The 56,685-nt window shown below is 63.5% G+C and carries 58 protein-coding genes (1 of these 58 only partly in view); 13 read left to right on the forward strand and 45 right to left on the reverse strand.

From position 1 onward, the window contains the following. On the forward strand, positions 1-1,460 hold a 1,460-nt coding region (locus J5J06_12825), incomplete at its 5' end, for a hypothetical protein (protein MCO6437968.1). Between the two features lie 12 nt (positions 1,461-1,472). Here J5J06_12825 and J5J06_12830 read toward each other — a convergent pair. From J5J06_12830 to J5J06_13000, 35 genes are all read right to left on the reverse strand, one after another. After that, on the reverse strand, positions 1,473-2,312 hold the full coding sequence (locus tag J5J06_12830) for a diaminopimelate epimerase (protein MCO6437969.1): 840 nt from the start codon (positions 2,310-2,312) through the stop codon (positions 1,473-1,475). Positions 2,313-2,364: 52 nt separating this feature from the next. Next, entirely contained in the window at positions 2,365-2,685 is a 321-nt protein-coding gene (locus tag J5J06_12835; GenBank protein ID MCO6437970.1) for a hypothetical protein, read from the reverse strand. A gap of 58 nt (positions 2,686-2,743) precedes the next feature. Next, positions 2,744-3,577 (reverse strand): FliA/WhiG family RNA polymerase sigma factor, encoded by an 834-nt coding sequence (locus J5J06_12840; protein MCO6437971.1) that lies wholly within the window; start codon positions 3,575-3,577, stop codon positions 2,744-2,746. Between the two features lie 66 nt (positions 3,578-3,643). Further along, positions 3,644-3,964 (reverse strand): hypothetical protein, encoded by a 321-nt coding sequence (locus J5J06_12845; GenBank protein ID MCO6437972.1) that lies wholly within the window; start codon positions 3,962-3,964, stop codon positions 3,644-3,646. Between the two features lie 137 nt (positions 3,965-4,101). Beyond that, complete coding sequence (locus J5J06_12850) at positions 4,102-4,959, reverse strand: MinD/ParA family protein (GenBank protein ID MCO6437973.1); 858 nt, start codon at positions 4,957-4,959, stop codon at positions 4,102-4,104. Between the two features lie 138 nt (positions 4,960-5,097). Further along, a complete protein-coding gene (gene flhF / locus J5J06_12855; GenBank protein MCO6437974.1) occupies positions 5,098-6,276 on the reverse strand; it encodes a flagellar biosynthesis protein FlhF in 1,179 nt (392 codons plus the stop codon). Then, positions 6,257-8,347, reverse strand: coding sequence for a flagellar biosynthesis protein FlhA (flhA, locus tag J5J06_12860; protein MCO6437975.1), 2,091 nt, complete (start codon positions 8,345-8,347; stop codon positions 6,257-6,259). Before flhA ends, flhF begins: the two co-directional genes overlap by 20 nt. A 68-nt stretch (positions 8,348-8,415) precedes the next feature. Further along, the gene (flhB, locus tag J5J06_12865; GenBank protein MCO6437976.1) at positions 8,416-9,486 is read right to left on the reverse strand and encodes a flagellar biosynthesis protein FlhB; all 1,071 of its coding nucleotides are present in this window, start codon (positions 9,484-9,486) and stop codon (positions 8,416-8,418) included. A 15-nt stretch (positions 9,487-9,501) separates the two neighbouring features. Next, a complete protein-coding gene (locus tag J5J06_12870; protein MCO6437977.1) occupies positions 9,502-10,278 on the reverse strand; it encodes a flagellar biosynthetic protein FliR in 777 nt (258 codons plus the stop codon). 24 nt (positions 10,279-10,302) lie between these two features. Further along, positions 10,303-10,563, reverse strand: a complete 261-nt coding sequence (gene fliQ / locus J5J06_12875; GenBank protein MCO6437978.1) for a flagellar biosynthesis protein FliQ — start codon at positions 10,561-10,563, stop codon at positions 10,303-10,305. An 18-nt stretch (positions 10,564-10,581) separates the two neighbouring features. Continuing rightward, complete coding sequence (fliP, locus tag J5J06_12880) at positions 10,582-11,514, reverse strand: flagellar type III secretion system pore protein FliP (protein MCO6437979.1); 933 nt, start codon at positions 11,512-11,514, stop codon at positions 10,582-10,584. Beyond that, positions 11,515-12,456, reverse strand: a complete 942-nt coding sequence (locus J5J06_12885) for a flagellar biosynthetic protein FliO (protein MCO6437980.1) — start codon at positions 12,454-12,456, stop codon at positions 11,515-11,517. Between the two features lie 3 nt (positions 12,457-12,459). Further along, positions 12,460-13,146, reverse strand: a complete 687-nt coding sequence (fliN, locus tag J5J06_12890) for a flagellar motor switch protein FliN (GenBank protein ID MCO6437981.1) — start codon at positions 13,144-13,146, stop codon at positions 12,460-12,462. Between the two features lie 88 nt (positions 13,147-13,234). After that, positions 13,235-13,774 carry a flagellar basal body-associated FliL family protein gene (locus tag J5J06_12895; GenBank protein ID MCO6437982.1) on the reverse strand — a complete coding sequence of 180 codons (540 nt, stop codon included), beginning with the start codon at positions 13,772-13,774 and terminating at the stop codon, positions 13,235-13,237. Beyond that, positions 13,764-14,528, reverse strand: a complete 765-nt coding sequence (locus tag J5J06_12900; GenBank protein MCO6437983.1) for a flagellar motor protein MotB — start codon at positions 14,526-14,528, stop codon at positions 13,764-13,766. The genes J5J06_12895 and J5J06_12900 overlap by 11 nt, the downstream gene beginning before the upstream one ends. Before the next feature lie 8 nt (positions 14,529-14,536). Then, positions 14,537-15,325 carry a MotA/TolQ/ExbB proton channel family protein gene (locus J5J06_12905; protein MCO6437984.1) on the reverse strand — a complete coding sequence of 263 codons (789 nt, stop codon included), beginning with the start codon at positions 15,323-15,325 and terminating at the stop codon, positions 14,537-14,539. 145 nt (positions 15,326-15,470) lie between these two features. Further along, entirely contained in the window at positions 15,471-15,668 is a 198-nt protein-coding gene (locus tag J5J06_12910; protein MCO6437985.1) for a flagellar FlbD family protein, read from the reverse strand. Positions 15,669-15,709: 41 nt separating this feature from the next. Continuing rightward, entirely contained in the window at positions 15,710-17,404 is a 1,695-nt protein-coding gene (locus tag J5J06_12915; GenBank protein ID MCO6437986.1) for a flagellar hook-basal body complex protein, read from the reverse strand. Positions 17,405-17,481: 77 nt separating this feature from the next. Continuing rightward, positions 17,482-18,096, reverse strand: coding sequence for a hypothetical protein (locus tag J5J06_12920; GenBank protein MCO6437987.1), 615 nt, complete (start codon positions 18,094-18,096; stop codon positions 17,482-17,484). Positions 18,097-18,170: 74 nt separating this feature from the next. After that, entirely contained in the window at positions 18,171-19,505 is a 1,335-nt protein-coding gene (locus J5J06_12925; protein ID MCO6437988.1) for a flagellar hook-length control protein FliK, read from the reverse strand. Continuing rightward, positions 19,502-20,185 carry a hypothetical protein gene (locus J5J06_12930; GenBank protein MCO6437989.1) on the reverse strand — a complete coding sequence of 228 codons (684 nt, stop codon included), beginning with the start codon at positions 20,183-20,185 and terminating at the stop codon, positions 19,502-19,504. The genes J5J06_12925 and J5J06_12930 overlap by 4 nt, the downstream gene beginning before the upstream one ends. Before the next feature lie 21 nt (positions 20,186-20,206). Further along, positions 20,207-20,680, reverse strand: coding sequence for a flagellar FliJ family protein (locus J5J06_12935; GenBank protein MCO6437990.1), 474 nt, complete (start codon positions 20,678-20,680; stop codon positions 20,207-20,209). Between the two features lie 12 nt (positions 20,681-20,692). Beyond that, positions 20,693-22,147, reverse strand: a complete 1,455-nt coding sequence (locus tag J5J06_12940) for a FliI/YscN family ATPase (protein ID MCO6437991.1) — start codon at positions 22,145-22,147, stop codon at positions 20,693-20,695. Then, positions 22,077-22,790 (reverse strand): hypothetical protein, encoded by a 714-nt coding sequence (locus J5J06_12945; GenBank protein MCO6437992.1) that lies wholly within the window; start codon positions 22,788-22,790, stop codon positions 22,077-22,079. Before J5J06_12945 ends, J5J06_12940 begins: the two co-directional genes overlap by 71 nt. Positions 22,791-22,823: 33 nt before the next feature. Next, entirely contained in the window at positions 22,824-23,873 is a 1,050-nt protein-coding gene (fliG, locus tag J5J06_12950) for a flagellar motor switch protein FliG (protein MCO6437993.1), read from the reverse strand. Between the two features lie 50 nt (positions 23,874-23,923). Then, positions 23,924-25,609, reverse strand: coding sequence for a hypothetical protein (locus J5J06_12955; GenBank protein ID MCO6437994.1), 1,686 nt, complete (start codon positions 25,607-25,609; stop codon positions 23,924-23,926). Positions 25,610-25,667: 58 nt separating this feature from the next. Then, the gene (fliE, locus tag J5J06_12960) at positions 25,668-25,988 is read right to left on the reverse strand and encodes a flagellar hook-basal body complex protein FliE (GenBank protein MCO6437995.1); all 321 of its coding nucleotides are present in this window, start codon (positions 25,986-25,988) and stop codon (positions 25,668-25,670) included. A gap of 25 nt (positions 25,989-26,013) precedes the next feature. Next, entirely contained in the window at positions 26,014-26,430 is a 417-nt protein-coding gene (flgC, locus tag J5J06_12965; GenBank protein MCO6437996.1) for a flagellar basal body rod protein FlgC, read from the reverse strand. A 59-nt stretch (positions 26,431-26,489) separates the two neighbouring features. After that, positions 26,490-26,921 carry a flagellar basal body rod protein FlgB gene (gene flgB / locus J5J06_12970; GenBank protein ID MCO6437997.1) on the reverse strand — a complete coding sequence of 144 codons (432 nt, stop codon included), beginning with the start codon at positions 26,919-26,921 and terminating at the stop codon, positions 26,490-26,492. A gap of 160 nt (positions 26,922-27,081) precedes the next feature. Further along, entirely contained in the window at positions 27,082-28,476 is a 1,395-nt protein-coding gene (locus tag J5J06_12975) for a sigma-54-dependent Fis family transcriptional regulator (GenBank protein ID MCO6437998.1), read from the reverse strand. A gap of 20 nt (positions 28,477-28,496) precedes the next feature. Next, positions 28,497-29,339, reverse strand: a complete 843-nt coding sequence (locus J5J06_12980) for an ATP-binding protein (GenBank protein ID MCO6437999.1) — start codon at positions 29,337-29,339, stop codon at positions 28,497-28,499. After that, positions 29,339-29,818, reverse strand: coding sequence for a hypothetical protein (locus tag J5J06_12985; GenBank protein MCO6438000.1), 480 nt, complete (start codon positions 29,816-29,818; stop codon positions 29,339-29,341). The genes J5J06_12980 and J5J06_12985 overlap by 1 nt, the downstream gene beginning before the upstream one ends. Positions 29,819-29,834: 16 nt before the next feature. Beyond that, positions 29,835-32,210 (reverse strand): tetratricopeptide repeat protein, encoded by a 2,376-nt coding sequence (locus J5J06_12990; GenBank protein MCO6438001.1) that lies wholly within the window; start codon positions 32,208-32,210, stop codon positions 29,835-29,837. A gap of 405 nt (positions 32,211-32,615) precedes the next feature. Continuing rightward, positions 32,616-32,897: a hypothetical protein gene (locus tag J5J06_12995; GenBank protein ID MCO6438002.1), complete on the reverse strand. Its 282-nt coding sequence runs from the start codon at positions 32,895-32,897 to the stop codon at positions 32,616-32,618. Positions 32,898-33,162: 265 nt separating this feature from the next. After that, complete coding sequence (locus J5J06_13000) at positions 33,163-33,978, reverse strand: SAM-dependent chlorinase/fluorinase (GenBank protein ID MCO6438003.1); 816 nt, start codon at positions 33,976-33,978, stop codon at positions 33,163-33,165. A 125-nt stretch (positions 33,979-34,103) separates the two neighbouring features. Here J5J06_13000 and J5J06_13005 point away from each other — a divergent pair, with 125 nt between their 5' ends. Both J5J06_13005 and J5J06_13010 read left to right on the forward strand, forming a co-directional pair. Next, the gene (locus J5J06_13005) at positions 34,104-34,781 is read left to right on the forward strand and encodes a protein-L-isoaspartate(D-aspartate) O-methyltransferase (GenBank protein ID MCO6438004.1); all 678 of its coding nucleotides are present in this window, start codon (positions 34,104-34,106) and stop codon (positions 34,779-34,781) included. 156 nt (positions 34,782-34,937) lie between these two features. Further along, a complete protein-coding gene (locus tag J5J06_13010) occupies positions 34,938-35,951 on the forward strand; it encodes a PD40 domain-containing protein (GenBank protein ID MCO6438005.1) in 1,014 nt (337 codons plus the stop codon). 678 nt (positions 35,952-36,629) lie between these two features. Here J5J06_13010 and J5J06_13015 read toward each other — a convergent pair. After that, positions 36,630-37,562, reverse strand: a complete 933-nt coding sequence (locus J5J06_13015) for a type II secretion system protein (protein ID MCO6438006.1) — start codon at positions 37,560-37,562, stop codon at positions 36,630-36,632. A gap of 219 nt (positions 37,563-37,781) precedes the next feature. Between J5J06_13015 and J5J06_13020 the strand changes: the two genes are divergently transcribed. Next, positions 37,782-39,644: a TIGR03960 family B12-binding radical SAM protein gene (locus J5J06_13020; protein MCO6438007.1), complete on the forward strand. Its 1,863-nt coding sequence runs from the start codon at positions 37,782-37,784 to the stop codon at positions 39,642-39,644. Positions 39,645-39,702: 58 nt separating this feature from the next. Here J5J06_13020 and J5J06_13025 read toward each other — a convergent pair whose 3' ends face one another. From J5J06_13025 to J5J06_13045, 5 genes are all read right to left on the reverse strand, one after another. Then, positions 39,703-40,785 carry a cytochrome bc complex cytochrome b subunit gene (locus J5J06_13025; protein ID MCO6438008.1) on the reverse strand — a complete coding sequence of 361 codons (1,083 nt, stop codon included), beginning with the start codon at positions 40,783-40,785 and terminating at the stop codon, positions 39,703-39,705. Positions 40,786-40,803: 18 nt separating this feature from the next. Continuing rightward, complete coding sequence (locus J5J06_13030) at positions 40,804-41,271, reverse strand: Rieske (2Fe-2S) protein (GenBank protein MCO6438009.1); 468 nt, start codon at positions 41,269-41,271, stop codon at positions 40,804-40,806. After that, the gene (locus J5J06_13035; GenBank protein MCO6438010.1) at positions 41,252-41,761 is read right to left on the reverse strand and encodes a hypothetical protein; all 510 of its coding nucleotides are present in this window, start codon (positions 41,759-41,761) and stop codon (positions 41,252-41,254) included. Before J5J06_13035 ends, J5J06_13030 begins: the two co-directional genes overlap by 20 nt. A gap of 10 nt (positions 41,762-41,771) precedes the next feature. Then, positions 41,772-43,223, reverse strand: coding sequence for a GMC family oxidoreductase (locus J5J06_13040; protein MCO6438011.1), 1,452 nt, complete (start codon positions 43,221-43,223; stop codon positions 41,772-41,774). Positions 43,224-43,596: 373 nt separating this feature from the next. Then, entirely contained in the window at positions 43,597-44,187 is a 591-nt protein-coding gene (locus tag J5J06_13045; protein ID MCO6438012.1) for a hypothetical protein, read from the reverse strand. 305 nt (positions 44,188-44,492) lie between these two features. On the opposite strand from J5J06_13045, the gene J5J06_13050 reads away from it, so the two are divergent. The 3 genes from J5J06_13050 (at position 44,493) to J5J06_13060 (ending at position 48,122) form a co-directional block, all read left to right on the forward strand. Continuing rightward, a complete protein-coding gene (locus J5J06_13050; GenBank protein MCO6438013.1) occupies positions 44,493-45,074 on the forward strand; it encodes a glutathione peroxidase in 582 nt (193 codons plus the stop codon). Between the two features lie 67 nt (positions 45,075-45,141). Further along, complete coding sequence (locus J5J06_13055) at positions 45,142-45,906, forward strand: ATP-binding cassette domain-containing protein (GenBank protein MCO6438014.1); 765 nt, start codon at positions 45,142-45,144, stop codon at positions 45,904-45,906. Continuing rightward, positions 45,903-48,122, forward strand: a complete 2,220-nt coding sequence (locus J5J06_13060; GenBank protein ID MCO6438015.1) for a CPBP family intramembrane metalloprotease — start codon at positions 45,903-45,905, stop codon at positions 48,120-48,122. Before J5J06_13055 ends, J5J06_13060 begins: the two co-directional genes overlap by 4 nt. A 126-nt stretch (positions 48,123-48,248) precedes the next feature. Here the strand turns inward: J5J06_13060 and J5J06_13065 are convergent, their stop codons facing one another. From J5J06_13065 to def, 3 genes are read right to left on the reverse strand one after another with little or no spacing between them, the layout of a single operon-like run. Then, complete coding sequence (locus tag J5J06_13065; protein ID MCO6438016.1) at positions 48,249-48,830, reverse strand: hypothetical protein; 582 nt, start codon at positions 48,828-48,830, stop codon at positions 48,249-48,251. Positions 48,831-48,872: 42 nt separating this feature from the next. Continuing rightward, positions 48,873-49,838 carry a methionyl-tRNA formyltransferase gene (gene fmt, locus J5J06_13070; GenBank protein MCO6438017.1) on the reverse strand — a complete coding sequence of 322 codons (966 nt, stop codon included), beginning with the start codon at positions 49,836-49,838 and terminating at the stop codon, positions 48,873-48,875. Positions 49,839-49,851: 13 nt separating this feature from the next. Next, the gene (gene def, locus J5J06_13075) at positions 49,852-50,379 is read right to left on the reverse strand and encodes a peptide deformylase (GenBank protein ID MCO6438018.1); all 528 of its coding nucleotides are present in this window, start codon (positions 50,377-50,379) and stop codon (positions 49,852-49,854) included. A gap of 261 nt (positions 50,380-50,640) precedes the next feature. On the opposite strand from def, the gene J5J06_13080 reads away from it, so the two are divergent. The 6 genes from J5J06_13080 to J5J06_13105 all read left to right on the forward strand — a co-directional run bounded on the left by J5J06_13080 (position 50,641) and on the right by J5J06_13105 (position 56,341). Beyond that, positions 50,641-52,098 carry a hypothetical protein gene (locus J5J06_13080; protein MCO6438019.1) on the forward strand — a complete coding sequence of 486 codons (1,458 nt, stop codon included), beginning with the start codon at positions 50,641-50,643 and terminating at the stop codon, positions 52,096-52,098. 105 nt (positions 52,099-52,203) lie between these two features. Beyond that, positions 52,204-52,485: a 30S ribosomal protein S20 gene (locus J5J06_13085; GenBank protein MCO6438020.1), complete on the forward strand. Its 282-nt coding sequence runs from the start codon at positions 52,204-52,206 to the stop codon at positions 52,483-52,485. 85 nt (positions 52,486-52,570) lie between these two features. Continuing rightward, positions 52,571-53,137, forward strand: a complete 567-nt coding sequence (locus J5J06_13090) for a TlyA family rRNA (cytidine-2'-O)-methyltransferase (GenBank protein MCO6438021.1) — start codon at positions 52,571-52,573, stop codon at positions 53,135-53,137. A gap of 234 nt (positions 53,138-53,371) precedes the next feature. Further along, positions 53,372-55,180, forward strand: coding sequence for a glycogen/starch synthase (locus tag J5J06_13095; GenBank protein ID MCO6438022.1), 1,809 nt, complete (start codon positions 53,372-53,374; stop codon positions 55,178-55,180). Between the two features lie 187 nt (positions 55,181-55,367). Continuing rightward, complete coding sequence (locus tag J5J06_13100) at positions 55,368-55,796, forward strand: polymer-forming cytoskeletal protein (GenBank protein ID MCO6438023.1); 429 nt, start codon at positions 55,368-55,370, stop codon at positions 55,794-55,796. A 152-nt stretch (positions 55,797-55,948) separates the two neighbouring features. After that, entirely contained in the window at positions 55,949-56,341 is a 393-nt protein-coding gene (locus J5J06_13105; protein ID MCO6438024.1) for a polymer-forming cytoskeletal protein, read from the forward strand. 123 nt (positions 56,342-56,464) lie between these two features. On the opposite strand, the gene J5J06_13110 is transcribed toward J5J06_13105, so the two are convergent. After that, positions 56,465-56,685: the 3' end of a hypothetical protein gene (locus J5J06_13110; GenBank protein MCO6438025.1), read on the reverse strand. The gene runs 370 nt beyond the window's last position; 221 of the gene's 591 nt are visible here — the last part of the coding sequence; its start codon lies beyond the right edge, outside the window; it ends in the stop codon at positions 56,465-56,467.

The raw sequence follows: 56,685 nt of genomic DNA on the forward strand, positions 1-56,685 counted from the left end.
TGGCCACCGAGTTGCCCGGTTGGGAGGGGACACACGCGATTCAGATTGATGTTGAGGACGCGCCCAAGGGACAGGACGCCGATTTCTGGTCCTGCTCGATCAACGTGGGCAAACAACAGTGGTTGACCTTCACGCCGCTTGTGGACGGCATCGCCACGTTTTCCACATGCAACCCGGGAACGACGTACGACACTGTCGTGCGCGCGCTGACCGGCAATTGTGCTGAATCGCTTCTCGTGCTTGACTGCGTTGACGACAGCCTGATTCCATCTTGCGACACCGGTTGTGACAGTTCCGGGCCACGGGGGACCATTGCCGAGTTTCCGGTTGAGGCCGGTGTGCCGTATTACGTCGAAGTCGGCTCGTACAACGACAACGCCTCGGGATGCGACTTGTGTCTGGATGCTACCTTGCAGATCGAGTCTTACTGCACGCTGGACCCCACTCCGCCGCTCGTGGAGATCACCTCGCCAGCGGACTCCGAATGTGTTTGTGGTATGGTCCCCATCACCGGAACGGCCACGGATCCGGAAAGTCCGCTGCGTGAATACCGAATCGAATATCGGCCGCTCGGCGGAAATTGGAGCCTGATCGGCTCGGACACCGGGCCTGTATCTGCCGGGTCGTTTGGCGAGTGGAATACCTCGGGCCTGAGCCAAGGGTGGTACGTTCTACGGTTGACCGCCACCAACGCTTGCGGGCTGAGCGCTTCCGTCGTGCGAATCGTGCGTTTGGACGGCTATTTTGAGACCCTGATCATTCACGAACCGGCGCATGCAACGGTTGTCGGCGGAAGTGTTTGTTTCGATGGCTCGGCGTCGGATGATTGTTTCGACCAATACGTGGTGTGGTATCGGCCGATCGGCGGTACGTTCGTTCCGGTCGACCCTTCGCAGCCGATTTACGGGAGCGGTGTGCTCAATGATGCGCTCGCGAGTTGGGATACGACTGGACTGGGGTTGCCGGATGGATCATATGAATTGGAGCTGGCCGGGACTACGATCTGCGGAAACGGAGCCGCCCAAACCATATTCGTTGACGTCGATAACACGGCGCCGACGGCGGTCATCACGAGTCCAATGAACTGCGACAGCGTGGACGGGATTGTGGACATCGTGGGCACGGCCGCGGACGCAAACCTGGCAGGCTGGTCTCTTTCGTATACCGGCGGCAACACGAATAGCTGGGTGCCGATTGCCTCGGGAACGGGGAACGTAAGCGGGTCCACGCTCGCCCAGTGGAATACCGCGGGCCTGCCGCCCTGCGCGTACACGCTCCGGCTGGTGGTGGAGGACAGCGCGGCCGTGAATTGCAGCAGCGCCCTCCATCACAGGACGGAGTATTTAACGACGGTGGCCATCGGCTGGCCCGGTGATTTCGACTGGGACAACGACGGCGACGTTGACCTTGTGGACTATCAGGCCTTCGAGGCGATGTTCGACGGGCCGAACGTGCCGTAGGATGCGTTGGGACTAATCCAGCGGGAGGTGAACCTCACCTTCGAAGACCTCGACGGCGGGGCCGGTCATTTGCACGGGACCATCGGTCGTCCATTCGACGTGAAGCTCCCCTCCGGGGAGTGCCACGACAACGTCGCGATCCGTTCGACCGGTAAGAACGCCGGCCACGCACACCGCGCAGGCTCCGCTTCCGCAGGCGCGCGTGGCTCCGCTGCCGCGCTCCCACGTGCGCATGGAGATTCTGCCGGGGGAGTCGACGCGGGCGAAGTGGGTGTTGATGCGCTCGGGGAAGACCGCGGCGTACTCGAAGCGCGGACCCAGATCGACCAGGTCGATCGTGTGGATCTTCTCCATGAAGACGACCGCGTGGGGATTGCCCATCGAGACGCAGGTAACCTCGAAGACGGTCCCGTCGATCTCGAGGGGGAAGTCGATGACGCGCTCGACGGGGATGAGCGTGGGAATCGCCGATGAATCGAGGATCGGGGTGCCCATGTCGACGCGGACGCTGATGACTTCCGTGCCGCGCATCCGGCACCAGAGGGTTCGAAGTCCGGCGTCGGTTTCGATGATGACCTGAGGGCCTGCGGCCAATTCGTGCTCGACGGCGTACTTGGCCACGCAGCGAATGCCGTTTCCGCAGGTCGGCGAGCGCGAGCCGTCGGCGTTGTACATCTCCATGCGTACGTCGCCGCGCTGCGAGGGGCCGATGAGAATCAGTCCGTCGGCGCCGATGCCGGTGTGGCGGTCGGACAGGCGGCGGGCGAGGAATGCCGGATCCGGCACCGATTCGCGAAAGGTGTTGATGTAGATGTAGTCGTTCCCCAGGCCGTGCATTTTGGTGAAGCGCATGGCGACACTCTACCGCGCCCGAGCGGGGGGAACAGAATGCCGGTTGCCCGCATCAGACGCGGATATCGAGGTGGGGTCGTTCGCCGTCGGGCCGGTCGTCGTCCGGGGTCTCGTCGTCGGATTCCGGTTTCGTCTGTTCGTCGTCGGATTCGAACGGTCTTCCCTGGCTTCCGGCACCCTCGGCGTCGCTGTAGACGCGCGTGCCCAATTCGGCCGTATCGACAATTTCGCCGGCCTCGGTGACGTTGCGGTTCTGCTGCTGGGCCTGGTGACTCTGGCCGGTTCGCGCCGCGTCGCGTTCCCTCCCGACCTCGCGTGCCTGGTACCCCGCCTGGGCGGCCGAAGCGGCGATGTCGGAGGGGATTTCGGCCATGGCGACTCCTCCCACGGACGATGAGGCCGATGTTGATCAGGCCGAGGGAACGGTGGCGTCACGCCTCGGCATACTGCTCGATCTCCCGGGCGCGGCGGCCCCACTGCGACTGGAGGCGCTCCATGATCGAGGAGTGCATTTGCGACACGCGGCTTTCGGAGAGGCTCAGCGTGGCGCCGATCTCCTTCATGGTCATCTCTTCATAATAGTACAAAATGAGGATGAGTCGCTCCGCCCGGGACATGCCGCGGGTGAGGAGGGCCTTGAGATCGCGTTTCTGGCTCTCGACGACGGGATTTCGCCCGCGTTTGTCCACGATGACATCGATTTCGAAGACGTCCTTTCCGGAGTCGTTGTCGTTGAATTGGCGGGAAAGGGAAACCTGTGAGACGGCGGTAGCGTCGCGCATCATGCGGTCAAACTCCCGATAAGAGACACCAAAGCGTTCCGCCAATTCGGACTGCGTCGGCGCCCGCCCCAGGTTCTGCTCCAACTCCTGCCGGGCACGGGTCAGCTGGTGGGACTTGTGCCGAACCAGGCGCGGAACCCAGTCCATGCCACGCAGCTCGTCGAGAATGGCGCCGCGGATGCGCGGGGCGCAGTAGGTTTCGAACTTGACGCCCCGGTGAGGATCGAAGGCCTCGATGGCGTCCATGAGTCCGAAGACGCCGGCCGAGAGGAGATCGTCCAGCTCCACCTCGTCGGGAAGCCGAGCCGCAATGCGCTCGGCGTTGTAGCGCACGATGGGAAGATAGTTCTCCAGCAGCGCGTTTCGGGCGGCGGGGTCATGGTCCTGCCGGTACTGCTCCCAACAGCGTGCGACGTGGGGATCGACGGACGAACGGCGTCGCGTTGCGGGCTGACGCTCCTCCTTGGCGATGGTTGCTTCCATTCCTCAAACTCCTTGTGCTTCCTTGCCGGGGCTCTTGATGTTCAGGCACTCAATGAAAGTCGCGGCTCAGGCGCGCGCGCCCGCCTGGTCCGCACCGACGGCCGGAGCTTCCGGCGTCGGGCCGTCAGACGAATTCAGATCTTCGGCGTATTGTCTTCTGGTTTCGGATTCGCGGCGGCGTTCATGATCGCGGATGACCACCTGGGCGGCGGCACCGACGGCGAATCCGATCAGGCAGAAAAGGAAAAGCGCGAGAATCGATCGGGACAGGGTGACCGTGACGGGATTCTGCACGAGCAGTCCGGCCACCGCAGTGATGCAGAAGGCAAGCAGGCCGAGGCCTGCGCCGGTGAATCGTGCGACCATGGCGTGCAACGTCCGTGTCACGGGAAACATCGAAACCATGAACAAAAACCGCGCGAACCTCCCGGCGGAGATCCGGCGCCTGTCGCCACGGCTTTGATGTCTGCCATCTCATCGACCCCGGCATCCGTGCCGGAAGGTCTTGTCGCCCGCGCCTCATCCTAACCGAAAATCCCGACGACCCTGCGGAAGAAACTCATCCTTGTGCTCTCCGGTTGTTGAGACCGGGAGAGCGTTTCCGCAAGGGCCGCGACACACGCGCTCGCATTGCAGTCCGGAAACCGGATCACGAACGGGCATCGCGCGTCAACGGCACGGGCGACGGCGGTATCATGCACCATGTACCCCAAGTCTGCAACAGATAAGTTGAGAAATTTTTGCGCGACATTCGCGATGCGTTCATATGTCTGCGCGGCCGCCAGTCGGGAGTCGGCCATGTTCACAAACAGTCCGACGCGCCCTTCAAAGCGCTCGCGGAGAAGCACCTTGATGGTGGCATAGGCATCCGTGACGGCGGTGGGTTGAGGCGTGGTCACCACCACAACCGTGTCCGCAGAGGCGGCAAAGGTCATCACGTTACGGGAGATGCCGGCACCACAATCCAAAACAACGATATCAGTACTGTCTTCCAGGGTTTCGAGCTGCGAAAGAAGAGACTGGCGGTCGAACTCGGAGAGGTCGGCCAGCTCTCCCAGCCCTGAGGCGCCGGGTACGAAGCGCAGTCCGGCCGGTCCGCGCACGCACACTTCCTCCAGAGATTCCGTTCCGCTGATGACATGGGAGAGCGTATGGCGGGGCTGCATACCGAGGAGAACGTCGGAGTTGGCCAGGCCCAGGTCCACATCGACCAGCGTTACGCGGCTGCCGCGGACGGCCAGGCAAATGGACGTGTTCACGGCGATGTTGGATTTCCCGACACCACCCTTTCCACTGGTGATGGCGATGACGTGGGCGCGGCGCGCACCGCGCCGGCACATTTCTCGAAGTCGCGTGGCCTGATCTACCCTTCCCGGGAGCATCGACGGTCCTCCGGGGGCGCAGCGCAGAACTCACAGCCCCTGCGTGCCTCGCCACGCCCACTGGAGCGGTAACCTTCCGGATTTACAATGGTAATGATTGAGCGGGCCTCAGCCATTGGGACTTTCCCCCGATTTTCTTCAGCGTCGCACTTCCTGTTCTCCAAGAATCAACGCCGCCAGTCGCCGCCGTTCACCGACTTCGATGTCATCCGGAACATCCTGCCCGGTGGTTACATAGGAGAGTTGCGCCTCGGCCTTCTGGAGCACGGAGAGGATCACACCGAAACCGATGGCTTCATCAAGCTTGGTCAGGATCACGCGGTCAATGCCCACCGGGCGGAAGCGCTCAATGGCGTCGTGCAGCACGGACTCACCGCTGGTTGCGGAAAGGACAAGATGAACCTCGTCCGGACGGGCGACGCGGAAGAAACTCTGGAGTTCGCGCAGCTTGATGGTGTCCCGCTGGCTGCGCCCCGCGGTATCGATCAGGATCACGTCGCAATCCTGCATGCGCTGGAGGGCCGTGCGCAGGTGCTCGGGCGAGACGGCTACTTCGAGCGGGACGTCGATGATGTGGGCGTACGTGCGAAGCTGCTCGACCGCGGCGATGCGGTAGGTGTCGAGGGTGATGAGCCCGACCCTGCGATTCTGCCGCAGGCCGAAGTTGGCGGCCAACTTGGCGATGGTCGTGGTCTTGCCCACGCCGGTGGGGCCGATGAGCGCGATGGTCCGCGGGCGGTCGGTTCGCCGGGGAACGGGCGCGCCGCCGACGGGGAGCATTTCTTCCAGGGCGGCTGCCAGTCGACTTCGCACGACTTCGGGCTTGTGCAACTGCTCGGCCGACAATTCTCCGCGAAGGCGATCGATCAATTGCTGGGCAAGCTGCTCGGCGACACGGTTTTCGACAAGCTTCTGGTAGGTGTCGACGAGGAACTCCGGAACGCCATTGATGCGCGACCGGCGCGACTCGCGCACGAGCTCTCCCACGACGCTCTTGAGTGATCCGAGTTCGGCAAGCAGGGGATCGGTCTTGGGCATGGATGAGTCGCCCGGCTCGACGGTGCGCCGGCGCGATTCCCCGCGTAAGGGCATGCCGGTGGGTCCCGCCGCAGAAGGTCCACCGCGCGGCGAGGCGGGTGGAAGGTCGGCCACGTCGCGGACGGCCGTGATCTCGACAAAGGGCCTGCCGCCCAGACCGAACACGCCTCCGCGTGTACCGGACCGGGTACTGAGGATCACTGCGTCGCGTCCGAACTGGCGCTTGACCTGGTCCAGCGCCTCGGCCATGTTTCTACCGCTAAACGTTTTGAGCTTCATCGTTTATGTTCGCCATGCCGTGGGTTTCGACCTCGAAACCACGAACGATTTCGCTGTAGGACATCACCACCGCCGCGGGCAGTTGCACCTCGATCATCCGCCGCACCCAGGGGCGTATCTGCGGAGGACACAGGACGACGGGAAAGCGGCCGCGATTGGCGGACGCGGCTTTCTGCAGCAGCTCGCGGATGGCACCGACGATGCGCGTCTGCACGGCGCCGGGAAGCGTAAGCACCGTTCCGCGATCCGAACGATCCAGGCTCTTGCCGATCAACTCCTCCACCGCCGGAGCGAGCGTAATGCAGTGAATGCGGCCGTCGTCTGCCTTGTGCAGATGGCACAATGTGCGGGCGAGGGCGCTGCGGGCGTATTCGGTGAGGATTTCCGTATCGCGGGTGCGCGGAGCGATGTCCGCGACCGTTTCGATGATCGATTCGAGGTCGCGGATGGGAACGCGCTCGCGCAATAGCGCCTGCAGTACGCGCTGGATCTCGCCGGGCTTGAGGACATCGGGGATAACCTCTTCGACCAGCTTCGGCGAGCGTTCGCGGAGGTTGTCGATGAGGCGGGCGACCTCTTGCCGCGTGAGCAGCTCGTCCGCGTGGCGACGGATGATCTCCTGAATGAACGTGGTCACGACGCTGCTGGGCTCGACCACGGTGTAGTTGCGATGCTCGGCTTCGTGGCGCTGGCTCTCGTCGATCCAGAGAGCCGCGAGTCCGAAGACCGGCTCTTTGGTCTCCGTACCGTTGACGCGCTGCGTGACGGCACCGGAGTCGATGGCGAGCAGTTGCCCCGGCATGATCTCGGCCTTGCCGACCTCGAGCCCGCGAATCTTCACGCGGAACTCGTTGGGCTGAAGGCGGATGTCGTCGCGAATGCGAATGGGCGGCACGACGATGCCGAGCTCCTGGGCAATTTGCCGGCGGAGATTGGTGATGCGGTCGAGCAGGTCGCCGCCCTGTTTGCGATCGACGAGCTTGATGAGCCCGTAGCCGACGTCGAGTTCCATGGGATCGGGAGCGATGTGCTTCTCGACGCGCTCGGAGGGCTGCGCGGCCTTGGCTTTCGCGGCCGACGCCGCAGCCAGCGCCACCTGCGTGCGGCGGTTGAGCACAAACGCGAGGGTAACCGTCGAGAGCGCGAGCCCAAGGATCGGAATCTTGGGCAGCGGTGTGAGACCCAGCACGAGCAGGAACGCCGCCGTAATCACCAGCGCCACCGGCTGGCCGGTGAGCTGCCCCAGCAATTCGTCGCCCAAGCTCTTCTTCGACGCGGAACGGGTAACGAGCATGGCCGCGGCGATGGAGACGATGAAGGCGGGAATCTGGGAGACGAGTCCGTCGCCGATGGTCAGGATGGTGAAGCGGCGGAGGGTCTCGCTGAGCGGGAGTCCCATCTGCACGAGACCGACGTACACGCCGCCGACGATGTTGATGAGCGTGATGATGATGCCGGCGATGGCGTCGCCGCGGACGAACTTGCTGGCACCGTCCATGGCTCCGTAGAAGTCGGCTTCGCGGGTGATTTCGGAGCGGCGCTGTTTGGCTTCCTGCTCCGTGATCGTTCCCGCGTTGAGGTCGGCGTCGACGGCCATCTGCTTGCCGGGCATGCCGTCGAGGGTGAATCGCGCGGCCACTTCGGCGATGCGCGTGGCGCCCTTGGTGATGACCACGAACTGAATGATGACCACGATGGCGAAGATGATGATCGCCACGGCCAGCGATCCGCGGGCAACGAATCCGCCGAACGTCTCGATCACCTGCCCGGCGTCGCCATCGGTCAGGATGAGGCGGGTCGTGGCGATGTTGAGCACGAGGCGGAACAGCGTCAGCCCGAGGAGCAGCGACGGGAAGGACGAGAATTCCAGGGGCCCGGCGATGTACATCACGGTCAGCAGGACGACGCCGGAAAGCGTGATATTGATCAAGAGCAGGAAGTCCATCGCCGAGGTGGGCAATGGAATGAGGATGACGAGGATCAGCGCCAGCGCGGCCACGGGCAAAGCGGCACCGTAGTACCTGCTCAGCACGTCGAGAAACCGCAAGTTTGGCAGCTTCGATTTCGCCATCCGTTCGTCCTGTCACTTCGACTCAAAGCGAGGGTCGCTTCGCGCCGAAGTAGACCGCAATCAAACTGTCATGCCGCCCGAACCGGGGAACGGCCGGTCAACTCGTACACGTAGGCCAGGATCTCCGCGATCGCCCGGTAGAATCGTTCCGGGATGTACTGACCAACCTCCACCGAAGCGAAGACGGCCCGCGCCAGCGGCGGACGCTCCACCACGGGGATGCCATACTCCGACGCAAGCTGCCGAATGCGCAGCGCGGCGTAATCGGCTCCCTTGGCCACGACCTGCGGTGCGGGCATCTCGGTCGCATCGTATTGAATGGCCACCGCGACGTGGGTGGGATTGGAAATCACGACGTCGGCCTTGGCCATGTCCTTTCGCAATCGCTGCATGGCCAGTTGCATCTGCACCTGGCGACGTCGTGCCTTGAGCTTGGGGTCGCCCTCCATGCTGCGGTATTCGTCCTTCACTTCCTCCTTGGTCATGCGCAGATCCTGGCTGTGGCGGAAGCGCTGCCATGCGAAATCGGCCAGCGCCAGCACAAACAGGACGACCGCCAGGCGAATGCCGAGTTCGAAGGTCAGGTGCGCGCCGAGGAGAAGCACGTCCGACGCGCCGAGCGTCAGGGCGAAGAGGATCTCGGCCGAGCGATCGCGGAGCGTCAGCACCACGATGGTGACCACCAGCACGAGCTTGGCCAGGTTGATTGCCGTGGTCATGAGCATGCGCATGGAAAAGAGGCGCTGGATGCCGCTCAGGGGATTGATTTTGCTCAACGACGGCGTAAGCGGATGGAGCGTGAGCAGCAGCCCCACCTGGGCGAGCAGCGAGCCGAGAATCGCCGCGAAGACGATGAGCAGGAGCGGGCCGAGCCGCCAGAGCAATTCCCGCCCGATGGCCTTGAGAAAGACGGGGACTTCGGCGGGATTCGGGGGCGCGTCCGCGGTCAGTGCCGTGCGGAGGATCGCCTCCATCGCCTGCCAGAGATCGTCGCCCACGACGTACAGAACGCAAAGCGGAATCAGCAGGGCGACGGCCGCGGGCAACTCCTGGCTGCGCGCAACCTGCCCTTTCTTCCGGGCCTCTTCCTTTCGGCGCGGCGTTGCAGGTTCGGTCCGTTCGTCGGCACCCAATGCCATGATTCACACCCACACTTATCCCAATCCGAATGCCGCTCGCACCATGGCGATGGCGTCAAAGACGGCGGACACCAACAGGTCTTCGCCGGCGACGAGGGCCAGCGCGGCCGCCCCGATCGTCACCATCACGCGCACGGTGAATCCCACCGAGAGGATGTTGAGCTGCGGCATCGTGCGCGTCAGGAAACCCATGGCCAATTCCGTAAGCATCAGGGCGATGAGCACGGGTGCCGCCAGGCGAACGCCCACGACAAACGCCGCGCCCAGGACTTCGACGAGCAGGAGCATCAGCGTTTCGCTCGGGTGATACGTGAGCAGCGGGATCACGCCGAATGTATCCAGCAGGGCGCGCATCATCGCCCGGTGGCCGCCGGAAAGCAGGAAAACGAAGATGAGAACGATCGTGTAAAGCTGCTCGACGGCGGTGCTCTCTTCGTTGAACGTCGGATCGACCGATTGTCCCAGGGCGATGCCGGCCTGCTGGGCGACCATCCGCCCGCAGACGTCGGCTGCGGTGATCATGATGGTCAGGGAAAGTCCGATGGCCATGCCGATGATGACCTCGCTCACTGCTCCGGCGACAACGCTTCCCAATGAAACGACCGGCGGCGCCTGGCTCGAAACCAGCGGGAAGATCATGGCCGCCAGCGTAATGACCAGTGCCGCCCGCACGCGAATGGGCATCATGGGACTGCCGAACACGGGCGCCGTCAGCACCAGTCCGCTGATGCGAAAGAGCACCAGGGCGTAAGTCGGCAGACCAAGGAGAATGTCGAATAGGGACCAGGGCATGGCTCAGGCCAACGGCTTTCATATTCACCAGGGCAGTGTCCCCAGCATCTCCACTGTGTAGGCGACCATCTGCCCGGCGATCCAGGGGATGAAGATGGCCGCGGCGATGATCATGGCTGCGATCTTGGGCACGAAGGTCAGTGTCTGCTCCTGCAGTTGGGTCACGGCCTGGAAGAGAGAGATCAGGAGTCCCACGGCGAGCCCGATCAGGAGAATGGGCGCCGAGGTCGTCAAGGCGATCCACAGTGCATGCCGGCCGATTTCCAACGCTTCGCCAATGGCCATGATTCACCTGCTTTGCAGTTACACAAAACTGTACAGCAACGTCTCCACCACGAGGTGCCATCCGTCCGCCAGCACAAAGAGCAGCAGCTTGAACGGCAGCGAAATCAATACGGGCGGGAGCATCATCATGCCCATGGAAATCAGGATGGTCGCGATGACCATGTCGATGACCAGGAACGGCAGGTAGATGCGGAAGCCCATGATGAATGCGGTCTTCAGCTCGCTAAGAAGGAATGCCGGAATCATGACGCTCAGCGGCACGCTCTCGACGGCCACCTGCTCGGTGGGTGGAATCGGCGCTCCTCGGGAATACTCCAGAAAGAGGTAAATATCCTCGAAGTTCCCGGTCTGCTCGATCTGCCGATACATGAAACCCTTCATGCGCGCGCTGACGATTTCGAAGGCCTCTTCCTGCCCCATCTTCCCATCCAGGTAGGGCGTGACGGCTTCGGCCTGGAGCTGGTACCACGTCGGCGACATGATCATGAACGTCATGAACAGCGAGAGGCCGAGCAGGACCTGGCTGGGCGGAAGCTGTGGCGTACCGACGGCCTGACGAAGCAGCGCCAGCACGATAATGATCCGCGGGAAGCACGTGGTCATCACCAGCACGGACGGCACAAGCGTAAGGACCGTCAGCAGGACCAGAATGCGTAGCGTCGTACTGACGCCCTCGCGGTCGCCGGCCGTGGGAACGATCCCCGACAGATCGGGAACGTTCAGCGGGTTGGCACCGGTTGCCGGCTCCTGGGTAATTGGCGCGGAGGGCGTGGGCGTCGGTCGGGCCGGAGTGGGTGCCGATTGTGCCCGGGCGGATGCCGCGCCGATCAGCACGACCAGCAGCACGGCCGGGACGCACAACGTTCGACAGGATGTCGTGAGGCAAGACAGCAATATGCGCGACTCCTTCGCGCGAGCATGTTTCGCGCCGCATCCATGCGACGCCCGCATTCAAGCGGACGACATCGATCGCAGCCGCCGCAACAGCTCGGCCATGGGCCGAGATTCGCGGTGGTGGCGGTGGTCGATATCGGGCGGTTCAACGTTTTCCGAAGCGGCGTCGTCAAAGCCTCGCCGCTCCCGGGTGAAAAGCTGCTCAAAGATCGAACCTTCGTGCGCCGGCGGCGACGAACTCTGCGCCAGCAACGTCGCCACTTCGTCGGCGTCCGAGATTTCGCAGAGCGTGGCCATGCGATCACCGGCAAGACCCACAAGAACGAGGCGCCGGCCGACGTGCAGAAGCACGGCCTGCTGCCGCACGCCGAGCGAGGACCGCCCGACGACCCGTACACAACGACTCTCGGCGGCGACGCGGCCCGGTACCCATCGGCGGAGGGCATAGGCGCCGGCGCCCACCAGGCCCAGTACGACGACCAGCGGCCAGAGGCCCTGCCAGAGGGACCCGACGCTCGGCGACGGCGGTACCGCTTCGCGAGGCGCCGCGGTCTGGACATTGGTCGGGCTGCGCGAACGGCCGGTGCGCGGCGGCAACATCTGCACGGCGCTCGTATCCGCGCGAGTCGGCGCGGAGGTGGCATCCATGCTTGATGTTGGGGGCCCGGAATCTGAGGCTGATTCCAACGCCGTGCCGCCTGCATTGTCCGGATTCGGGTCGGTAGTGGGGTCATGATCGGCTATTGATTCGACCGGCGGATCCCCTTCGTGCTCCGAGCTGACACCTGATTCGCCCTTGGCGGCGATATCCTCCACCTCGGCCGCGCGATTGACCTGGGTTGCGGGAGCATGGGGACCGGGAGAACCGGGCGACTGGGAGAGTCCAGGTTGCGTCGAAACCAGAAGGGAAAGGAGTGCGGGCAGCGCGCAGAGGAATCCCCCTCGGCCCGGGGGCCGGCGCGCGTCGATCCATCGGCTCCGCCGAATCACGATCGCCATAGCCTACACGGTTACGCGGTGCGGATCCTGCGAAACCACTTCGCTGATCCGCACGCAAAAGCTGTCGTTGAGCACCAAGACCTCGCCGCGAGCGACGAGACGATCATTCACGAGCACATCGACGGGATCCCCGGCCAACTTGTCGAGTTCGACAACGCTGCCCTCGCCGAGTTGCAGCACGTCCTCAATCAGCATGCGCGTCTTGCCCAGCTGTACCTTCACCCGAAGATTCACGTCGCTGAGCATGGTAACGCGCTTTATCTCTTCGGACGTCGCGGACGCGGCGCCGGAGAGATCAGCCAGGTGAGGCGGCCGGGCATCGGGTGGGAGCGGTGGAGGTGCCGCGCTTGCCGTAGGCGCCGCTTTCGCGGCCGCGCGTCGCTCCTCCTCGATGGCGGCCTGCATCTCGGCCGCGGCGGCGTCAAACGGGCGGCCCATGGAATCGAGCCGCTCGTCGGGTTCCGTCGAAGCCTCTGCGGCAGGCTCGGGACCGTCTTCCGGAGAATCGCCGCCGTTCATCAGGGCGTCGATTTCGGACTGGCTGAATCCGCCGGAGGCTTCCTCGGACGGAGGCTCTTTGCGCGGCGGATCGGCCGCGGGTTCTCCACCCGCGTTGGAAAGCAGCGCGTCGATCTCCTCTTGCGAGAAGCCCTCCGCTCCGAAGGCGTCGTCCATTCCGCCAGTCGGCATCGGCGCGTCACCTCAAAAGTCCGGGGGCGCGGCCCGTCCGCGTCCACTCCCGCAGGTATTATCGGAGCATTGCCGCCGAGCCCGATAATCAAAGGCCGTTTCCGGATGGTGTGAAATCGGGCAGGAGGACCTGCTGCACCAGCTTGGGATCGTCCAGGATTCTGTCCAGTTCGAACTTAATCCTTCTCTTGATCGTGTCCAGATTGGGTTCGGCCAGATGCGCAAGATCTGCGCTTCGAAAAACGAAGTTGATGCGATCCTGGATCCTTCCTTTGTTGGCCTCGATCAGCTTCTTGGCGTCTTCCAGGCGGAGGGGGTCCACCAGGGCCACAACTTTCACCTGAAAGTAGACCAGCTTGCCCGAGGCCCCATTGCTGGTGCGGCACTCCGCAATTTCAATCTCGGAGAGTTTCCCAGTATCGGACGCCGCTTCGGCCTCGCTTGACCGGCCGGCCACCATCGCGCCCTGCGCACTCGTGGGGGCGGGGCTCAGCGAATTGGCAAAATAGAAAATCGCCACGCCTTCCACGGCCATCAATGCCAGAATGACACCGCCTTGGATCAGCTTGCCCTTCTTGCTCGTCTTCGGCGGCGCCGCAGATTCGGTCGACGTTGGTTCAGCGGCCATCGGAGGACTCCTGGTTCATGTCCTGCTCCTGGGTGGAGCCGGCAAAATCTTCCACAAGGTCTTCCGTGACCAGGATTTCCACGCGTCGGTTAAGTGCCCGGCGGCGCTCGGTGTACGCCTGGCGGACAAGGGGCTCTGAATCTCCCACCGCCACAAGGGCGAGGCGCTCCCTGCGGACGCCACTGCGTACAAGTTCATCGGCAACGGCACGGGCCCGGGCGTAGGACAGGTCGCTGGCGTCCTTGTACAGGGAGTCGGGCGGAAGCGGCTCGTTGGTGGCGTGCCCGCGGATGAGAATCTTGGTGTTGTACCCGCGAATTCGCTCGGCGGTCTGGGCAATCAAATCCCGGGCCTGGGGCTTCAGCGTGGCGCTGAAGCGATCGAAAGCGATCAGGCCTCCGACGACGACTTCGAGCCCGTCGCGCACGTTCGTGACACGGAAGTTCTTGCCCTTGATGCCGACCTCGTCCGTGTCCCCTTTGACCTCGGAGAGCTCGGGGACGTCGATCTCGAGAAGGCGGGCGATAATCGAGTTCTGAGGCGGCTGCTGGACGGGGATGGCTCCGACAGTGCCGACGTGCCCGCCGAACGCCCGGCGCAATGACTCCATGACTTCCAGGAAGCGCTCGTCCTTCTTGATCTCGCTCATGGAGACGAGAATGACGAAGAAGCACAACAGAAGTCCCATGACGTCGCTGTACGTCACCATCCACTCGGGGGCGCCGGCCGGTGTTTCCGGTTTCTTGCGAGCCACGGCAGTTCCTAGGCAGCTTCCGATTCCCGACCTGCTTCCTCACCCTTGAAGCGAGCCCGATGGGGAAGGAATGTCTTGAGCTTCTGTTCCACGATGCGCGGGTTATCGCCCGACTGGATGGCCATCACCCCCTTGATGACGATCATCTTGAGCAGCAGCTCTTCCCGGCTGCGAAGGGCAAGCTTATCGGCCATGGGAAGCGCCATCAGGTTGGCCAGCAAGGCCCCGTAGAAGGTGGTAAGGAGGGCGACGGCCATGGCCGGACCGATTGATTCGGGATCGGACATATTCTTGAGCATGATGACCAGGCCGATCAGCGTACCGATCATGCCGAATGCCGGAGCGTACTTGCCGAGGTTGTCGAAAAGGGCTTTCCCCTCGGCGTGGCGCTGCTCCACGGCCTCGAGGTCGTTCATCATGATGTTCTCGATCAGGTCGGGATCGGTGCCGTCCACGGCCATCTGAATGCCCGAGACGAGGAACGGATCGGTGATGGTCTGGGTCACGTTCTCCAGAGCCAGGATGCCGTCACGGCGGGCAACCTCGGCGTAGCGGACCATGTCGGAGATGAGCACGTGCGGATCCCGCGCCTTGGAGAAGAAGCAGGTCTTGACCACCTTGGCGACGCCGATGACGTTGCGGATCGGAAAGCTGATCAGCGCAGCGCTGGTGGCGCCGCCGAAGACGATGGCGATGGAGGGGGGGTCAACAAACGTATTGAGTCCGGTCTGGCTAAGAATAGCCCAGGTGATGAGCCCGCAACCCATGACCAGACCGATAATTGTCGCGATGTCCATGAAAAGTCCGCGCTGGGAGTAGAACCGTTGACTGCATACTCCAGAAGTCTATCGACCGGGTGATCGCCGCCGGTTGAAGCAGGCCGCGGGGTTTCCGAAGGAATCGATATTGCCCCCGCGCTGCGTTTACGTCCGATAAGAGCCCCTACGATACCACCTGCAAGCCACGAACCCGCCGCTGGTACTCGATGGTCCGATCGACGACTTCCTCGACCGATTCTCGAACGATCAGCGTATCCCCGTTGATCAGCGTCACGATCGTGTCCGGCGTCGCCTCGAGCATCTTGATCAGGTCGGCATTGAGCACGATCACGCGCTTGTCCAGCCGGGTCAGGGTTACCATGTCGATTCTCTCCAATGCCGTACGATTCGCCGGGCGCCGCGTCAGCGGACGATGAGCAACAGCTCCTGTAACAACTGATCGGCCACGCGCACCACGCGTCCGGCGGACGAGATTCCCGTGGAGGATTGAATCAGGCTGACGAACTCCCGGGCGATCTCGACATTGCTCTGCTCCAAGGCGCCGGCGCGGATCGAACCGGCCACGCCGGTTCGCGGCTCGATGACTTGGGGATCACCGGAGTTCACGCCCGGGACAAACAGGTTCTCGGCCAGCGCTACCAGGCCCTGCGGATTGATGAAGGTTGCCAGGGCCACCTGCCCGAGGACCTGCGTCTGCTGGTTGGAAAACGCCGCGGTGACCACACCGGACTCATCGATGGAGAACCCGGTCATGATACCGGCCGGGGCGCCGTCCTGATTGTCCATGATGAGTTGCGAATCGCCGTCGGCCGAAGCCAATCCGGTCAAGGCGGACAAGTCCAGGTCGAACGTCAGCGGCGTCGTCGCGCCGGTTCCCGCCCGATCGATGTCGAGTTGTGTCCCGGTCGAGGCGACGAACTGGCCGTTGGCGTCGAAGGTGATGGTCCCGGTTCCGAGGACTGGTGACAGATCGGTGTCATCAATGGACTCAGCGTAGAACCGCCAGACAGTGCCGGTGTCCGACTTCGACTCGAGCGTCGCGCGAAGACGAACATCGACGGGATTGCCTAGCGAATCAAAGACGCGGAAGCTGGTGGTCACGCCCTCGCCCACGGCGGGCTCGACGGTCGAGAACGAAAGCGGGGAAGGCACAACTCCCGTACGGTTCACGACCGAACCGGCGTCGAGCGCGACCGCGTTGATCTCGCCGAAGTTGGACTGGAGGACGAGGGACCCGGCGGGCCAGGTGGTTCCGTCGCCGACGGCCACCCCCGGCACGCCGCCGGTGGCGGGGTCGGTGTTGATCCCGAGCACGGTCTCCAGGTGCCCGGCCAGATCACCCACGGTGTTGCCGGTCGTGCCCACAACGAACGTCGATTCGGGAATTGCGAGGCCTCCCTTGCTCGCGTTGATGGCGAGTTCATCGCCCGAGGCGAACAGCGGCAGGCCGTTGTCATCGATCAGCTCGGTCAGTGCTGTGGTCGTCGTGGCGGCGCCGGACGCGGTCATCAGCGGTTGGGACGTTACGACGGCACCGGCCGTGGCGATGTTGGTCGTGCTGTTGAGTTGGCCGTTCATCTCCACGGCGGTGGTGGCAATCGCCGGCCCGGTCGAGCCGAGAGGAATCACGAGGTCGGACAAGCTCGACGGATTAATCTGTCCGGCGTCGTCGGCCGGAAAGACCTGGACGGCGTTACCCTCGGCAGACCGGAGCGTCTGCGTGTTGTCCAGCCGGAAGGCACCGTCACGGGTGTAGACGGGTGTGCCGTCGGGCCCGTTGAGGATGAACAAGCCCTCGCCTTCAATGGCCAGGTCGCTGGGAAATGCCGTGCTCTCGATGTTGCCCTGCCCGAAGTTACGCTGGATCGTCGCGATCGTAGCGCCGCGTCCGACCTGCTCCGGATTCTCGCCTCCGGAGGTGTCACTCGGCGCCTCGCCCTCGGAGAGCGTCTGGTAGAACAGTGTTTCGAACAGCGTCCGCTGACCCTTGAACGCCGTGGTGTTGAGATTGGCGAGGTTGTCGCCGACCACATCGACCGCAACACTGTTGCTCTGAATCCCGGTGAACCCGGTCAGCATGGCTCCGCTCAGTGACATATGCGTGACCCTTCTTTGCCTCGTTCCGTACACTCTATCGCGACATCATGCGGGGTCGGCGGTTGCCGGTCGAACCATCAGACCTCGCCGGCGGCCGTGACATTGATGATGTCGCGCAATCGGAGCGACTCTCCGGTGTCCAGTTCTAAAACCACGTCGCCGGTGTCGTCCTGACGGGCGGTGGTTACCAACCCTTCGACCGCTTCCGGCTTTGACGGATCGCGGAGATCGACACCCGTGACGATCTTTCCTATGAGGAGACGCGCCGCCTCCAGCGCCGAGACGACGGTGCCCACGCGCTCCAGCGGCATTTCCGTGCCGTCGGAGAGCCGGAGCAGCGCTTGACCCGAAGCATCAAAGCGAACGCCGGTCACCACGCCGCCGAAGGCCTGGCCCGATTCATCGGGCGTGCTCGTCACGTGCTGGCCGATGAGCGCCGCAGCCGAAGCGTAACGCTGCTGTCCGGTGAGCGACTTGAGCGAATCGGTAAGGCTCGTGGAGAGTTCAATATCGCGAATGGAGGAAATCTGCTGGAGCAACTCCTCGTTTCCGGTCGGTTCGAGGGGATCCTGGGTCGTCAGTTGGGTAATGAGCAGCTTGAGGAAGTCCTCGCTGCGGAGATCCTCAAATCCGCTGGCGCGGCTGGCGCTCGGCGTGCTCGTCGTCGTTTCTGATACCGCGGGGGTCTGCACGTTGGTCGCTCCTTTTACCGATCGGCGGGCGTCCGTTCACTCGCTGTCGCTGAGAACGTCTGCGTCGCGCCGTCCTAGATTCGAATATCGATCCGCCTCCATGCCGGGTTCGTCGGACTCGATCCCGTTTCCATAACCGAGCGGGAAACCTCCGCTCCCTTGCTTTCGTCACTGCTCCGCGCACCGCGCGGTCCCTCGCCTGACGATTCGCGTTGACGAACATCGCCGGAGTCGAATCCGCCCGCGGAAAAGTCCGCGGTCGCGGGGTTCGGGTTCACGTTCACATCGATTCGATCGACGGTCACGCCGGCATGCGCCAGGGCAAGCCGGAGCTGGTTGATGCGCTCATGCACGACGTTGCGCGCCTCGGGGGTTTCGGTGTGCACGTCGACCTGAAGGGCATCGCCTTCCAGCCGGACGTCGACGCGCATTCGGCCCAGTTCCGGCGGGTCGAGGTGCAACCGGGCGGAGGAGAATCGGTCGGCCGTGCGTAGACGAATCGAGCGGACAAGGTCATCGAAGGCGCCGGGACGCAGTGGCTCGCCAGATTCCTTCGACTGCGACGAGCTGCCGGGCCGGTCGCTCTCGCCGGTCGACTTCGACGCTGACGATTCGCGCGAGGTGCTCGACGAGCGGGCGTCTTGTGCTCCCGGACCGGGTGAAAAAGCTGTGGTCCGGCCCGTCTCACCTTCACCGCGACCGGCCAGGATCTGAGCGATTTGCCCGGCGGGCTGGGCCGGTCTTGTCAGCGAAGTCTGGGTGGTCGGAGAAGACGATGCCGACGGCGTGACACTCGTCGTCGATTCTGCCGCCGGTTGAGAGCCAACATGCGTCCCGGAGTTCGCTATTGGTGATGTCTGATTTGCGCGCCCACGGAGGCCGGGCGTATCCTGCCGCGGTCCCGGCACTACTCTCCCGGCATCGAGCCTCGGTGCGGGTTGAGAATCGGGCTGAACCGCATCCTGGGTAACTGCGGATCCTCGATCCGTTTTCTGAAAACCGACACCAAATGAGTCGAGCGCCGATGGCGTCGCTGCCGAGTCTGGGAGCCGAGATTCCGCCGAAGCCACGCTCGCCTTCCGTCGGGCGGTGACGCTGGCCTGTTCAAATCGTGCATCCGCCCGGCCGCTGAGTGCATCTGCGCGCGCATCGCTGGTGAGCGTTTCCAGCCGGCCCTGCCGGCCCTCTTTCGCGGGCGCCTCGAACATGCCCTTGGCGCCGCCGACTTCAACGGCCTGCGTGCTGGTCGGTGACACGCTCACGGCATTGAGCAACCCGGCAAAGGTATCGCCGTCGGCGGGGATCGGCACCTCGCGCTCGTCGCTGCCGCGCGGCTTCGTCCACGGAGACTTCGCCGGTGCGTCGAATGGCGCACCGCGATAGGTCAGCGCTGTTGCGGTGCCGCTCATGGACCGGACTCTCCCCCTGAGATTTCCGCTGACTTTTCCGGAGACACCTCGCGCATGCGCTGGAGAATGATCATCATGCGCTGCAGTTGTCCGGGCTCCGTCGCAGCCTGCACGATCTTCTGCGCTTTGCGCGTTTCCATCTCGACGAGCAGGCGCGCCGCTTCGTCGGGATCGCCCTGACCCAGAAGATGCAGAACAGCCGCCTTGGGCTTAAGCCCTTCGAGGATTTCGATCTGCTTGCGGAAGCCCTCCGTATCACGCTCCTGGGCAGCTTCGGCTTCGCGTTTTGCCGCCTCGGCCTGTTCCTTTTCAAACGCTTCCCGTTCAGCCTGGATTCGCAGGAGTATGCTGTTGTTCAGCGCCAGGCGCTGGCGGAGCTCCTCCTTGATGCGCTCCGCTTCACGTTGCATGATTTCGATCTTCTCCGCGTCCGCAGGGACGGCAGCCGCTTCGGTTTCCATCTCAGACGGCGCTGACGGTTCCCCAGGCGGTTGCGGCACATCGGGCCCCGCCACTTTCGCCCCGCGCATCACGGCCACGATGGCCTGGACCTTCTCCGGCGAAATTCCCCCGGCGAAGATCGCGTACGCCCCCAGCCCGCCGAAGACGAGCAGGTTCAGCAGCGCAAACAGCGCCACCGAATCATAAAGGCGTCGAAATAGCGAGGGCTGGCTGATCATGTGCGATTCCGCTTCGGTCGATTAGGACCGGCTCCGGGACTCCCATTGCACGCGGCGAAGTACAACGCTCGCGGCGGCTTCGTCGTCCACGGCCTGCTCTTCCCGTTGAACTTCTTCCCGGTGTCGCCTCCAGCGTCGCTCGCGGAGCTTCTCGATCACGCGGAGATTCTTTGTCGCCTCGGCCAGCAGTTCCCGCTGCCGCTGAAGTTCCGCGCGGCTCTGGACGACGCGCTCGCCGGCCAAGTGCAGTTGTTCATGCAGCCACGCGCGGTGGCGCTGTTCGGCTCGAAGGGCGGACAGATCGAGACTTTCGCCTTGCCGCTGCGTCGATGCGTGCATGAGCGAATCACGAAGGCTGCGGTTGAGGTCGTCAACGTAGTTCTCGGACGTCTGCACGGCGGCGATCGCCTCGGCGAGTGCGCGGCGCTGCTGATCCCGGGCGACTTGCCGCAGGCGCTGAACGACCTCCAGACGAAAGCGGAAACGTCCCGCCATGACAATGGTCCCTTAGGCGACGCGTGGTGCCACATGACCGCTCGCGCCACCGGCCGATTTCCTCATCGCCGAAAGCTGCGTCCGCGCAGCCTGGATCTGAGCCGCCAGTTCCTTGAGTCGCGATCCCGTCGAATCGAATTCCGCCCGCTCTCTCATGTCCTGACGCAAAAACATGTCGATGGCGGGTTTAAGTTTCACAGCCACATCGAATTCCACGCTTGTTCCCGGCGCGTAGGCGCCGACATTGACCAGGTCCTCGATATCCCGCCACACCGCGAGCACGCGTCGTACCTCGCGGGACGCGGCAACCTGCTCTTCATCCACGACGTCAACCATGACACGACTGATGCTGTCGAGCACGGCGATCGCGGGGAAGTGGCCACGGTTGGCCAGATCGCGGGCCAGCCAGACGTGCCCGTCGAGGATGCCACGAATGGCGTCGGAGATCGGCTCGTTGATGTCATCGCCTTCGACGAGCACGGTGTAGAGTCCGGTGATGCTGCCGGTGCGGGTCCGTCCGCTGCGTTCGAAAAGCCGCGGCAGCATTGCGAAAACGCTGGGTGGGTAGCCGCGCGTTGTGGGGGGCTCGCCGGCGGAAAGCCCAATCTGACGCTGGGCCATGGCCATGCGCGTCGTTGAATCCATCATGAGCAGCACGTTCCGGCCCAGATCGCGAAAATACTCCGCCACGGCGGTGGCCACAAAGCCCGCGCGCACGCGCAGCACGGGTGATTCATCCGACGTGCTGATCACCATCACGCAGCGTTTCAGCCCTTCATCGCCCAGTTCCTTGCGGAGGAAGTCTCCAACTTCGCGTCCGCGCTCCCCGACCAGGGCCACGACGGTGACATCGGCGGCCGTGAAACGAGCGATCATGCCCATCAGCACGCTTTTGCCCACGCCGGTTCCGGCGAATATGCCCAGGCGCTGGCCGCCGCCGACGGTGTGCATGGCGTCAATCGCGCGAACGCCCGTGGGCAGGGCCGCGCGGATAGGCGATCGCTCCAGGGCGGGCGGTGCGTCGCGATAGACCGGATAATGCGCCTCGACCGTGAAGCCCGTATTTCCGCCGATCGGTCTGCCCAGTCCGTCGAGAATGGCCCCCAGCATCTGCCGACCCACAGGGACATGCTGACGCTGCGGCAGCGTTTCTACCCGGTCGCCCGGGCGAGCGCCGAGCGGCTCCTGGAGTGTCATCAGTATGGCACCCTCACCCCGGAAGCCCACGACCTGTGCTTCCAGCGGGCCGTCGGTGGCGCGATCCACGCGGCAGAGGGAGCCCACCGGCGCGGGGAGCCCGTCGGCCACGAGGGTCAGGCCTGTAACTTCCGCCACACGACCGGCGATGCGCGGCCAACTGCCCTGCCGCAGGAGATCGCGCTGCTGGGCGAACAGTTCAATCACGGCGGGCCTCCTCGCCGACGAGCAGCGAAACGAGGTCCGCGATCTGCGTTTCCAGCGTGGCATCGACCGAAGTCGCTCCCGCCTCCACGCGGCACCCACCGGGCGAAATGCCTTCTTCCTTCACGATCGCGATATGACGGGCCGTCTTTCCGGCTTCAGCGAGTTGCGAAGCAAACGTCTCTAGCGTTTGGTGATCTTGCGGATTGGCGAAAACGGTGATGTCCGTACGCGTGGAGACCGTGTCGAGCGCCCGTCGGAGGTTCGCGCCCGCCGATTCGGAGTGGAGGCTTCCGATCCGGAATGTCAGTTGCCGCGCGACGTCCACGGCAAACGAGAGCACGTCCCGCTCTGCGGCGATGAGCAGATCCTCCTTCATGGATTCCAGTGATTCGATGGCCTGCGCCAGGGCGGCGGCCAGTCGGCCGTGCTGCTCGGTGAACTGTTGGGTGGCCTTTTCGAACGCCTCCCGACGGCCGGTATCGGTTCCTTCGGCATGCCCGGTTTGGTAACCGGCTTCGTGACCTTCCCGCCGGGCTTGATCCAGCATCGCCCGGGCTTCCTCGCGGGCCGTAGCAGTGATTTGCGCCGCCTGGCGATGGGCGTGTTCGATCACGCTGTTGGCTTCGGCAAGATGGTCGGACAAATCGACGGCTGCGAGCCGCCGCTTGACCGGTCCGACCTCTCCTGCCTTGATCACCGTACCCATCGATACAACCTTTCGATCCGGACGAGCCGGCGGCTAGACGATCATTTCCTTCTCGCCGCCGCGACCGGATATGATGATCTCGCCGGTGTCCTCCAGCCGGCGAACCACATCGACGATCTTCTGCTGCGCCGACTCGACATCGCTGACCCGCACCGGTCCCATGTATTCCATGTCTTCCTTGATAAGCTGCACGGCCCGCTCGGACATGTTGCGGAAAATCTTGTCCGCCAGCTCCGGACTCGCGGTCTTCAGCGCCAGGGCGAGTTCCTCGTTCTCGATCTCCTTCAGCACCATCTGGATGCCCTTGTCGTTGACCAGCATGATGTCCTCGAAGACGAACATCAGGCGACGGATCTGCTCGACAAGATCGGGGTCCTGGGCTTCGAGTGATTCGAGTATGCCCTTTTCCGTGCCGCGATCGGCCAGGTTGAGCATCTCCGCCACCGACTCCACGCCACCGACCTTCTGGTACGATTGCGAGACCAAGCCGGAAAGTCGCATCTCCAGACCCTGCTCCACCTCCTTGATGACCTCGGGGTTCGTGTTGTCCATGTGAGCGATACGCGTAACCACCTCCACCTGCTTGGCGTTCGGGAGGCTCGCCAGGATCTCTGCGGATTTGTTGGGCGGCAGGTGCGAGAGAATCAGCGAGATGGTCTGCGGGTGCTCGTCCTGGATGAACGTCGCGAGGTTTTCGGTATCCGTCTTGGCCAGGAAGGAGAACGGCTGTTTGTGGACCTGCTGTTCGATCACGCGCAGGATGCGGCGGGCCTGCTCGGGATTGAGCACCTTCTCCAGGAGTGTCCGGGCATATGACACGCCGCCCTGCTTGAGGTACTGACTGGCCAGCGCGAGGTTGTAATACTCTTCGACGATGTGGCCGCGCATGTCCATCGTTACCCGGTCGAGATGGGCGATTTCGCGGGTGATCTCCTCGATCGTGTCCTGATCGAAATGCCGAAGCAGTCCCGCGGCCGTCTCCCGGTCCATCGAGAGCAGGAAGATGGCGACCTTGGTCAGCCCCTTCAACTGATCGAGCTCCGAGGACGCTCTTCCCTTTGTATTGACCGCTTCAGCCGGCACGATTACCCCCACTCATGAACATGGACGTTCTGCCCGGTGTGCTTCCCGGGCTATCGATCGTCGTCTTCGATCCAGCGGCGCAGCAGCTCCGCCGCTGCGCGTGGATCGTCCTTGACCAGTTTGGTGACCTCCTCGTTGAGTTCCTGGTAGCGGAGCGTGCCCTCATCCACCTCGTGTCCGGTGAGCATGCTCTCCGATCGCTGGGCCTGCCCCACGGTCCCGGGCCCGACCGCCAAAAAGGGCTCTTCACCCTCGCCGACGCTCGCCTCCTGGAAGTCAACCATGCTCTGTGCGGTCAGCTCCGCCGACCGCCGCGCCAATCGCGTGAGCATGAACAGGCTCATCATGGCCAGAGCGCCCAACCCCAGGGGAGGACCGTAACCCTTGAGCAATCCCAGCAGATCCAACGAATCCGCCGATGCCGCACCACCGGTCCCGCCGGCGCCCACCAGCGCCCACCCTCCGGTCTCGGCGCTCCACGTCATGTCCGGAAAGAGGTCGACCTGCACATCTTCCGGACTCGTGGTCTGAATGATCCGCTCCACGGCCGCACGAACCCGTGCCACCTGTTTGTCACGAGCGTTCACAAACGCCGGATCATCGTCGGCGATGTCGTCCGAGCCCTGCCCTCTGGCGGCGAGGCCCGCGATGAAACTGCGCGGAATGCCCACGGCCGCGGTCACGCGCTTCCGCGACAGGGGGATGTCCTCGACGGTCTGTGCTTCCACAAGCTGCGGCGGATAGAAATCGGTCGTACTGTCTTCCGTGGTGCTCGATTGTCCGCGCCCGCCCGAGGTAACCGCCAGGCCGACGTTGCTCTGCACGCCCGGCTCGGACGCCTGGCTGCCTGACGATGACTCCGATGACTTGGTCGTTTCGGACTTCGGCTGGGGTTTGTCGTGCTTGTATACCTCGGTCTTGCGCCGGGCGGCATCGAGCTCGACAGCAACCTGCACACGTACGCCGGGGATGTAGGACAACTGGTTCTCGATTTTGGAGCGCAGGTGCTCCTCGTTGCGCTTGACGTTGTCGAGGTAATCCAGGCTCAGGATGTCGTCGGGATGCGGCAGGCTGTACGACCGTCCGCTGCGGGAATCGCGCACCGTCACGGCGTAAGGCTTGAGCCCCGCGACCGCCCCGCTAACCAGCTTGGCGAACCCCTCCACCATGTCCATGCTCATCTCGCGACCGGGCGAGAGGGTCACGTCGACGGACGCCGTGGGAGCATCGGCCGGCATCCCCAGCCGGCGCCGGCTCTGCGGATTGATGATCACCGACGCCTTTTGCACGAACGGCGTGGTGCCGATGATCTTGGCCAGCTCGTTGCCTCGGGCATAGTTATAGGCGAAGTCGCGCTGCTCGGGAGAAAGAAACGGGTTCTGATCGCTCACGGCCGCAGCCATATCGAAGAGGCTGCCATCGGGCAGCGCCCCGGCGGAGTGGATCAAGCGAAGCGCGTTGTGCCGATCGGCCGAACGCACGAAAAGTCGCGTTCCCGATGAATGGAACTTGATGCCGTTAGCCCGAAGTGCTTCCTCGGCCGCACTCATCTCGTCGTAGTTGAACTCGGTGTTGACCAAGGGCACCATCTCCGGCGTCGTGGACCACTGCAGCAACCAGAGCAGGGAGCCGGCGATCAGCGCCGCGCACAGGCCGATCGCCACGCGCTGCGAGACGTTGAGCACGCGCAACTGCTCGGTGATGTGCTGGAAAAGTTGTCGCAGTCGTTCGATCACGGCGCGCTGCCATTACCTCGATGATTCACTCGCCCGCACTTCCTCATTCCACATTCGCTTAGACGCGCATCTGCTTGATTTCCTCATACGCATCGCTGAGCTTGTTGCGTACCTCCATGAGCAGGTCGAACGCGACGCCCGCCTTGTTCACGGCCGCAAGCACTTCGGCAACATTGTCCGTCTGCCCGGTGACGAGTTTCTGCACACCCTCGTCGGCCTGCTGTTGCAGGGAGTCCACCTTGTTGAGGCTGTCGATCAGGATCGACTGGAAGTCCGCTCCCTGCGGAGGCGCATTCACCGGACCCTGCGGGCGCGGCGGCGGCGCGGGTCGTGCTCCCGCCAGGCCTTGGATCGCTGCATTTTGAACCGGGTCGGCCATGTGATGGTTTCCTTCATGTCGACCTTCAGGCGATGAGGCGCAGGGCCGCCGTGGTCATCGCCTTGGTCGCTTCGATTACCGAGACATTCGCTTCGTAGGCCCGCGTTACCATCAACGCGTTTACCATCTCCGTATGCTCGTCGACATTCGTGCTCCGCACGTATCCCTTCTGCGGTCCGCTCCGAACCGCCAGCGGACTGTCGGGATCCCATCGCAGCCCAAACGGCGCCGGGTCCTCGACGATGGCAGCCACATGAACGCCGGGTTTCGTCGGGTCGCCCGCCTGACCGGCCGCGAAGAGCGGCACGCGCCGGCGATAGGGTACGTACTCGCCCGACTCGAAGCGCACCGTGTCCTTCATGGAGATGTTGCCCGCGATGACGTCCAAGTGCGTCCGCTGGGCCACCAGCGCCGAGGTGCTGACATCGAGCGATCCGAACATCCCTGTTCAACCTCCCAAGCAAGCGTGCATCCGGCTCCGCCGGATCGCGACGCCGTCTTCTATAACGTTCCCCGTATGGCCTTGCGCAGGCCGTCGAAGCGCTGGCCCAGCATGGTCGCGGCGAACTCGTAGGTCATGCTGGTCTCCGCCAGTGCAGCCATTTCCTTCTCGATGGAAACGTTGGTCCCGTCGTGGAACAGAATATTTTCCACGGGAACTTCCTCAGGCCGCGTTTCCAACAAGCCTGCTGCGCTCGTCCGCACCTGCTCACCGTCCAGGCACAGGGGGCGGGTTTCGTCCCCGCCGCGATCGGCCAGTGCCTCGGCCAGCGTCGCTTGGAACGATCGCGGGTCGAGCTGCCTGGCGCGAAATCCGGGGGTGTTCGCATTGGCAACATTGTCCGCGATCACGCGAAGTCGTGCCTCGCTGAAGGCCATTGTGGCCGTGAGCGCTGCCATCGGACTGCTGTTGCCCAAGGCGTCGATCAGCATCTCGTTTCCTCGAAGGCGGCTCCGCGACACTCGTCGAAGCGTTGCTGCATGGGCAGCGCCCGTGCCACCCCGCTCAACCCGCCGTGACGACGCTGTCCGCCACGATTCTCCGTTGTTGGCGCAGCGCAGTTCCTGCGCCGGCGCAGTTCCTGCGCCCAATTCAGACGCCGACTTCCACCGCCTCCTGGGTCCGCTGATGCTGCTCGGACTCCTCCCGCCATTGTTTCAGCTTCATGCCCAGCGTTCGGACCCCCATGCCCAGGGCCTTGGCCGACTTGGCACGATGCCCGTTGAACTGCGCCAGGGTTCGTTCGATGAGCTGCCGTTCCATGTCCTCGAGCATGCGACCCTCGCGCAGCGTCCCGAGCCCTGGCGCCGTGCGCACGCCGCCGCCCAGCCAGCCTTCGACGAGGTCGGGCGTGATCGTCCCGTTGGGGGCAAGCGTTACCGCGCGGTGGCAGAGGTTTTCCAGTTCGCGCACGTTGCCCGGCCAGGAGTACTGGCGCAGGATTCGGAGCGTGGCGTCCGCAACGCGCGGCGCGTGAACGCCGTTCTGGCGGACGGCTTGCGCGATGAAATGCTCCGCAAGCTCCGGTATGTCCTCGATTCGATCCCGCAGCGGCGGAACCTGAACAGGCAGGACATTGAGCCGGTAATACAGGTCCTCGCGGAATCGTCTCTTCTCGATCCACTCCCGAAGATCCCGGTTGCTCGTCGCGATGATGCGCACGTTGGCCTGCCGCGTGGTGCTGCTGCCAACACGCTCGAACTGACCCTCCTGGAGCACGCGAAGCAGCTTGGCCTGGAGAGGGGTGGCCAGCTCCGAGATTTCGTCGAGCAGCAGCGTCCCGCCGTCGGCCAGCTCGAACCTACCCTTCCGGGTGCGGTCGGCGCCGGTGAACGATCCGCGCTCGTGGCCGAAGATCTCGCTCTCCAGCAGGTTGGACGACAGTGCCGCGCAGTTGACACAGAGCATGGGGCGATCCGCCCGGGGCGAGCGGCGGTGGATATAGGAGGCGACGAGCTCCTTGCCCGTGCCCGACTCGCCCGTGATGAGCACCGTGCCCTGCCCGGCGGCTACGCGATCGAGCTGGGCGCGCAGACGCTGCATCGTGGCGGACGAGCCGATCAACTCTCGACTCGGACACCAGTCCTGCACGGAGACGCGCCAGGCTTCGTTTTCACGGCGAAGTCGGGCGTGTTCCAGAGCGCGTTCCACCAGCGCTACAAGGGCATCAGCCTCGAACGGCTTCTGGATATAGTCGTAGGCGCCGATGCGCATGGCCTCGACCGCGGTGCCTACGGTGGCGTAGGCCGTCATCATGATGACGGGCACGTCGCAGCCCGAGGCGCGAAGCTCACGAACCAGGGCCAGCCCGTCCATGCCCGGCATCTTCAGGTCCGTCAGCACGAGCTCGAAGCGCGACTGGCGGATGGCCTCCAGCGCCGCCGCCGGGTCGGCAAAGGTCGTAACCTGATGGTCCTCGCGTGTCAGCGTCGCCGCCACGCTCTCCCGCAGAATCTCCTTGTCGTCCACCACGCAGATTGTCGCCATACCGCGTCGTCTCCTGTCATCTAAGACTGATTGCACGCCTTTGCCCGTGGCAGCAGCAGGATGAATCGCGCCCCGCCATCCGGACGGTGCGTCGCCGAAATCGAACCGCCGTTCTGCTCGGCAATTCGATGAACGATGGCCAGGCCGAGACCCGTGCCGTTGTCCTTCGTCGTAAAGAACGGATCGAACACGCGTTGGAGGTGTTCCGGGGAAATTCCCGGTCCGTTGTCCTCCACCACGATCGCCGCGCGGTGCGGATCACGCTTGTTCTCGCCGGCGCGGACCCACACGCGGCCGCTGCGTCCGGCGGCATCAATGGCGTTGTTGATGAGATTGACCAGTGCCCTTTCCACCTGGGCCGGGTCACAGAACAACTCCATTCCAGTCAGGCGAAGGTCGACTTCGACGTTAACCTTGCCCTCCACCGCCCGAACGGCGCACTGCGTCAGTGCCGCGTCCACGACACCCGCCAGCCGGCAGGTCTGTCGATTCGGTTCCGCCCCCCGCGCGAACGCGAGAATGTCCTCAACGATTGCCTCCGTACCACGCACGGCCGAGAGGATCTGCCGGGCCACGGACTGCTCCCGGGGACGATCGCGAAGGTCGCCTTCAAGCAGCGAGGCGTAGAGCCCGATCCCGCCAAGCGGATTTCGAATCTCGTGGGCGACGCCGGCAGCCATTTCACCCAGCGCCGCCAGGCGCTCGCGGCGGGCAAGCTCGCGGTTCTTCTCGTGCAGCTCCTCACGCAGTCGGGCCACCTCGCGCGTGAGCAGCTCGTGCGAATGCTTGAGCCGCTCGGTGACGTCGTTGTACGTCTCGAGGATCCGGGCCAGATCTGCCGGTGCCGTAATCGTCGTGGTCATTACTGCGCCTCATCCAGTCGGCCGGCCGCGGTCGCACCGGTCGCAGATCGGTAAACCGAAATCGCCTCGCCCGTGGCACGTGCCGCGGAAAGCGCCGTGGCTGTCACCCTTCGCCGGACGGAAAGCACATGCGTGTCGCGCTCGTCCTGTTCCAGCACGCGGGAGAGCCTCGCGGCGGACGAAGCGACCAGCCGATCCGCTTCGCCGCGCTGCTCGCCCTCGAGACCTTCTCGAAAGCGAGACCAGACGCGCCGCACAGCCGCGAGCGATTCGTGCACCGCGGAGAGCTCTCCGACAACCCGCTTGCGTTGCACAAGGACATCCAGCAGCGGGGTCGTGTCATCCTCACTGACGAGGTTTCTCTGGCGAAGCGACAGCGCTTCCAGACGCTCGAACAGATCGTCCTGCCTGCGAAGCAAACTCATAACGCGATCGATCGCGGCGCGACGTTCGACAACCCCGTGGCGCTTGCCGTTCATGGGCAACTCCTGTACATCAGAACAGTCCCGAATCACCAAGCCAGGTAAAGTAGTTTTTCCAGTCCGCGCGCGTCTCCGGCGAGATGCTGGACGTGAACGCCTCCTCCGGCATCGTCTCGGTCAGCACCATGGCCCGCGCCAAGGCCGCCCGCGCCTCGCCGCGATGCCCCAGAAACACATGACAGTTGATGATCTGCACGTAGGCGGCGAGGGCACTGACCCGGTCCGCGTACAGACCGGCGGCGTCCTCATACAGCTTCAGTGCCTTCGGATAGTCCCGGGTTTCGAAGTGACAATCGGCTTCATAGAGATAGGCATGGCGAAGGTACAGCGCCTCGAGCGGCGACAGCGAGCTTGCCGAGCGGACTTCGTACTCGTCGATCAGCTCCCGGTAGAGTTGCCTCGCCCGCTCGTAACGGCGGGCCGCCTCCTCGCGCAGCCGATCGCGCTCGCTTGGCACGGCGGCCTGATCCATCTCGGAGCGAAGTGATCCCGCGCTGCGACGGTAGGAATCCGCCAGCAAGTACCGCGCCCGCCATACGCGCGGATCGTCGGGGTAGCGCTCGATGGCCTCCGTCAAATAGGCAATCGCCTGCTCGTTGTCCTTCTTCCGGTTGAGGACGTCGCCCAGCAGAAAGAGCGCCTCGGCAAAGGCCGGCGCTTCGGGCGTAAACACCTCGGAGTCTTCGAGCACGACGTGCAGTGTCTTCTCGGCAAGATCTTCGTTGCCCGGCCCCATGGAGATGTAGCAAGCCGCCATGGGCACCAATGCGCGGGCGCCGTCCAGCGTTCGTGGGAAGCGGCGGTAGCATTCCTGGAACGCCGCGACGGCGTCTTCGAAGCGGCCCTCGAGCTGATAGAGCTGACCCACGCGAAGCAGGGCACGGGGAACGAAGGGGTTGGTCGGACGCTCGCGGGCGAACGCGGCAAACTGCTCGGCCGCTTCCGTCAGGCGACCCGCCCGCGCCAGGAGCTCCGCCGCCTGCCAGCTTGCCCAGGCCGACCGCTCCTCGTTGTACGTGCTCAGGCGAGCGATTTCCCCGTAGGTTTCCGATGCCCGCTCGAAGAGCCGGCGGCTTTCCGCGTGGCGTGACACCGGCGGGGCGTCGGCCGCGTCATAAAGCCGGTCCACCGAACCTTCGAGCTCTTCGGCACTCAGAACCTGCAATTGCGCGAGCGGCTCCAATACCGCGACCGCCTGCTGGACTTCGTCGCGGTCAACGAGCTTGGCAGCCAGCTCCGCATATCCCAATGCCGCTGCGAATTGCCCCGACTGACGCTTGGACTCCGCCATCACCGACAGCGAGGTCCGCACGACGTCCCGATTGATCAGCCTCCGTTCCCGCAGGCGATCCAGGTCTTCCAGCGCGACCTGGTAGGTCGAGATGGCATCGTCGTCGCGTTGCAGCATCGCGAGCGCTTCGGCCGCGCCCAAACGGCTTGCCGCCGCGTACACGCTGCCGGGATGCGTGTGAATCACGTCTTCGAAGAAAGAAAGCGCTTCTTGCGGCCGTTGCGGACCCCCGTCGCTGAGCACCACGCGGCCCAGCAACCAGCCGGTCATGGGATAGGCCTCGTCCAGGCGGTCCATGTCGTTGCGGAGCGTCCGCAGCAGCCGCTCCACCTCGTCGTAGTGCCCCGACTTGTAGAGGAGCAGGGCTTCAAGAAATGCCATCCGGGGCTCCAGGTCGGTGCCCGCGAACAGGGGTCGCTCGGCCACCAGCCGCGTGGAGGCCTCTTTCAGGCGGTCCAGATCATCGAGCACCTCGATCTGTCGCTCGAGAGCCCAAAGGCGCTCCTCCAGTCGATGCTCGGGAACCTCGGCAAGATAGCGGTCGAGCTCGTCGAGTTGGGCTTCGGGGTCGATGTTCAGCCGATCCCGGCGTAGCAGAAACACGTGACGCCGCAATTCCCAAGGCTCGGACAGATCCTGTTTCAGCGCCGCGTCATAGTACTCGACCGCCCTGGCCGGCTTACCCCGCATCTCCGCGGCGTACCCGCGAAGCTCGAGATCGGGTCCGGTCAGCGGCTCCCTATCCGCCACGGCCTCCGCAAAGTGCTCCTCGATGCGCTCCCATGTAGCCTGAGAGGAATCCCCCGCCTCCTTGGCGTACCCGGCCTCGGCTCGCGCCAAGATTCGGTAGATGGGTCCAAGATCGGCGCCGCGCTCGCGATGCTTTGCCAGCAGCGCCCCGGCCAGCTGAATGACCCGGTTATGCAGTCCACCCTCTTCGAGCGTCTCGAGGTAGACAATGGCCCGGTCGAGCGGCAACGACCGCGGATCGGGGCGAAGCCGCCATGCGGCGACGCCCAGCAGGCCAAGCGAGGCGAGCAGGAGCGGCACCTGCCATCGACCCCGGGCGCGATTCTTGAGCTGTGACCAATCCGACATGACGCCCATCCTGAGCCTGGCGGCACCCCGTCCCTGATGCTCGTTCTCCGAGCATCCCTGCGCGGCTCCGCTCTCGCATCCTCCTGATGCGTTGCACAGAATGTCGGCAGAAATTGCCGCCGATCTTGACCGCAAGCGGCAGGAGTCGGCTCCCATCGCGGCCGATCTGAAGCGCGCCTCCGCGACGCCGCGGCACCCGCGTCTCCCCTTATCACTCCCCTGCCCCCCGTATCAGCACTGCCGCGCCGGTTCGTTGGTGGACAAGTGCTGCGCCGTTTCGCGACGGATGGTGCGGAGAGCCCAAGGCCGGCGCGAAAAAAAACCGGCGGACGAATCCGAAGATTCGCCGCCGGAATTTACATTTCGCGGAATCAACTCCGGCACATCTCGCGCCGGATATCGTTCTTAGAAGTTCACCGCGATGTCCAGATTGCAGGCGATCATGCGCGCCTTCGTCACCGGGATGTACGGGCTGTCGCTGAGCTTCGTGACGAAGAGCTGATCCTTGCCAATGACGTTGATCAGCGGCGAGCGACCGGCCGCAACGCCGTCCTCGGGGACCCGCAGCAGGTGACCGGACCAGTTGCACACGTAGCAACCCGGGTCGTTGATGGCGTCAAACGGAATCGTCGTGCCACAGGTCGTCGTCGTGTTGTTGCTCTGAGGGAACTGCGTCGCGTTGTTCATTCGTGTCTCTCCTTGGAAACAGATTTCCGACTAAAACCCGGTCAATCACCGACAACGGCGCCAGTTGCCATGTGAAGGGGAACCTCCCCGGACCGACCTAACCAAGTGATCGGTGAGTCCGGGGCTGTGGTTTAATCTGGACCAAATCTTCAATGTCACGGGAAAGAAACGGCGATTCCCGATCCCGAGAGGCGTGATCCTACGGAACGATCGCCCGCGAGATTCCGTTAACCGCGCCGTCCGAGAACCCGCCCGACCGATGGGCTCAGGACACTTCGACCACGACGTCTGCCAAATCGGTGAATAACGCGTCCGCCCGACCGCAATTCACCGCGATCTCCATCAGATCGGCGCTGCCCACAAGGGCCAGCAACGCGCCGGGCGCTACTTCGCCGAATGTGCTTCGGAGGGGGCCGATGTTCCGCCCTCCGCAGCGTACCTGAAGCGCATGCCCCGGTCGGCCCAGCGATTCCAGTTGCTCACGATGCACGTTGCTCACGAGCGTCCCGAAGTGATCAACGTAAAGAACCTGCCCGTGAATGCTCTTTCCGGTCACGTCCGCCCGGCAGGAGATCGGAAGGACCTCGATGCGATCCGTGGCACGTCCGAAATTGTGCAGGGGCGTGCCGTTGGCCAGATGCGCCGCAACGGGCGCCATGATATCCCGGCCATGGAAGGTCATCGAAAGCTGAGTCTGAAAGTAATTTCGGTTCTCGATGACCAACATGTCCTCCGCCCGAAACTCGCGGTGAATGAAGGTCAGCAGCCCGTTATCCGGGGCGATCACGAATTGCCCGCCGTAGCGTCCAAGGAGAATGCGCCGCGACGTACCCACGCCCGGATCGACGACGGCCACGTGGATCGTGCCCGCCGGAAACCAGCGCATCGCCTGCCACAGTACAAAGCCTCCGTGGGTCACGTTCTGCGGGGCGATGCTGTGACAGATATCCGTCACCCGCGCTGCGGGAGCGATGCTCGCAATGACGCCCTTCATCGCCGCGACGTAATGATCGTGCAGGCCGAAATCGGTTGTCAGCGTGATATGAGGATCGCCGGGGCCCTGAGGGTCGCGATGGATCATCGGCATCGTCCGTGTCACCTGGGGATGATGTGCATACAATTCAGCCTTGGGCGATAATCGGCCGAATCAGCGACAATCCGGCCGCTTACCGCGGATGCGCGTGTTCTCAACTCGCCGATGTAACCATGTTTGACCCTGCCGACAATAGTACCCGGTCAACCCGCGATGACATGATCGAGTACCACATTCGTGCCCGTGGCATTAAGGATGCCCGCGTGCTTCGTGCTCTGCGGCAGATCCCACGCGAACGCTTCGTCACGCCGCAGGCACAGGCGAACGCCTACGACGACCAGCCTCTTCCGATCGGCTTTGGGCAGACCATCAGCCAGCCGTTCATCGTCGCGTACATGACGGAGAAGCTCGCCGTCGAGCCGAGCCATCGCGTACTCGAAATCGGTACCGGGTCGGGCTTCCAGACCGCCCTGCTCGCCCTGCTCGCCGCACGGGTGTACACCGTGGAGCGCGTCGCCGAACTCAGCCGCCAGGCTCGGCATGTGCTCCATGAACTGGCGCTGGAAAACGTCTCGTTTCGGGTCGGGGACGGCACGGCCGGCTGGCCTGAAGAGGCCCCGTACAATCGCATTCTCGTCACTGCCGGCGCACCGGCCGTGCCCCTCGCTCTTCGAGATCAGCTTGCCGATCAGGGGCGACTCATCATCCCCGTCGGTGGCACCACCGAGCAGCGCCTCATTCTCGGCGAACGCCGCGGCGAGCACTTTGTTGAGACGCCGCTGCTGCCCTGCCGCTTTGTCCAGCTTCTGGGCTCCCAGGGTTGGCCGGAAGGCGAGACTCCGACATCTTGAGAGAATCGCGAGTTCATTCTACCTTCGTGGCTCAGACGGCTTGTCGATTGTAACGGGCCCATCGGCCTCTTGTCGCAAGGCCCCTCTTTAGGAATCACACCCATGACACGAAACCCGATTCTTCTCGCAACGATCCTGCTGCTCGCGTCACCTGCCATGTCGCGCGGCGAAGAGCCCACGCGCGGCGCGCCGGCTTCTCCGTCGCGGCGGACGCTGCCTCCCGAGGGAGACGAATCCAAGTACCTTGCCAACATTACGCAGCTTACCTCAAACGACATGGGCTTGTTCAATGCCGGCGAGGCGTATTTCTCACCGGACGGCCGTACGGTGATTTTCCAGGCCACACCCATCGGCAAGCAGGAATACCAGATCTACACGCTCGATCTCAAATCCAACGAGCTGCGGATGGTGAGCACGGGCAAGGGCGCCTGCACGTGCTCGTTCTTCCGACCGGACGGCAAGAAGATCATCTTCGCCTCCAGCCACCTCGATCCCCACGTGGACGAGCCCAAGCCGGCGGAAAGCGCCGGCCGCTACAAGTGGGCGTTCAATGAGCACATGGACATCTTCGAAGCCGACCCGGACGGCTCCAACCTTCGACGCCTCAACGACGCGCCCGGTTATGACGCCGAGGGTGCCTACGCTCCGGACGGAAAATCCATCGTCTTCACATCGCAACGCGATGGCGACCTCGAGATTTACGTCATGGATGCCGACGGCAAGAATCCCCGCCGCATCACGCACGGCAAGGGCTACGACGGCGGCCCCTTCTTCTCTCCCGACGGAAAGCAGATCATCTATCGTGGCGACCGCCGCGGCGATGAGAACCTCCAGCTCCGCATTGTGAACGCCGACGGCACCGACGATCGCGCCATCACCGACAACGATGTCTTCAACTGGTGTCCGTACTGGTACCCCAACGGCAGGGCGATCATCTTCACCCAGGCCGATCATGCCGCTTATCGCCGGGGGGAGCGCCCCAATTACGATCTTTACCTGACCACGCCCAAGGGTGACCGTTTCGTTCGGGTGACGTTTTCTCCCGATTTTGACGGCCTGCCCGTCTTCAGTCCGGACGGGAAGAAACTGATGTGGACATCCAAGCGAGGCGGGCTTGAAGAGCCTCAGGTGTTCATCGCGGACTTCACGCTCCCCGAGGACTTGCGTTAGGCGTCGGCGGAAAACGCGCGGCCCATTCGAAACGCATCATTCGGGGAGGATTCCGAAACCGGAACTCGCAGGCGAGCGGTGTGGCACTGCCCACGTGCGGTGCTTTTTCAGAATCGAATTGAAGCAATACACCCCATCACGGCGTTGACCTGTCTTTCCCAGAACGTCCGGGGAAATTGCGCAAAGGGTCAAGCTCCTGCCGATGCAGAATCGCACCGCAGCGGGGACAACGAAGGCCGTCTTCCGCGAAGACCCACTCCCCTTTTCCCCCGACTCCCGATTCGAGGCGAAGCTCGGAAACATGGGCACGCCCGTCGGGCCCCTTCGTAAACCGGACCGCAACCTCGAAGGGGCCGTGCTTGTCGCATTCAAACGTTTCCACAGGATATGCCGGTCGACCGCAACGCGGGCAGGCTCGCGGCTCGGACTGGCCGCTTTCATAAAAATAGTGCCCGCCTTCACACTTCCAGCGTAGTTGGACATCGCGCAAGGTACGCTGCGGCGCCACCGTGGGACGATCCTGGCGCCAGACGCGCCACGCTGCAAACAGGAGGATCGCCGCAAGCGATGCGACAAGCAGACTGATCGTCGCAGTGCGGTAAACGGATTGCTGAGCTACGATGCGGACTGTCCGACGCCGCCCTTCCCTGGACCGGCGACGTTCAGACGAGGTAGGGGTCATCTCTTAAGACGTTCAACGCGGAGCGGTCCGGTCCACCAGAACAGACGGTCCTTCGCAAAAGAGTAGTGGAATAGACGGTTCTGAACCGGCAGGCCGCAAAGCGTACAACCACCGGCGAGGCAGTCTTCATAACGGAATCGAAGCTCCCGCTGCATGACTTCATCGGTGCGGACGGACCGAACACCGCCACCGAGCGTCAGGATGTTGATCCCGCGCCAGTGCCTCGTGGTCAGCCAGGGCTCCTGCATCCGCTGCGCGAACATGTCGAACCCATCGTCCCAGGAAAGCTGCCCGGCGTTCCTCGAAGGCCCCCCTGAGAAAGGTTTGCCATCCGGCTTGGGAGGAGCTTGCCCCGCAAAGGTGTCAGGCCCCATGTCCGCCACCATGATCGTATCCAGCGGATGCGAGGGATGGTTGCGATCGAGGTCGGCAAGCTGGCCGCCGGCGGCCGTCATCATGAAACTGTTGATCCCGTAGCTCGGATAGTCGGCAACATTCGGGTCGCGCATGAAATTGGGCGACTGAATGATGCGTAGACGATACGGATCCTCCGGACAGGTCAGTGCGACGGGATCCTGCATGTAGTTCGGGAAGAGCTTCAGGAACCAGACATTCGGCGACTGCTCCACATCACCGGAGGAACGCGCGTTGGAAAGCGGAGACGGCGGCGGCGTTTTCACATCGGCCGGCAGCCAGCCGTCATTCTCCAACCGGTATACTTGAAGGCTCTGGTAGATGCTGCGAAGGTTGTGCTTGCAGACCGTGTCGGAAGCCATCTTCATCGTGCGATGCAACGATGGAAGAAGCATGGTGATCAGGATGCCGATGATGGCGATCACCACCAGCGTCTCGATCAGGGTGGTTGCTTCTCTACGGAAGTACCTTCCGTTTGCAACCCCAGCACAGGCTGATCGCGAAAGAGGTGTCATGGCACGACGTCCAGCATACACCGATTCCGACAGAAACGCAACGATTTTTTACGGACTGAAGAACTTTTGCATCTTTCCGTCACAATTCTCACGTCCGGCGGTGACAATTGGTTTATCGGCAAGCGCCTTTGAAAAAATCGCCGAACTTCGCTAACCTCCTGTCCACCCGGGGAGCCTTTCCATTATTGGTGCATCTGCACCACAAGCAGCAGTGTAATTGTGAAACAGCTTCTGAATAATCGAGTCTCCGACGAGTTGCTGCCCTTCGTTCGTCAACCGGGCCAATACATCGGCGGTGAGATTAACCAACTCGCCCGGCCCGGGGACTGGGAGCGGGCCGAGGTCCGCGTCGCCGTCGCCTTTCCCGACGCCTACACCATCGGGATGTCGCACCTCGGGTGCCAGATCCTCTACTGGCTGATTAACCATACTCCCGGGTGCGCGGCCGAGCGCGTCTACTGCCCATGGCTGGACGCCGAAGAGATCATGCGCCGCCGGCGCATCCCCCTGTTCACCTGGGATACGCGCCAACCGGTTGCCACCGCAGACATCCTCGCGGTCTCGCTCCAGTACGAGATGGCCTTTACCTCCGTGCTCCAGATTCTCGATTTGACGGGCATCCCGCTGCGCAGCCGTAATCGAGACGACACCCACCCGCTGGTCATCGCGGGGGGTCCCCAAGCCGACAATCCCGAGCCTGTTGCCGACTTCGTCGATCTCGTCGTCATCGGAGACGGCGAGGGCTCCATGGCCGCCATCCTCGAGACGGCGCAGGAATTGAAGAGGTCCGGCGTCCGGCGGCGAGAGATGATTCCCATCCTCGCCCGGCGCTTTCCTTGGGCCTATGCGCCAGGACTTTACGAGGTCAGCTACCGCCCTGACGGAACGATCGACGCCACCCGCCCGAACGATCCGACGTTGCCGGCCGCAATCACCCGCTGCCAGACGCCCGATTTCGAGAACGCCCCCTTTCCGGTCCGCCCGATCGTCCCCTGGGTCGAAGTCGTTCACGACCGTATTGCCATCGAAATTATGCGCGGCTGTCCCCAGAGATGCCGCTTTTGTCACGCGGGTTACACCAAGCGCCCGCTGGGCATGCGCAGCGTGGACCAGATCTTGGGCATGGCCGAGGAAATGTACCGCTCGACCGGTCAAGAGGAGCTCGGCCTGCTCTCTCTTTCCACGGCAGATTACCCGCATCTGCGCGAACTCGCGGAGCGGGTGAACGAGCGGTTTGCCTCGCGGCATGTGAACATCTCCGTTCCATCGCTGCGTGTGGACAAGATGCTTCAGAACATTCCCTGGATGGTCAGCACGGTTCGCAAGGGTGGGCTGACCATGGCCGTAGAAGCCGCCAGCGACGACCTTCGCGCCGCGATCCGCAAACTGGTCACCGATGGAAATCTGCTCGACGGCGTCAAGGAGGCTTACCGGGCCGGTTGGCGAACCGTAAAGCTCTACTTCATGTGCGGTTTCCCGGGGGAACGGCCGGAAGACATCGAAGAGATCGTTCATCTGTCGCGACGCGTGAGCGAGGCCCGCCGTGATGTCGCCAGCGGGCCCGCACAGGTAAATGCTTCCGTCGGCTGGCTCGTGCCCAAACCGTACACACCGTTCCAATGGGCGGCACAACCCCGCGCCGAGTACTTTCACGACGCACGGCGACGCATGGCCAGCGTTCTCCAAGGTTATAATGGGAGCAACGGCCGAGCGGGCAAGGGCAAGAAGAAGTCCAAGACGTATCGAGGGGTGAAAATCAAGACACACTCCGTGGAGCGATCCGTGCTCGAAGGCGTATTCGCCCGCGGCGATCGCCGCCTGGCCCCGGTCATCGAGCGTGCCTACCAGATGGGCGCCCGCTTCGACGGCTGGGACGAATGTTTCAATTCCCGTTTGTGGGACGATGCTTTTGCGGCCGAGTGCGTTGACCCCGCGTGGTATGCCCACCGCGAGCGCCGCCCGGACGAGGTTTTTCCCTGGTCTCACCTCCACGCTGGACCGCCCACCGACTATCTCGCACGGCAATACGACGACGTGTTCACGCAGATCGGCCGGGAGCGGCCGGTCGTACAGTTGGTGTAATCTCGAGAGGTCCGGCGGTCGAGGCGCCCGCGACTTCGCGTCGAATTCGAATGGTGACTCAGCCCGCCTGGGTCCGAGCGCTCACATATCCCCATACGGTCAGGACAAGCATGAGAACGAGAAGGAACCCTCCGGCGCATCGCACCAGAAAGGTCCGGAATCGCGATGAACCCGGAGGATCGAGGAATGGTGCCGCCAACGCGAAGAGGAGCATCGCGGCGAAGCCGACGCCCACCGCCGCTTCCGATGCCGCCCCCGGAAGCCACTTCCCCGCCAAGCGGATCGCCTGGAAGCCGCCGAGGAAATACCACTCCGGATGAATCCCCAGGGGCGTGGGACTGAGTGGATCGGCCGGCGGGCCCACGTGCTGCGGGACGGCGGCGGCAACGACAAACAGAACACTCAGGGCAGTCAGCCAGAGAAAAAGCTCGCCGCGCATGTACTCGGGCCAGAAGGGACGCGAGCGAAGCATCGCACTCGATCCAGGCCGTTCATGCGCGTCGGTTCGTAAACCATGGTGCTGGATGAGCCAGAGATGCGCTCCGACGAGCAGCACGAGTGTCCAGGGTAAGACCGCCACATGGAGTGCGAAGAAGCGTCGCACGGTAACGTCGGTCAGTTCCGAACCGCCCAGCACGACATTCGTGATCCACTCGCCCAGAGCGGGGACTCCGGCCAGCAGTTGCAGGCCAATCTGCGTGGCAAAGAACCCTCGCTCATCGAGGGGCAGCACATACCCACTGAATGCCAGCGTCAGCACAAGGCCCATCATCGCCAGCCCGGTCCACCAGGTGACCTCTCGCGGGCGCTGATAGGCGCGCATGAAAAAGGCGGTCGCTCCATGAACGACCAGGCAGAGAATCAATGCATCTGCAGCCCGGGCATGCAGCGAGCGAATCCACTGCCCGTGTGGAACTTCCTCGATGATATTCGTCACGGACGCGTGGGCCTCAGCGCTGCCCGGATGGTAGTACATCAGGAGCAGCAGGCCGGTAACGACCTGGACGCCGAGCAGCAGAAGCGCCAGCCCGCCGCCGTAATACCACAGCGAATGGCGATGAACCGGGATTTCTTTGTGCCGCCCGACGGCGCGCAGGGCCTCCAGCCCGAGACGCTGATCCAACCATCGGAGGAGAGGCATTGGTTCACCTTACTTCCATCAAGCCCGCGAGACTCTCACATCTTCGCCTTGAATCTCGACCCGCCATTGCGGCAAGGCACGGGTCGGTGGCCCGGCGAGCGCCCGCCCGTCGCGGACATCGAACACACCCTCGTGACAGGGACAGAAGATCCGCTCCTGCTCGGGCTGGTAGCGCACCGTACAGCGTAGATGCGTGCAGAAAGCGCTGAAGGCGGCCCAAGTACCGTCGGCATAGTGGATGAGGAGCCCCGGCTCGTGGCCCATCTGAAAGTACGTGCCCTCGCCGGGATGAACTTCGAGCGCGGCCTTGGGCAGCAGCACCTCGTGCGTCTGCTGCTCATCCGCCTGCTGCTGAGCCGCCGCCGCCAGAAAACGGTACGCGGGATACCCGAGGCTCATCGCGTACGCTGCCGAGGCAACGCCCAGCGCGGCGCCGGAGAACTCGCGGCGACTTACCGGATTTCCTTCAGACTCCGACGGCTTCATCAGGGTTCCTCAATCGGGCAAAGGGATTCCGGCACGGCTCCTTGCCGGGCGCGTAATAGTTTCGATAGACCGGCGCCTGGCGCCGATCCGCTTCGAAATAATTTGTCGAGAGCAGGAACTGCGTGATGAGCTTTTCTTCCCAGTTCTCGATCTGCGTTCCCAGGTTGGCCCGCTCCTGGAGGATGTTCGTCCAGGCATACACCGGCCAGGCGAAGCTGAATTTGTACTCCCGGCTGTCCATCGGCTCCCGGCGGATGCGATCACGGGCGAAGCGGTGGAAGTCCGTCTCCGAGAATCCGAGCCCCGAGAGATGGCGGCGAAGCGCAGCAATTACCAGGCGCATGTGTCTGCCGGCGTCCGTCCAGAGGCCGTCCAGCGCACCGCCCGCAACGAGGTTGACGCCCGTGCCGACCGCGAGGACTCCAACGAAGGCCCGCCGGGACAATCCCCGCTTGTTCTCCGGTCTCGGTTTTTCCGCGTGATCCTCCATGCAAGTTCCTCTAGAGTTGATCGACCGCCCACAGCGTAAGGGCCGCCAGCGTCAACGTCGGATTGGCCGGCGGTGTCGTTGGAAACACACCCGAGCCCGGCAGCAACAGATTGGACTTGCCGTGCCAGGCGAGATTCCGATCGACAACGGATGTCTGCGGATCGGTTCCCATCGGTGTTGTGCCGGTGATGTGTGACTCCCCCACCGACCGGCCCTGAATCTCGATGTCCTCCACTGGCAATGGCGCCAGGACCTTATCGAGCAATTCCGGCAGTTTCTGGAAGGCTCGCTCGGTGTAGTCCCCGTCCTCGGCCGCGAAGGTGTACGGCTTTCCGAAGTGCAAAGGCCCCGATGTCCGGCTCGATGAATCGACGCCCACGTGGCTTCGATCGTTGGGCAGCACCTCGGCGATCGCCTTGAAATGAAACACCTCGCGCCAGCGGTCGCGCTGCACGCGCAGGCGGGGGATGTTACTCCCTTCCAGGAGCATGCCCGCATGGTCCTTGCGGAATGGGCCGTCGTAGAGCATGAAGCCTTGCGAAGTCAGGCTTGTGCTGCCGCCGAACGAACGCAGGCCGTTCAGCTTGACCGAAACGTAGGTGCTGCGCTGGTCGCCCAATCGCTTGCCCAGGAGAGGGTGCTCCAGACCGGACTGCATCAGCAGGAAGGGGTTCACGATCGCGTTCGTGCCCAGCACGACCATGTCACCCGGCGTCGTCCGCTCCTTCCCTGCGGGAATATCAAACCATGTCACGCCGGTCGCCATGTTGCCCGAGGTTTCCACGCGAAGGACGGGGCTTTCCAGGCGAAGCTCGACGCCGGGAAGCTGGAAGACGTCGGCCATCGAATTCAGCACGGTGAACTTGGCATCCACGGGGCAGAATGTGCACACCCCCGAAGCGCAACATTGGGCACGCGGCGGATTCTTCTGCGGCAGGCTCCAGCGTGCCGAGGGCATGGGAATGTACTGTCCCGGATAGGCTCGCGCCAGCGCCTCCTCGGCCTCGCCCATCAGGTGCGGCGGAAGCGGGCACGGGCCGCTGCGTGGATAGGGTGTATCGGCTCCGCCGCTGACGCCCATGATCCGCTCGGCTTCGTCGTAGTAGGGCTCGAGTTCGTCATAGGAAATGGGCCAGTCGTATCCCACGCCGTACATGGTCTTCATGCGGAAGTCGTTGGGCATGAAGCGCGGCGTACAGGCCCACCACGTGTTGGAGTTGCCGCCGAAGGTCACGTGCACGGACCAGTGCCGGTTCTCCGGCGTACGGTTCGTGTAGACTTCCGGCTCGTCCAGATCGCCGGGGCGGCCCGTCTCCAGTCGCCACTCCAGAGGGCGATGCGTACCCCGCTCCAGCACCAGCACGCGAGGCCTGCGTTGCCCGAAGCGCTGCATGTACCGGCGCAGGAAGAACGCCCCGGAGAAGCTGGTTCCGACGATGATAAGGTCGTATCGGTCGTTCATGTTCGATGCGCGGCCGGTGCGCCTCTCCCGCTGCCGCTATGTCGGCCCGCGGCGGATTGTACATTGCTTAACCCCGGTTCAAAGTGGAGTTCCCGCGACGGGGCAGGCCAGCCGGCACACGGCGCGCGTCCGCGACCATGCAGCGCAGGTCCGATAGTGTTGATCTACACGGCCCGATGGGAATCGCAGGGCGTCCCGCACTCGGGGCAGACGCCGCTGGCGTTGCCGCGAAGGTCAACGGCGAAGCGAGTGCAAAGGCGAGTACGTCGCCACGTTGAACAATTCTCAATGAACAAACGAGGGTCTCGATGACGGCGGGGACGGAAAGACGAGCAGACTGGAGCCGCGCATTCGAGTATCCGGCATTCTCCGGTCAGCGGACAATTCTGACCAATCGCTCGATGATCCGCTGATCTTCCGGCGTGGCGTCGACGCGCACATGGGGGCCGTCGCGGCGAACCAGCACGGGTACGTCCTCGAAGGCCAAAAGCCGCCAGAGGCTCTCTGCTTGCGGCTCGCGGAGCGGATAGGTCTTGGAAGTCGTCCAGGTCGGCCGGGCGTGCTCGATGGACCGCCGGCGATCGGGGTAGCGAAGGTGGTCGAGGCGGGTCAGCAAGGCCACGAAATCGTTCACAACATTGGCTTGATCGGATGTGCCGCGAACGATCACGCCATCGTCGGACCGGCCCACGAGCACGGGAACATGATCGGGGGCCAGCAAGTTGAACAGTGCATCAGCCTTGGCCTTGGGGAGCTCGAAGCCGTATCGAACATCGTCGCTGCCGCTGCGGTCTCCGGCCAGCCATTGGGTCCGTTGATGCCACCGGGTGCCGCGGCTCTTGGCCCGTTCACCCGCCCACCAGGCTATGTACACGGCGGCTCCCACCATGGCCAGCGCGAGGATCGCCGGACCGGGCCCCCGACGGCACCCGGCAGGCTTGATGCCCGCCAAGCCGGGTGACACGCGTCCTGCGACCGGGCGTCCGCAGGCCGCGCAAAACCGTGCATGGGGGGGATTTACGTGGTGACAAGCTGGGCAATGGCGCGAAATCCGCGGGACGGATGATGGCAACGGCGTGCCGCACATGGCACGAATATTATAGCAGCACGATGTCCTGAGCGGACGTAAGAAATCGCCCAGCGGCGACGCACATCCGGGCGCCGTATTGACGGGGATTCTCGTGCAGAACTCGCCGGACCGTCTAAAATAGAATTCAGTCGGCGCGATGGTCGGACGCGCCTCACGCTTCAACCCACGGGAGAAATCGCATGCTGCCACTGTTCGCCTGCGGCGCTCTGATGCTGCCTCTCTACCTGTCACCCGACGCGGGATCGGGTTCGTCCGTGCAAGCAAAATCCATCTATGACTTCACCGTTAAGGACATCGAAGGACAGGACGTCAGCCTTTCGAAATACAAGGGCGATGTGGTCATGATCGTCAACGTCGCCAGTTACTGAGGCTTCACCAAAAGCCAGTACTCCGGTCTGGAGTCGATATTCAGGAAATACAAGGACCAGGGCTTCAAGGTGCTTGCGTTTCCGGCCAACAACTTCGGCGGGCAGGAACCCGATCCCAACAAGAAGATCGAGTCCTTCTGCCGAAACGACATGAACGCCACGTTTGATCTCTTCGCCAAGATTTCCGTTGCCGGGGACGACCAGGACCCGCTCTACGCCTACCTTACGGGTCTGCCCGAGGGCCTTGGCGGAAAGATCACCTGGAACTTCAACAAATTCCTCGTCGGCCGCGACGGCAAGGTCATCGCCCGTTATGGAACACGGATGTCCCCAACGGACCAAGAGATCACCTCGGCCATCGAGGAAGCGCTGAAGGCGGACAGACCCGAATAGCGGTTCCTGAATTCAGTTCGGCCGTACCTTCTCGCGTGGCGTGCGGCGATGGCTACAATGCCCGCGAATGGACGCGGTCGTCGTGGACAAGCTGACGAAGGTCTTCCGCACGACGGAAGGCGGTGAGAAGCGGGCGGTGGACGGCCTGAGCTTCACCGTCGGGCCGGGGCAGATCTACGGTCTGCTCGGACCCAACGGGGCGGGAAAGACGACGACCTTGCGCATGCTCAGCGGGTTGATGGAACCGACCAGCGGTACGGCGGTGCTCGCAGGATTCGACGTCGCCCGCGATCCGCAGGCCGCCAAGCACGTCATTGGTTTCCTCACGGCCAATACCGGGCTTTATCAGCGACTCTCTGCCCGGGAACTGCTGATCTATTTCGCCCAGCTCCATGGCATGGAGCTGTCCCGGGCTCGGGCGCGGGCGGATGAACTCATCGACTGGCTGGGCATCGGCGATTTCTCCCAGCTTCGCTGCGGGGCGATGTCCACCGGGCAGAAGCAGCGGGTCAACATCGCCCGGGCGCTGGTGGCCGATCCCCCCATCCTCATCATGGACGAGCCCACGCTCGGGCTGGACGTGCTCAGCAACCGGGTGATTCTCGAATACATCCGTCGCGAGCGCGAGCGGGGCAAGACGATCCTGCTCTCCACGCACTACCTCGACGAGGCCGAGACGCTGTGCGACCGCATCGGACTCCTCCACGACGGCAGGCTCGTGGCCGAGGGCGACATCGAGCACCTTCGCACCATCAGCGGGGAGGTGCGTCTCAGCAGCATCTTCCTCAAGCTCATCCGCGCCGACGAAAAAGTCGAGGCCATCATCGCATGAAGTTTCACCGGCTCATCCGCACCATCTACTGGAAAGAACTGCTCGACATCCTCCGCGACCGACGCACGCTCGTGGCCATGATCGTCGTGCCCATCGTGCTGTACCCCCTGCTGATGGTGGGCTCGGTCCAGGCGGTGGGCGTTCAGACGGAGGGGCTGTCCTCGGAGATATTCAAGATCGGAACGGTCGGCGAGACGCAAGGCCGCCTGCTTCAGCAATTGGTGCAGCGCGACGATGCCGTGCTCTCGAGAATGGCCGAATTGGAGGAGAAGGAGGGCGAGCAGGGGAAGAAAAAAGTCAAACTGATGGACGCGCTGATCGGAGGCATGTCGCAGTCTCTGGCGGGACGCCTCGAAATCTTCCAGTTTGAGAATCGCGACGCGCTCGAGGCGGCGGTCCGCAACCGGGCGATCCAGGCCGGAGTGATCTTTGACTCCGACGAGTTGATCTCGGACCCGAACCAGCAGAATGCGGTCACGTTCATCGTTGACCAGGAGAACCTCCGCGGGAAGTACGTCGAGAGCCTGCTTCACAGCCTGCTCAATCGAACCGGTGCGCGCATGGTCTGGGCGCGCCTTCAGCAGCGGGGACTGCCGAAGTACCTCGATCAGCCCTTCACCATCGACACCGTCGACCTTTCGTCGCCGCCGTCCATTCTGGGCCAGATTCTTCCCCTGATTCTCATCCTCATGACCATCACCGGGGCGATCTACCCGGCCATCGATCTCACCGCCGGCGAACGCGAACGCGGCACGCTGGAGTCGCTCATGGTCACACCCGTGCCGACGTTCGACCTGATCGCCGGCAAGTTTCTCGTCGTGACCACCGTGGCTATCTTCGGCGCGACGCTCAACCTCGCCAGCGTGGCTGCGACCGTCCACTTCGGCGGTTTCGACATCATGGTATCCGAGTCCGGCGGCGTCCCGCTCGCCACCATGGGCGTGGTCCTGCTCTCGCTCATTCCCTTTGCCGTGCTCATGTCGGCCATCATGATCGCCGTGTGCAGCTACGCCCGGACCTTCAAGGAGGCCCAGAACTACGTCACGCCTGTGATCCTGGCGGTGCTCATCCCCGGCGGGCTCGCGGCCATGCCCACGACGCGAATGGAGGGCGTCATGCTCGTCATGCCCGTGGGGAACATGGTGCTGCTCTCGCGGGAGCTGCTCCTGGGCACAAGCATTCCCGTGTGGCAGATCATTCTCGTGCTGCTCTCCACGACACTCTATGCCGTCGCCGCCGTGGCCGTCGCCGCGGGGATCTTCGGACGAGAATCGGTCGTATTTGCCGACGGCACGACAATGAAGGCGTCGCTGTCGCGGGCCATGATCCGCCCCAAGGCCATGCCGCCGGTTTCCACGAGCCTGATGATCGTGGCCCTGCTTTATCCGGTCTGGTTCTTCGTGCAGTCGAGCATATCGAGCCGATCGGGCGGCAACGTGGCCCAGGTGCTTTTCGTTACGGCTTGGGCCATGCCCCTGTTGTTCATCATCGTACCGGCGATGATCCTCTGGTATTGCAGGATCAATCTGGCCAACGCATTTTTCCTGCGCATGCCCCGAGGATGGCACCTGCTTGCCGGGGTGCTGATCGGCGCTTCCGCATGGGTACCGGCGCACGAACTGACCGTCCTGCAAATGCGGCTCTTCGCGCTGCCGGCAGGCATCGAGCACTACGTCGAGGCTTTCGGCCAAGCCCTTCAGGAACTGCCACCCGTCAGCGCCGTGGTATTGATCGCCCTGGTTCCGGCGATTTGCGAGGAATCGCTCTTTCGCGGATTGCTGATGAGCGGGCTGTCATCCGGTGCGCGGAAATGGACGGCCATTCTCGTGTCGGCCGCGGTGTTCGGCGTTTTTCATTACGTGGCCTTCAAGTTCGTCGTGACAGCAGCAATCGGCATCGTGCTGGGTTACCTGTGCTGGCAGTCGCGGTCCATCCTGCCGGGGATCATCGCCCATGGACTGCACAACGCCGTAAGCATCATGCCCGTGCTCGACCCGCGCTGGCCGACGTGGCTGGGTATCACGGATAGTACGACGGACACCGAATCCACGGCGCTTTCCGACGCGACCCTCACACACCTGCCGGTGCACGTCCTGGTGATAGGATTCGCCGTGCTGGTCGCAGGCTTGATGTTGGCGTCGATGCAACCACGCGGGACAGGTGATTCTAACAACCCGCCGGGTGCAACAGAGGTAGCAGGTGCTCGGCCGCGTTGACCATCGCCGCAAGCGTCAACATCAATAACAGTGCAAAGACAACAGATTCTCGCAGGAGCTCCCGGAAATCAGGTGTGCGGCACATCCCGTCGATCGCGATGATCAGTTCGAATATCGGATGCCCCATCAGACAGCCTCTCTCGGCGCGTCACACGGCGTTCCGCACTCCGGGCACACGCCGCTGACATTGCCGCGAAGATCGTATGCACAGTTCGCGCAAATCCCTTTGCGTTTGCGTTTTGCCAGACGGGCAGCAGGTATCGCCAGGATGCGCCCCAGCAGCAGCGAAGCCAGGAACGCCCATTCGTAGCGCAGGTAGCGCGGGTCCGACAAGTGGTCGTATATCCCGGGCTCGCGCGTCGCCGCGGCCAGTCCCTTGGGTAGCGCGGCAAATACCAATGTGCCCGGCGGCGCGTAAGGGTCACCACAAACGCAGCAGGCGCCGTTGACGAAGATGGAACCCTTGTAGAAACCGAGTCTGAACTTGTCGCCCAGAAGCATCCGCCAATAGGAGACGCGCATCGTGGTATCCAAGGGGCGAAATGCATAGAGATGATAATCGTGGTGCGCGAACAGGATCATCGGTTTGAACGTCCCGGCGAGCCACACGGCCGCGACGAGGACCGGCGGAAGCAGCCCGAAGAACCACGCCGTGTTCGAGGGAACGGCCCATCGAGCCTTGAGCCAAGTTGTCAGGCGTCGCGACATCTCTTGGCCTGCCATGCCAGGGGCCCGGTCCCGGCGGAGTGATTAGGTTTGCTCGGCGGATTCCGGCGTCAGAAGAACATCCCCGGGACGCACGCGCCTCCCGTTGACAAAATCGGGCCAGGTCATGACCCGCCCACCGGAAGGTCGAATTTCCAGAATCTCCACAAGGCCATCGTTCGCCGCGACACAGAGCCGCTGGTCGACGGTGCCGGGAGGATGATCCGGTTGGCCGGGAATCTCCGCCTTTCGTGCCCGCACCAAGGTCACCGTCTCTTCGCGTCCGGCACCCGAGCGGTAAATGGCTGTCGCCCCCGGCCACGGCGTCATGCCGCAAATCAACCGGGCAATTTCGTCGGCCGGTCGCGCGAAATTCACGAAGCCGTCGCTTTTTTTGAGCTTGGGAGCCCGTGTGGCCTCGGCATCGTTCTGCGGAGTCCCTGTTGGCGTCTCGCCGCTTTCGAACTGCTCCAGTGCGGCGCGGACCGCATCGACGCCGACGCCAGCCAGCCGGTCATGCAATTCGCCGGCGGTTTCCTCGGGCTTGATGTAGGTCCATCGCGAGCTGAGGATCGGCCCGGCGTCCATCCGCTCGACGATATGGAAAACCGAACACCCCGTCCGTTCCTCGCCCCGGACAATCGCCCAGTTGATCGGCGCCGCTCCGCGGTACTTGGGCAGCAGCGACGCGTGCAGATTAATACACCCGCCGGGAAACGCGCCGCGTACTTCCGCGCCCAGCTTCTGTCCGAAGGCGATCACCAGCGACAGCCTGCACTCCAGATCCTTCAGCCGCCGCACATGCTCGGGCAGATTGACGTCCTCGATTTCCAGAAAGGGAAGCTCATGCTCCATGGCGAATTGCGCGACCGGCGTGGATGTAACCTTCCTCCCGCGGCCGCTTCCCCGAGCAGGCTGGGTCACCACCAGGGGCAGATCATGTCCGCTCTGCGCCAGCCAGCGCAGGCTGGGCAGCGCAAACGCCCCGGACGCCATCAGTACGATTCGCATGGCCTGGGAGTCCTCAGCGGCGGGCGGCGTAGTCATCACGTAGCTGCCGAATGGCCCGGCGGTTGGCGATTTCATCGCCGGCCGACATCTGATCGATGATCAGCCGCCCTTCCAGATGGTCAAACTCGTGCTGCCAGATCCGCGCCAGGAGATCTTCAGCCGTGGACTCGTGGACGTTGCCCAGCGGATCGAGGAAGCGCATCACGGCGCGCCGGGCTCGCCGCATCTTCACATTCACACCCGGGATGGAAAGACAGCCCTCCTCGAGCTCCGCAGCCCCGGTCAGTTCCACGAATTCCGGATTGACCACGGCAAGGTTGTCGGCGGGGTCTTCTCCTGGGTTGCACACGAAGAGACGCAAGCTGAGGCCCACCTGAGGGGCAGCCAGACCCACGCCCTTTCCTTCCACCATGAGCCCGAGCATCCTTTCCGACAGCCGGACCAGATCATCCCCGAAGGACTCGACCGGCGCGCACCGTTTGCGCAGGACGGGAGCGGGGTACTTGACAATGGACAGCCGGGCAAGATCGGGGAGTTGCATAGTTTCGGACGAGTCGATCGGAACGCCCTGATTATCGCCAACGCTTGACACGATGAGGCGCTAAGATAGTATCCACCAGTTGTGAATTGTAAAGGTTCGCTGCGGCGTAGTTTGCCGCAATGAGCGCTAGATTGCCACTGTGCGGCGCTTTTCCTGTCGTCGACAGTTGGTCCGCTTGGCGGGCCGATCCGACGATTCTTCGGCGCCCCAGCGTGCATCCCGTGCTTCCCTCCATAGCCGCTTGCTGAAGACCGCCGACTTATGGCCAGGAAGAAAAACCCGGACAACGAGAACGCCGGCGATTCAAATGCTCGCCTGGATACCTCGGCAGAGGACAAAGCCAAAGCCCGCAAGTGGTTCGCCCGCGGACGGGAACTGGGTGAGAAAAAGCAATTCGACTACGCCGTTGAGTACTACGTCAACGGACTGGAATTCTGGCCCGACGCGGTGGAAGAGGCGTGTAAGCCCCTGCACGGCTGCGCCGTCGCCCGCCGCCAGTTAGGCGGAAAGAAGCCCGGGTTCAAGGACTCGATGAAGCGTTCGATGTCCGACAAGAACCCGAGGCAGGCGTTCGTCAATGCACTGTGGCTTTTCGGACACGAGCCCGACAACGTCTCCTACATCGAGGGCGTCGTCCGCAACGCCAGCAAGCTCCGGGCGGACGATACCGCCCTGTGGGCGGCCAACGTTCATTTGAAAGCCCTGGAAAACAACACGAAGGCGTCGGGCAAGCAGTTCCAGGCATTGGCGGCCGCCATGGAAGAGGTCGGCGACCGCGCCGCCGCCCGCGAGGAAACCAAGTTCGCCGTGGAATGCTATCAGATCGGCGTCAACGCCCTGAGCGCCTGGCGCCGGCGCTCCCCGCGCGACGGCGACGCCGAGCTGCGCCTCCGCGATCTCTCCACCAAGCTCACCATCACGCGCGGCAAGTACAAGGACGGCGAGTCGTTTCGAGAGAGCATTGCCGACGACGAGGCCCAGAAGGATCTGCAAGACCGGCAGAAATCCGTGCAGAGCGCCGACCGCGTTGAACAGCTCATCGAGAAGGCCCAGGCCGAGTACCGCGAGAGTCCCGACGACGCCGGAGTGCTCAACCGCCTGGTCGATCTGCTCACCCGCCAGGAAAAGGATGATCTGGAGAAGCAGGCCATGATCGTCCTGATGGACGCCTACAAGCGCTCCAACGACTACCGGCGAAAGATGCAGGCGGACGACGTCCGCATGCGGCAGCTCTCCCGCCGGGCACGCATTGCCGCCAAATCGGGAGACGCTGAGGCCGCCAAGGAGGCCAAGTTCACCAGCCTGAAATACGACCTTGCCGTTTTCCGCGAGCGCGTCGAGAAGTACCCCACGGACAACCGCTATAAGTTCGAGTACGCCGTCCGGCTTCTCCACGCCGGGAAGTACGACGACGCCATTCCGCTGTTCCAGGCCGCACGGAACGACCCCAAGAATCGGGCCGCCTGCGGGATGTACCTGGGGCTCTGCTTCTACTCCAAGAAGTACTACTCCCAGGCGATTTCCACCCTCAAAGCCGAGCTGGAATCCTACGAGTTTTCCGACGACGACCTGGCCAAGAGCATGCTCTATTGGCTTGGGCGGTCCGAAGAGGACGCTGGGGATGTGCCCGCGGCCCGTGAGACCTACGGCCGGCTCCTGCAGGTGGACTATAACTACAAGGACGTTCGCGAGAGACTGGACGCCCTGCCCGGCTCCTGATAGACTTCCTCGCTTCCTCCCGGGAGCGGAGTGTCCGTTTTCGGGCGGCACGCAAGGGTATCAAAGAAGGCGGAAAGCCGCGTTTTCATTGACGGAGATTAATGAGTGGCGAATCTTCCCTCAGCCAAGAAGCGAATCAAGCAGAACGAGCGGAACCGCGCCCGCAACCGCACCAGAAAGTCGGCGCTCAAGACGGACACCCGCAAGTACCTCGAGACCTTGAGCAGCGGCGACGTGGCCAACGCCAAGAAGCAACTCGTACAGGTCACGAAGCGGTTGGATCAGACCGCAGCCAAGGGAACGATCCATAAGAACACCGCGGCGCGGCGCAAGTCGCGGCTGGCTCGCCGGCTGAACGCCTTGGCCGCCGCCAAGCCCGTTTCCTAGGCCCGCGTGCCACGATTGAAATCCGCATCCCGGCCGTCGCACAACGCGGCGCCGGGATGTTCTTTTTCCACAGGGAGGGGTCGCGATGCATGACCCGGCGTCCTCTCGTTTTGTATCTCGTGGCGGAGACAAACTCGCCGCCGCATTGGACGCCTTTCAGGTCGACCCGTCCGGTCGCGTCTGCGCCGATCTCGGGAGCCACGTCGGCGGTTTCGTGGATTGTCTGCTCCAGCATGGAGCGCTTCGTGTTTATTCCGTGGACACCTCCTACGGCACACTGGCTTGGAAGCTCCGCAGGGATGCTCGGGTCGTCGTTCTCGAGCGCACCAACGCCATGCATGCAACGCTGCCGGAACCGGTGGGCCTGGTCACGATCGATGTCGGCTGGACGCGGCAGGAGCGCGTCCTGCCCAATGTCGCGCGCATGATCGAGCCTCGAGGGGTGGTCATCTCCCTGATCAAGCCGCACTACGAGGCGCCGCCGGAATGGCTGGCGCAGGGCCTGCTTCCTGAACATCGCGTGGAGGAGGTCGTAGCCGAAGTGGCGGAGAAGGCGCTCGCCATCGGATGGAAGCTCGTCGCAACGACACCGAGCCCGATTCGCGGTCACGGGGGCAATCTGGAGACTCTCGGGCGATTCGAGCGGGTTTGAAAGTCGGCACCTGGGGAAGACATGGCAAATCGAATGGGCCGTCGGCTCGGAGCGCGGCAGTTACTGTACAGCAAAGCGACTTCACCACGCCCTGGTTCTTCGCCCTGCCCTGTGAGTACTTGACGATGCTGCTATGATGCTCGACCCGCGATGGGCGAACGGCGCGGAAGTTGCTACGCGAAGTCTTGCCGCCGATCAGGCCCGTTCGCATCGCGGCAACACGAGTCTGACTACGTGAACGAATTTGCATCCTTTCGCCCGCTGATCTTCGAAGTGTCGTGGGAAGTCTGCTCGCAGACCGGCGGCATCTACACGGTGCTGCGCAGCAAGTGTGCCTCCGGCATCGAGCCCACCGACAGCTACTACGCCATCGGCCCCTACCACGAGCACGCCGCCCGGATCGAATTCGAGCCCGAACCGCACGAGGGGATCGTAGCCGAGGCCGTCGAGGAGCTTCGCCGGCGCGGGGTGGTCGTACATACCGGTCGCTGGCTGATCACCGAGCGCCCGCGCACGATCCTCATCGACATCAACTCCGTCCGTCGCAACCTCGGCGAGATGAAATACTTCCTCTGGAAGGACCTGGGCATCGGAACGCCCAACGACCCCGAAACCGACGACATTGTCCTGTTCGGCTACACCGTCGCGGATCTGCTTTCAGAAGTCCGCTCGCGGATGAACGGCCGAGCCATGCTTGCGCAATACCACGAATGGCAGGGCGGACTGGCGTTACCACTGTTGCAGCAGCGCCAATTGCAGATTCCCTCAGTCTTTACCACGCATGCCACGCTGGTCGGGCGAAGCCTCAGTGCCGCCAACCGCAATATCTACGGCGCCCTGCATGAAATCGACGGTGAGGGCGTCGCCCGCGAACACGGCATAGAACACCGCTTCCGCATTGAGCGGGCCGCGGCACAATCTGCCGACGTATTCACCACCGTCTCGGGGATCACCGCCGAGGAGGCCGAGCGATTCCTGGGCCGGCGACCGGAGTTCGTGCTGCCCAACGGACTGCACGTCCACCGCTTCACCGCTCCGCACGAATTTCAGAATCTCCACCAGCAGTGCAAGGAGCAGATTCACGAGTTTACCATCGGGCACTTCTTCCCGAGCTACACGTTCAACCTCGAACGGACGCTCTACGTTTTCACGGCCGGGCGCTACGAGTACCGCAACAAGGGCATCGACGTATTCATCGACTCGCTGGCGGAACTGAATCGCCGCCTCAAGGCCGAGTCATTGGGTGTCACTGTTGTGGCATTCATCGTCTCGCGGGCGGTCTGTCACGCGATGAACGTCGACACGCTCAACCGCCAGGCGATGTTCAACGAGATCAACGACGCCTGCCAGCAGATCGAGGAGGACATGGGCCGGCGTCTCTTCAAGACGGTTACTGCCGGGCGCATGCCCACGCTGGACGAACTGCTCGACGATTCCGCCCGCGTCCGACTTCAGCGCATGATCCACGCCTGGCGGCAGGATCGTCTCCCGACCATTGTTACACACGATCTCAAGGACGACGGCAGCGACCCCGTGCTCTGCCACCTTCGCTCCAAGGGGCTGATCAACGACCCGTCCGACCCGGTCAAGGTCGTTTTCCACGCCGATTTCCTCAGCCCGACGAGCCCATTGCTGGGCATGGAATACGACCAGTTCGTGCGCGGCTGCAACCTCGGCGTATTCCCATCCTATTACGAGCCATGGGGTTACACGCCGATGGAGTGCATCGTGCGGGGCATCCCGGCGGTGACCAGTGATCTCAGCGGTTTTGGCAACTACCTCATGGACCACTTCCCCGACCACGACACCAACGGCCTGTACGTCGCCCGTCGCAGGGGCGTCAGCCACGAGAATATTGTCTATCAAGTCGCCGGCTGGATGCACGCCCTTGCCCGATCCTCCCTGCGAGAACGCATCCAGCTTCGCAACCGCGTGGAGAATCACGCCGACTACTTCGACTGGAAGAACATGGCCCGCTATTACCGCGCCGCCCGCCGCATGGCCTTGAAGCGACACTTCCCCGACCACGACATTACCGATTAGGCAAGCGGCGAACTTGAAGCCTCCGCGGACGGCGGCGTCCGCGTCGAAAGCCGTCATCGGCGCGCCCTGTGAATTGCCGCTGTGGCGGACGGCCGGTATTATCGCCCGCTGGATTTCCGCCGGGGAATCTGGGGCGAGCCGGTCCGGCACCAGGAGGTCCCAAGGGGGACGCGCGGAGAACATTTGAATGGCTGAGGCAGACAACAACCATCCGACGATTCTGGGTAATGACGTTTTTTTCAAGGGGGAGCTGCGCGCTCAGAAAGGCGTTCGCCTGCTGGGCAAGTTCGAGGGCAACATCCAGAGCGAAAGCGACCTGGTAATCGCCGACGGGGCGAGCATGAACGGCAACATCAAGTCCGAGACGGTTCGCGTCGAGGGGCAGGTCAAGGGAAACCTCGAGGCAGTGCAGAAAGTCTCGCTGGCAGCCTCGGCCCGCGTCGAGGGCGATCTCCAGACCGCCCGGCTCGAAGTCGCGGAAGGCGCCATGCTCGTCGGGCAGTGCATGATTGGGGTAACGGACAAGAATCGCGGTGACGGCCGTGCGAGCGGTGCGGATCGCAGTCGCAATCAGCCGGCGGTTCCGCCACAACCGGCCGTGGCGGGAAAAAAGTAGCCTCCCACGTGCGCCAAGCCATTCCCACGAAGCGTGGACATGGCACCCGATTGGTCGTGGCGGGAAAGAAGTAGCCGCCTGCCGGTCAGGGGCATTCGGGCAATCTGACCGTACGGCGAGAAAAACGGCGGAGCCGTTGAATCGGGCCGACTATGGCCACGCTTCTGAGCCGACAACCGGCGCTGAGAACCGTGCACTGCACGCACTGCGACCGTCCCAGCGAGGTCGCGGTGCGGGCCATGTCCGTCTTCTGCCCCCATTGCCAGAAGCGGCTCATCCTTGAGGACTATACCATCAAGGGCTACTACGGCGTGCGCGAGTTCGCCACCTGCGGCGATATTGTCGTGGAGCGAAGCGGGCGGGTCTCCGCGAAGATCAAAACCGGCACGCTGGTGGTTCGCGGGCAGGTCCAAGGCGACGTCCGCGCCCGGCAAATGGTCCGCGTGGAGAAGAACGGCCAGCTTAAAGGCGAGATCCACGCCCCGGCCTTACACATCGAAAACGGGGGAAGCTTCAACGGATTCGTCCGGATCGGGGTGGAGTAGAGTGTGCCCTTGACGCACCGAGTCCCTGCGACGGGTATTCTGACGACGATCAAGCGGTTTTCTGGCGCCACAGAATCCATGCCGCAATAGCGCCCGCTGGGGAGATTCTCCCCTCCTCACGTGTCATTCCACCGGCGGCAACCCGACGTCGTTGCGCCATTCCACGAGGACTTCGCGCCAGCGTCGAGGGTTCGCGGGGATCTTCGTTTCCTCGTTCTCGAGCATGCCGGGATACTTCTCCTCGACCCAGCGTTCGAATTCGCAGCAGCGATCCGGCGGGCGACGGTTCGGCGGTGTGAGGCGCTGCACGAGGTAGCCCTCGATCTTGCCATCGTCATCCAGAT

The sequence above is a fragment of the Phycisphaerae bacterium genome, assembly GCA_024102815.1.
GTDB lineage: Bacteria > Planctomycetota > Phycisphaerae > UBA1845 > UBA1845 > JAGFJJ01.

Excerpts from the sequence above, each read along its gene's own strand:
- J5J06_12830 (MCO6437969.1), bottom strand. The coding sequence starts at position 2,312 with ATGCGCTTCACCAAAATGCACGGCCTGGGGAACGACTACATCTACATC.
- J5J06_12835 (MCO6437970.1), bottom strand. The coding sequence starts at position 2,685 with ATGGCCGAAATCCCCTCCGACATCGCCGCTTCGGCCGCCCAGGCGGGG.
- J5J06_12840 (MCO6437971.1), bottom strand. The coding sequence starts at position 3,577 with ATGGAAGCAACCATCGCCAAGGAGGAGCGTCAGCCCGCAACGCGACGC.
- J5J06_12850 (MCO6437973.1), bottom strand. The coding sequence starts at position 4,959 with ATGCTCCCGGGAAGGGTAGATCAGGCCACGCGACTTCGAGAAATGTGC.
- flhF (MCO6437974.1), bottom strand. The coding sequence starts at position 6,276 with ATGAAGCTCAAAACGTTTAGCGGTAGAAACATGGCCGAGGCGCTGGAC.
- flhA (MCO6437975.1), bottom strand. The coding sequence starts at position 8,347 with ATGGCGAAATCGAAGCTGCCAAACTTGCGGTTTCTCGACGTGCTGAGC.
- flhB (MCO6437976.1), bottom strand. The coding sequence starts at position 9,486 with ATGGCATTGGGTGCCGACGAACGGACCGAACCTGCAACGCCGCGCCGA.
- J5J06_12870 (MCO6437977.1), bottom strand. The coding sequence starts at position 10,278 with ATGCCCTGGTCCCTATTCGACATTCTCCTTGGTCTGCCGACTTACGCC.
- fliQ (MCO6437978.1), bottom strand. The coding sequence starts at position 10,563 with ATGGCCATTGGCGAAGCGTTGGAAATCGGCCGGCATGCACTGTGGATC.
- fliP (MCO6437979.1), bottom strand. The coding sequence starts at position 11,514 with ATGCGGGCGTCGCATGGATGCGGCGCGAAACATGCTCGCGCGAAGGAG.
- J5J06_12885 (MCO6437980.1), bottom strand. The coding sequence starts at position 12,456 with ATGGCGATCGTGATTCGGCGGAGCCGATGGATCGACGCGCGCCGGCCC.
- fliN (MCO6437981.1), bottom strand. The coding sequence starts at position 13,146 with ATGCCGACTGGCGGAATGGACGACGCCTTCGGAGCGGAGGGCTTCTCG.
- J5J06_12895 (MCO6437982.1), bottom strand. The coding sequence starts at position 13,774 with ATGGCCGCTGAACCAACGTCGACCGAATCTGCGGCGCCGCCGAAGACG.
- J5J06_12905 (MCO6437984.1), bottom strand. The coding sequence starts at position 15,325 with ATGGACATCGCGACAATTATCGGTCTGGTCATGGGTTGCGGGCTCATC.
- J5J06_12910 (MCO6437985.1), bottom strand. The coding sequence starts at position 15,668 with ATGGTAACCCTGACCCGGCTGGACAAGCGCGTGATCGTGCTCAATGCC.
- J5J06_12915 (MCO6437986.1), bottom strand. The coding sequence starts at position 17,404 with ATGTCACTGAGCGGAGCCATGCTGACCGGGTTCACCGGGATTCAGAGC.
- J5J06_12925 (MCO6437988.1), bottom strand. The coding sequence starts at position 19,505 with ATGAGCGGCACCGCAACAGCGCTGACCTATCGCGGTGCGCCATTCGAC.
- J5J06_12930 (MCO6437989.1), bottom strand. The coding sequence starts at position 20,185 with ATGATCAGCCAGCCCTCGCTATTTCGACGCCTTTATGATTCGGTGGCG.
- J5J06_12935 (MCO6437990.1), bottom strand. The coding sequence starts at position 20,680 with ATGGCGGGACGTTTCCGCTTTCGTCTGGAGGTCGTTCAGCGCCTGCGG.
- J5J06_12940 (MCO6437991.1), bottom strand. The coding sequence starts at position 22,147 with ATGCCACGCTGGAAACGCAGATCGCGGACCTCGTTTCGCTGCTCGTCG.
- J5J06_12945 (MCO6437992.1), bottom strand. The coding sequence starts at position 22,790 with ATGGGTACGGTGATCAAGGCAGGAGAGGTCGGACCGGTCAAGCGGCGG.
- fliE (MCO6437995.1), bottom strand. The coding sequence starts at position 25,988 with ATGGCCGACCCGGTTCAAAATGCAGCGATCCAAGGCCTGGCGGGAGCA.
- flgC (MCO6437996.1), bottom strand. The coding sequence starts at position 26,430 with ATGTTCGGATCGCTCGATGTCAGCACCTCGGCGCTGGTGGCCCAGCGG.
- flgB (MCO6437997.1), bottom strand. The coding sequence starts at position 26,921 with ATGCTGATCGACGCCTTGGGCAACAGCAGTCCGATGGCAGCGCTCACG.
- J5J06_12975 (MCO6437998.1), bottom strand. The coding sequence starts at position 28,476 with ATGGCGACAATCTGCGTGGTGGACGACAAGGAGATTCTGCGGGAGAGC.
- J5J06_12980 (MCO6437999.1), bottom strand. The coding sequence starts at position 29,339 with ATGACCACGACGATTACGGCACCGGCAGATCTGGCCCGGATCCTCGAG.
- J5J06_12985 (MCO6438000.1), bottom strand. The coding sequence starts at position 29,818 with ATGAACGGCAAGCGCCACGGGGTTGTCGAACGTCGCGCCGCGATCGAT.
- J5J06_12990 (MCO6438001.1), bottom strand. The coding sequence starts at position 32,210 with ATGTCGGATTGGTCACAGCTCAAGAATCGCGCCCGGGGTCGATGGCAG.
- J5J06_12995 (MCO6438002.1), bottom strand. The coding sequence starts at position 32,897 with ATGAACAACGCGACGCAGTTCCCTCAGAGCAACAACACGACGACGACC.
- J5J06_13000 (MCO6438003.1), bottom strand. The coding sequence starts at position 33,978 with ATGATCCATCGCGACCCTCAGGGCCCCGGCGATCCTCATATCACGCTG.
- J5J06_13005 (MCO6438004.1), top strand. The coding sequence starts at position 34,104 with ATGTTTGACCCTGCCGACAATAGTACCCGGTCAACCCGCGATGACATG.
- J5J06_13010 (MCO6438005.1), top strand. The coding sequence starts at position 34,938 with ATGTCGCGCGGCGAAGAGCCCACGCGCGGCGCGCCGGCTTCTCCGTCG.
- J5J06_13015 (MCO6438006.1), bottom strand. The coding sequence starts at position 37,562 with ATGACACCTCTTTCGCGATCAGCCTGTGCTGGGGTTGCAAACGGAAGG.
- J5J06_13025 (MCO6438008.1), bottom strand. The coding sequence starts at position 40,785 with ATGCCTCTCCTCCGATGGTTGGATCAGCGTCTCGGGCTGGAGGCCCTG.
- J5J06_13030 (MCO6438009.1), bottom strand. The coding sequence starts at position 41,271 with ATGAAGCCGTCGGAGTCTGAAGGAAATCCGGTAAGTCGCCGCGAGTTC.
- J5J06_13035 (MCO6438010.1), bottom strand. The coding sequence starts at position 41,761 with ATGGAGGATCACGCGGAAAAACCGAGACCGGAGAACAAGCGGGGATTG.
- J5J06_13040 (MCO6438011.1), bottom strand. The coding sequence starts at position 43,223 with ATGAACGACCGATACGACCTTATCATCGTCGGAACCAGCTTCTCCGGG.
- J5J06_13055 (MCO6438014.1), top strand. The coding sequence starts at position 45,142 with ATGGACGCGGTCGTCGTGGACAAGCTGACGAAGGTCTTCCGCACGACG.
- J5J06_13060 (MCO6438015.1), top strand. The coding sequence starts at position 45,903 with ATGAAGTTTCACCGGCTCATCCGCACCATCTACTGGAAAGAACTGCTC.
- J5J06_13065 (MCO6438016.1), bottom strand. The coding sequence starts at position 48,830 with ATGTCGCGACGCCTGACAACTTGGCTCAAGGCTCGATGGGCCGTTCCC.
- fmt (MCO6438017.1), bottom strand. The coding sequence starts at position 49,838 with ATGCGAATCGTACTGATGGCGTCCGGGGCGTTTGCGCTGCCCAGCCTG.
- def (MCO6438018.1), bottom strand. The coding sequence starts at position 50,379 with ATGCAACTCCCCGATCTTGCCCGGCTGTCCATTGTCAAGTACCCCGCT.
- J5J06_13080 (MCO6438019.1), top strand. The coding sequence starts at position 50,641 with ATGGCCAGGAAGAAAAACCCGGACAACGAGAACGCCGGCGATTCAAAT.
- J5J06_13090 (MCO6438021.1), top strand. The coding sequence starts at position 52,571 with ATGCATGACCCGGCGTCCTCTCGTTTTGTATCTCGTGGCGGAGACAAA.
- J5J06_13100 (MCO6438023.1), top strand. The coding sequence starts at position 55,368 with ATGGCTGAGGCAGACAACAACCATCCGACGATTCTGGGTAATGACGTT.
- J5J06_13105 (MCO6438024.1), top strand. The coding sequence starts at position 55,949 with ATGGCCACGCTTCTGAGCCGACAACCGGCGCTGAGAACCGTGCACTGC.